At 62.8% G+C, this 57,671-nt stretch carries 48 protein-coding genes (1 of these 48 running past the window's edge); 40 read left to right on the top strand and 8 right to left on the bottom strand.

What is annotated here, in order from left to right; genetic code table 11:
• The 4 genes from DIS04_RS12385 to DIS04_RS12370 all read left to right on the top strand — a co-directional run.
• Nucleotides 1-926 carry the 3' portion of a sulfotransferase gene (locus DIS04_RS12385; RefSeq protein WP_111414094.1) on the top strand. Its footprint begins 4,063 nt before the window's first position, so the window shows 926 of its 4,989 coding nt (coding positions 4,064-4,989); the start codon falls outside the window, past its left edge; the stop codon is at nucleotides 924-926.
• 178 nt (nucleotides 927-1,104) lie between these two features.
• Nucleotides 1,105-1,233, top strand: coding sequence for a hypothetical protein (locus DIS04_RS20850; RefSeq protein WP_281270193.1), 129 nt, complete (start codon nucleotides 1,105-1,107; stop codon nucleotides 1,231-1,233).
• A gap of 278 nt (nucleotides 1,234-1,511) precedes the next feature.
• A complete protein-coding gene (locus tag DIS04_RS20950; protein ID WP_422667937.1) occupies nucleotides 1,512-3,842 on the top strand; it encodes a flagellin N-terminal helical domain-containing protein in 2,331 nt (776 codons plus the stop codon).
• A 99-nt stretch (nucleotides 3,843-3,941) separates the two neighbouring features.
• Complete coding sequence (locus tag DIS04_RS12370) at nucleotides 3,942-4,262, top strand: hypothetical protein (protein WP_111414093.1); 321 nt, start codon at nucleotides 3,942-3,944, stop codon at nucleotides 4,260-4,262.
• A 231-nt stretch (nucleotides 4,263-4,493) separates the two neighbouring features.
• Here DIS04_RS12370 and DIS04_RS12365 read toward each other — a convergent pair whose 3' ends face one another.
• From DIS04_RS12365 to DIS04_RS20465, 8 genes are all read right to left on the bottom strand, one after another.
• Nucleotides 4,494-5,843 carry a M48 family metalloprotease gene (locus DIS04_RS12365; RefSeq protein WP_111414092.1) on the bottom strand — a complete coding sequence of 450 codons (1,350 nt, stop codon included), beginning with the start codon at nucleotides 5,841-5,843 and terminating at the stop codon, nucleotides 4,494-4,496.
• Entirely contained in the window at nucleotides 5,834-6,205 is a 372-nt protein-coding gene (locus DIS04_RS12360) for a hypothetical protein (RefSeq protein WP_162623056.1), read from the bottom strand. The genes DIS04_RS12365 and DIS04_RS12360 overlap by 10 nt, the downstream gene beginning before the upstream one ends.
• Entirely contained in the window at nucleotides 6,202-6,606 is a 405-nt protein-coding gene (locus DIS04_RS20470) for a hypothetical protein (RefSeq protein WP_162623055.1), read from the bottom strand. The genes DIS04_RS12360 and DIS04_RS20470 overlap by 4 nt, the downstream gene beginning before the upstream one ends.
• A gap of 14 nt (nucleotides 6,607-6,620) precedes the next feature.
• A complete protein-coding gene (locus DIS04_RS12350; RefSeq protein ID WP_111414309.1) occupies nucleotides 6,621-7,580 on the bottom strand; it encodes a CHASE2 domain-containing protein in 960 nt (319 codons plus the stop codon).
• A gap of 284 nt (nucleotides 7,581-7,864) precedes the next feature.
• Nucleotides 7,865-9,997: a YjbH domain-containing protein gene (locus tag DIS04_RS12345; protein ID WP_111414089.1), complete on the bottom strand. Its 2,133-nt coding sequence runs from the start codon at nucleotides 9,995-9,997 to the stop codon at nucleotides 7,865-7,867.
• Complete coding sequence (locus tag DIS04_RS12340) at nucleotides 9,988-10,743, bottom strand: hypothetical protein (protein WP_162623054.1); 756 nt, start codon at nucleotides 10,741-10,743, stop codon at nucleotides 9,988-9,990. Before DIS04_RS12340 ends, DIS04_RS12345 begins: the two co-directional genes overlap by 10 nt.
• A gap of 16 nt (nucleotides 10,744-10,759) precedes the next feature.
• A complete protein-coding gene (locus tag DIS04_RS12335; RefSeq protein WP_111414087.1) occupies nucleotides 10,760-11,416 on the bottom strand; it encodes a YjbF family lipoprotein in 657 nt (218 codons plus the stop codon).
• 519 nt (nucleotides 11,417-11,935) lie between these two features.
• Entirely contained in the window at nucleotides 11,936-12,208 is a 273-nt protein-coding gene (locus tag DIS04_RS20465) for a hypothetical protein (protein ID WP_162623053.1), read from the bottom strand.
• Nucleotides 12,209-12,335: 127 nt separating this feature from the next.
• On the opposite strand from DIS04_RS20465, the gene DIS04_RS12325 reads away from it, so the two are divergent.
• The 36 genes from DIS04_RS12325 to DIS04_RS12145 all read left to right on the top strand — a co-directional run.
• On the top strand, nucleotides 12,336-12,665 hold the full coding sequence (locus DIS04_RS12325) for a DVU3141 family protein (protein WP_162623052.1): 330 nt from the start codon (nucleotides 12,336-12,338) through the stop codon (nucleotides 12,663-12,665).
• Nucleotides 12,666-12,723: 58 nt separating this feature from the next.
• On the top strand, nucleotides 12,724-14,469 hold the full coding sequence (locus tag DIS04_RS12320) for a polysaccharide biosynthesis/export family protein (RefSeq protein ID WP_111414085.1): 1,746 nt from the start codon (nucleotides 12,724-12,726) through the stop codon (nucleotides 14,467-14,469).
• Nucleotides 14,469-15,275 (top strand): ABC transporter permease, encoded by an 807-nt coding sequence (locus DIS04_RS12315; RefSeq protein ID WP_111414084.1) that lies wholly within the window; start codon nucleotides 14,469-14,471, stop codon nucleotides 15,273-15,275. The genes DIS04_RS12320 and DIS04_RS12315 overlap by 1 nt, the downstream gene beginning before the upstream one ends.
• Complete coding sequence (locus DIS04_RS12310) at nucleotides 15,272-16,003, top strand: ABC transporter ATP-binding protein (protein WP_111414083.1); 732 nt, start codon at nucleotides 15,272-15,274, stop codon at nucleotides 16,001-16,003. Before DIS04_RS12315 ends, DIS04_RS12310 begins: the two co-directional genes overlap by 4 nt.
• Entirely contained in the window at nucleotides 16,003-17,100 is a 1,098-nt protein-coding gene (locus tag DIS04_RS12305) for a KpsE/RkpR family capsule polysaccharide export protein (protein ID WP_218938163.1), read from the top strand. Before DIS04_RS12310 ends, DIS04_RS12305 begins: the two co-directional genes overlap by 1 nt.
• An 81-nt stretch (nucleotides 17,101-17,181) precedes the next feature.
• On the top strand, nucleotides 17,182-18,273 hold the full coding sequence (gene rfbB, locus DIS04_RS12300; protein ID WP_111414082.1) for a dTDP-glucose 4,6-dehydratase: 1,092 nt from the start codon (nucleotides 17,182-17,184) through the stop codon (nucleotides 18,271-18,273).
• Nucleotides 18,270-19,211 (top strand): dTDP-4-dehydrorhamnose reductase, encoded by a 942-nt coding sequence (gene rfbD, locus DIS04_RS12295; RefSeq protein WP_111414081.1) that lies wholly within the window; start codon nucleotides 18,270-18,272, stop codon nucleotides 19,209-19,211. The genes rfbB and rfbD overlap by 4 nt, the downstream gene beginning before the upstream one ends.
• Before the next feature lie 83 nt (nucleotides 19,212-19,294).
• Nucleotides 19,295-22,813 (top strand): capsular polysaccharide export protein, LipB/KpsS family, encoded by a 3,519-nt coding sequence (locus DIS04_RS12290; protein ID WP_162623051.1) that lies wholly within the window; start codon nucleotides 19,295-19,297, stop codon nucleotides 22,811-22,813.
• 26 nt (nucleotides 22,814-22,839) lie between these two features.
• Complete coding sequence (gene pseB / locus DIS04_RS12285) at nucleotides 22,840-23,838, top strand: UDP-N-acetylglucosamine 4,6-dehydratase (inverting) (RefSeq protein ID WP_111414080.1); 999 nt, start codon at nucleotides 22,840-22,842, stop codon at nucleotides 23,836-23,838.
• Nucleotides 23,839-23,840: 2 nt separating this feature from the next.
• The gene (pseC, locus tag DIS04_RS12280) at nucleotides 23,841-25,004 is read left to right on the top strand and encodes a UDP-4-amino-4,6-dideoxy-N-acetyl-beta-L-altrosamine transaminase (RefSeq protein WP_111414079.1); all 1,164 of its coding nucleotides are present in this window, start codon (nucleotides 23,841-23,843) and stop codon (nucleotides 25,002-25,004) included.
• Nucleotides 25,001-25,732, top strand: coding sequence for a pseudaminic acid cytidylyltransferase (gene pseF, locus DIS04_RS12275; protein WP_111414078.1), 732 nt, complete (start codon nucleotides 25,001-25,003; stop codon nucleotides 25,730-25,732). Before pseC ends, pseF begins: the two co-directional genes overlap by 4 nt.
• On the top strand, nucleotides 25,729-27,399 hold the full coding sequence (gene pseG, locus DIS04_RS12270) for a UDP-2,4-diacetamido-2,4,6-trideoxy-beta-L-altropyranose hydrolase (RefSeq protein ID WP_111414077.1): 1,671 nt from the start codon (nucleotides 25,729-25,731) through the stop codon (nucleotides 27,397-27,399). Before pseF ends, pseG begins: the two co-directional genes overlap by 4 nt.
• Entirely contained in the window at nucleotides 27,396-28,454 is a 1,059-nt protein-coding gene (gene pseI / locus DIS04_RS12265) for a pseudaminic acid synthase (RefSeq protein WP_111414076.1), read from the top strand. Before pseG ends, pseI begins: the two co-directional genes overlap by 4 nt.
• A 22-nt stretch (nucleotides 28,455-28,476) precedes the next feature.
• Nucleotides 28,477-30,375: a glutamine--fructose-6-phosphate transaminase (isomerizing) gene (gene glmS / locus DIS04_RS12260; RefSeq protein ID WP_111414075.1), complete on the top strand. Its 1,899-nt coding sequence runs from the start codon at nucleotides 28,477-28,479 to the stop codon at nucleotides 30,373-30,375.
• 659 nt (nucleotides 30,376-31,034) lie between these two features.
• Entirely contained in the window at nucleotides 31,035-32,000 is a 966-nt protein-coding gene (locus DIS04_RS12250) for a glycosyltransferase family protein (RefSeq protein ID WP_179951268.1), read from the top strand.
• The gene (gene galE / locus DIS04_RS12245) at nucleotides 31,997-32,986 is read left to right on the top strand and encodes a UDP-glucose 4-epimerase GalE (RefSeq protein WP_111414073.1); all 990 of its coding nucleotides are present in this window, start codon (nucleotides 31,997-31,999) and stop codon (nucleotides 32,984-32,986) included. The genes DIS04_RS12250 and galE overlap by 4 nt, the downstream gene beginning before the upstream one ends.
• A gap of 68 nt (nucleotides 32,987-33,054) precedes the next feature.
• Complete coding sequence (locus tag DIS04_RS12240) at nucleotides 33,055-35,070, top strand: capsular polysaccharide biosynthesis protein (protein ID WP_111414072.1); 2,016 nt, start codon at nucleotides 33,055-33,057, stop codon at nucleotides 35,068-35,070.
• Between the two features lie 118 nt (nucleotides 35,071-35,188).
• Nucleotides 35,189-36,400 carry a glycosyltransferase family 4 protein gene (locus tag DIS04_RS12235; protein ID WP_111414071.1) on the top strand — a complete coding sequence of 404 codons (1,212 nt, stop codon included), beginning with the start codon at nucleotides 35,189-35,191 and terminating at the stop codon, nucleotides 36,398-36,400.
• 120 nt (nucleotides 36,401-36,520) lie between these two features.
• On the top strand, nucleotides 36,521-37,204 hold the full coding sequence (locus tag DIS04_RS12230; protein WP_111414070.1) for a hypothetical protein: 684 nt from the start codon (nucleotides 36,521-36,523) through the stop codon (nucleotides 37,202-37,204).
• A gap of 146 nt (nucleotides 37,205-37,350) precedes the next feature.
• The gene (locus tag DIS04_RS12225; protein WP_111414069.1) at nucleotides 37,351-37,581 is read left to right on the top strand and encodes a DUF2835 family protein; all 231 of its coding nucleotides are present in this window, start codon (nucleotides 37,351-37,353) and stop codon (nucleotides 37,579-37,581) included.
• Between the two features lie 185 nt (nucleotides 37,582-37,766).
• Nucleotides 37,767-38,987 (top strand): GGDEF domain-containing protein, encoded by a 1,221-nt coding sequence (locus DIS04_RS12220; protein ID WP_111414068.1) that lies wholly within the window; start codon nucleotides 37,767-37,769, stop codon nucleotides 38,985-38,987.
• A 152-nt stretch (nucleotides 38,988-39,139) separates the two neighbouring features.
• Nucleotides 39,140-43,174: a sensor domain-containing phosphodiesterase gene (locus DIS04_RS12215; protein ID WP_245904557.1), complete on the top strand. Its 4,035-nt coding sequence runs from the start codon at nucleotides 39,140-39,142 to the stop codon at nucleotides 43,172-43,174.
• Between the two features lie 84 nt (nucleotides 43,175-43,258).
• Complete coding sequence (locus DIS04_RS12210; protein WP_245904556.1) at nucleotides 43,259-44,914, top strand: HD domain-containing phosphohydrolase; 1,656 nt, start codon at nucleotides 43,259-43,261, stop codon at nucleotides 44,912-44,914.
• 172 nt (nucleotides 44,915-45,086) lie between these two features.
• Nucleotides 45,087-46,451 carry a flagellar filament capping protein FliD gene (gene fliD, locus DIS04_RS12205; protein ID WP_111414066.1) on the top strand — a complete coding sequence of 455 codons (1,365 nt, stop codon included), beginning with the start codon at nucleotides 45,087-45,089 and terminating at the stop codon, nucleotides 46,449-46,451.
• A 78-nt stretch (nucleotides 46,452-46,529) separates the two neighbouring features.
• On the top strand, nucleotides 46,530-46,949 hold the full coding sequence (gene fliS, locus DIS04_RS12200; protein ID WP_111414065.1) for a flagellar export chaperone FliS: 420 nt from the start codon (nucleotides 46,530-46,532) through the stop codon (nucleotides 46,947-46,949).
• A gap of 8 nt (nucleotides 46,950-46,957) precedes the next feature.
• Nucleotides 46,958-47,335, top strand: a complete 378-nt coding sequence (locus DIS04_RS12195; RefSeq protein WP_245904555.1) for a flagellar protein FliT — start codon at nucleotides 46,958-46,960, stop codon at nucleotides 47,333-47,335.
• Nucleotides 47,332-48,660, top strand: a complete 1,329-nt coding sequence (fliK, locus tag DIS04_RS12190) for a flagellar hook-length control protein FliK (protein ID WP_111414064.1) — start codon at nucleotides 47,332-47,334, stop codon at nucleotides 48,658-48,660. The genes DIS04_RS12195 and fliK overlap by 4 nt, the downstream gene beginning before the upstream one ends.
• Nucleotides 48,641-48,931, top strand: coding sequence for an EscU/YscU/HrcU family type III secretion system export apparatus switch protein (locus DIS04_RS12185; RefSeq protein WP_111414063.1), 291 nt, complete (start codon nucleotides 48,641-48,643; stop codon nucleotides 48,929-48,931). Before fliK ends, DIS04_RS12185 begins: the two co-directional genes overlap by 20 nt.
• A 333-nt stretch (nucleotides 48,932-49,264) precedes the next feature.
• Entirely contained in the window at nucleotides 49,265-49,591 is a 327-nt protein-coding gene (flhD, locus tag DIS04_RS12180; protein WP_111414062.1) for a flagellar transcriptional regulator FlhD, read from the top strand.
• Between the two features lie 3 nt (nucleotides 49,592-49,594).
• Entirely contained in the window at nucleotides 49,595-50,170 is a 576-nt protein-coding gene (gene flhC, locus DIS04_RS12175; RefSeq protein ID WP_111414061.1) for a flagellar transcriptional regulator FlhC, read from the top strand.
• Between the two features lie 186 nt (nucleotides 50,171-50,356).
• Nucleotides 50,357-51,229, top strand: a complete 873-nt coding sequence (gene motA / locus DIS04_RS12170) for a flagellar motor stator protein MotA (protein WP_111414060.1) — start codon at nucleotides 50,357-50,359, stop codon at nucleotides 51,227-51,229.
• A complete protein-coding gene (motB, locus tag DIS04_RS12165) occupies nucleotides 51,226-52,173 on the top strand; it encodes a flagellar motor protein MotB (RefSeq protein ID WP_111414059.1) in 948 nt (315 codons plus the stop codon). Before motA ends, motB begins: the two co-directional genes overlap by 4 nt.
• A gap of 28 nt (nucleotides 52,174-52,201) precedes the next feature.
• The gene (cheA, locus tag DIS04_RS12160; RefSeq protein ID WP_111414058.1) at nucleotides 52,202-54,310 is read left to right on the top strand and encodes a chemotaxis protein CheA; all 2,109 of its coding nucleotides are present in this window, start codon (nucleotides 52,202-52,204) and stop codon (nucleotides 54,308-54,310) included.
• Nucleotides 54,311-54,312: 2 nt separating this feature from the next.
• Nucleotides 54,313-54,807, top strand: coding sequence for a chemotaxis protein CheW (locus tag DIS04_RS12155; protein WP_111414057.1), 495 nt, complete (start codon nucleotides 54,313-54,315; stop codon nucleotides 54,805-54,807).
• Between the two features lie 81 nt (nucleotides 54,808-54,888).
• Entirely contained in the window at nucleotides 54,889-56,232 is a 1,344-nt protein-coding gene (locus DIS04_RS12150) for a methyl-accepting chemotaxis protein (RefSeq protein WP_111414056.1), read from the top strand.
• Between the two features lie 87 nt (nucleotides 56,233-56,319).
• On the top strand, nucleotides 56,320-57,671 hold a 1,352-nt coding region (locus DIS04_RS12145), incomplete at its 3' end, for a methyl-accepting chemotaxis protein (protein ID WP_162623050.1).

The following is a 57,671-nucleotide window of genomic DNA, read 5'->3' as shown; positions in this document are numbered from 1 at the left end:
CGCTTCTACCTTTTCAACATGAAATGATGGAGGCCTTGCTGGAGCTCTACAACTCGACCCATAAGCTTGAGCTGTGGCGTAGGAGCTTGCCGTTTCTGGCATGGCAAGAGGCACCGGGAGTGCTGGATTATCTGCTCGGTGCCCGTCCTCGGAACAGCAACCTGACACGTTATCATGAGCAATTCAAAGCCGGTAGGCATGATCAGCTGTTGGTAGATAGCTTTATCGGGTCGCGTATGTTTGGCGTCACTGAGCAACACCTCAAGGCGCTAGGCATAAAAGGGGATACAGCCCTTCGACATGTGCTATTACCCCTGGTCGATTGCTTGAACCATCGCCTGGACGCGGAGAGCTTTTATACTCCGTTAGTGGGTGGTCAGCCTGCGATGCGGGTCTTCGGCGTTCCGGATAAAGATAGTGGCGAGCTGTTCGTACGCTACAACCTTTACGATGCGGTGGATACTACCCTGAGTTATGGCTTTATGGACACCGACAGCCCTTGGTTGGCTTCGGTGCCGGTAACGCTCAGCGTCAGCGGCCAAACGCTCCAGGTCCAGGGGTTGCCCATGCAGTGGCGCGGCCCGCTTCCCGCTGCCTTCGAGGATATTCGCGACTACATGCCAGGGCTACAGCGTCAGGGCGAACGCCAGGCATCGGTTACGAAGCTGATGCTCTGCAGCGAAAGCCCTTACAGCCTACGTCGGGTGCTTACTTATCTCGTCTACGAATTGGGGATTGCCCATACAGATTTGGTGGCGCGCCAACAGGTAGCTGAGCTGGAGCGGCAGCTGTTAGACAAAAACCGCGAATGGTGGGGTCGCTTTGAATTGCTTACGGAAGCATTGGAGCCCGAGCACCCAGCCCGGCAACTGTACCGGCATAGCCTTGACATCACCAATCGCGTAGCAGCTGCGTTGGGTTACTGAACGCCAATCTGGTCCCTGAGTGGATCCGTGAGGTTCGGCGGTCGGCGCCGGTAAGTGATAGCCTGGCGTTTGTCACGGTGCCGATGGCAAACAACGCCACACCAGCGGCGGGCTAGCATCGGGAAGCCGAGCGTATTCGCCTTGCAATGCCGAGTCCCAAAGGCACGGTGACCATCGAATGTCCGATGCGCAGGGCTATCGGGCAATGGCCTTTCCCGACGACCTGCAACGCCTCGAGAGCCGGCACGAACCAAAAAGCGGGCGCATCGGCCAACTCTACCAGGTGGGCGCGAGCCCCAGCCGCTAACCGCTGAAAATCGCCAACGGCCTACACGACACAAGGACGAAGGCTATTGCCAACTCGCTACACCGCTGGGTGCTAGCTCATCGCGAGAAGGTGCCCAATGGCTCTGCAACAGCGAAAGCGTTAGGTCAATGCCAGGCCTCCAAGATTCCATGATAAGGCAGTCGGGACGACGTCGATACAAAAGTGTGCCGAATCACTCATTGCTGATATAATCGCTAAAGCTCAGCATCCTTAGGCCGATAAAAAAAGAAACGCCCAAGGAACGGTGAGCTTCTCGCATGGCAACCATCAACACCAACCTTCTTTCCCTCTCTGGCCAGTCCAACCTGGGTCGCGCCCAGTCGTCTCTTGCAACCGCGATGGAACGTTTGTCATCTGGCCTGCGTGTCAACAGTGCCAAGGACGATGCGGCTGGTCAGGCCATTGGCAACCGGTTGACGAGCCAAGTGACCGGCCGCGCCATGGCACAGCGCAATGCCAACGATGGGGTATCGATGGCACAAACGGCGCATGGGGCACTGGACCAGATCAACGAGAAGCTGCAGCGCATTCGTGAGCTGACGGTGCAGGGGCTGAACGGATCCCTGACATTGCGCGACACAGATACCATCCAGGCAGAGATCAACTCGAATCTGCGGGAGATTGATCGGCTTGCAGGCACCGTGGATTACAACGGCATTCCTTTGCTGAGCGGCCAGGCCGGCACCGTCAATCTGCAGGTGGGGGCCAACGATAGGGAAACGCTGGGCATCGATCTCAACCCGCCCGGGTTCAGCGTCGAGTCGCTTGGGCTCAAGGATTTCACTATTGCAGGTATCGAAGGCGAAGTGACACCCAGGAACACACTCTTAGGGCCCGCTCATCATATCCATCTTTATGCGGAAACAAACGCACAAACGACCATCTCTTATAACGGAATAACGGGAACGTCGCGAGCGTTTATGGAGCAGCCGGCTGCAGAAGGGCCTTACGGCTGGTACGTTAGTGCTATGTTGGGTGATGATCCCGTTTTCTACGATACGGGTTACCCCGTAGCCACCCATGACACTGCCACGGATACCAGTGCCGTCAGCATTACCAGCACGGAAAGGATCTACGAAACCGTTGATACGATTCCCAGCCAGACCGTTACTCCGTCATTTACGGATCAGTATGGCGACCCCTTCACAGACGGTGCGAGCAGACAGCTACAGCAGCACGATGGTAGCTATGTCATACGCGAGACACGTAGTGGTGTAGTACGGTACTACGAAGCTGACCTGAGTTTTGTGGCGGGAGCTAGTAACATGCAGGTTCGGCAGCTCGGCGCCGAGCTGGCCGGCCCGGTTTATTCCCCCACCCGCGAAATTGTAGATCATCCCAACGGTGGCGATTATTACGACTTAGACGGTTTTGATGACGTTAGCTTTTTACGCAGTAATGGCACCCCACTGACGGAAGGTTCGTTGGTACAATCCAGCGACGGCGGCTATTACTTACAGACCGAAGTTGATGGTGGAACGGTTCATTATCGGTTGGGCGGCGTATCGACCGAAAGTTACTCAGAATCTGAAAGTTATTGGGACGAAGATCTTGAAGAATGGACGACACGGCTTGTCGATAAGGAGCGCTTGATTCTGCGTGCGGAATCCGCTGAGGCGTTTGCGGGTCTGGACTTGACGGGCCAGGCAACGCCGGTCGGTTACACACCGACGGTAGAGCCACAGCCGGAAGATCTCCGATTTCTAAATCCTGAAGGAGAGCTTTTTTCCGAACCAACACGTCTAATGCAGCGCTCGGACGGCCAGTATGTGATCGAGTCCAAGATAGAGGAAGGGGTTTATCATTATTTTGATGCAGAAGTCAGCGTCGGTCTTGAAAGCAATGGCGATACACATTCGATCTGGGCCGTAACGACGAATTCGAATCCCACCATTTTCGATATCGAGGCCCACCGTGTCCAGACAGTTCACGGGACTTCGGTGGTCACGATTGATCCACGAAACGTGACGGTCAACTATACTGACGGTAATGAAGAGACTTTTTCAGATGTACTTCGTCAGGGAGAGGATGGAAATTATTATTTCAATTTGCCTAATAGTCAGTCGACATACGGTAGCTTCAAGTTGGCTAGCCTTGTCGATACAGAGGACAACGAAATACTGATCAAGACGGTCAATGGTTCCAATGAAGTCATTATTTATCATCCTTCTAACCTGACGAACGGGTTGAACCTACGTGTGTCGGTCGAAACGGATGCTAATGGTTATGACAATGGCGAAATGGTATCGGATGGTGTGCCACATACAATTATCAACATCACTGAATCTACCCAGGAGATTCGTCTCAAGACGCCACCTGATCCTCTAGCGACCCTAGACCGGGCTATCGCCTTCGTCGACAGCAAGCGCAGCCACCTTGGCGCCATGGAGAACCGTCTGGAATCCGTGATCGAGTCGCACCAGACCACCAACATCAGCCTTTCCGCCGCCCGCTCGCGCATCCTGGATGCCGACTACGCGGTCGAAGTCGCCAACATGACCAAGGCGCAGATTCTGCAGCAGGCCGGCACGAGCATGCTGGCCCAGGCCAACCAGGTGCCGCAGAACGTGCTGACGCTGCTGGGCTGAGGATGAACGGGGTGTCGTGAGGCACCCTCAGGGTTTCCTGCTCTTGTACGGGGGGGGATGATGTCAGACTTGCCAGTAAAGGTTACGGCCGGGAAGGTGATGCATGTGCTCATCCCCCACTTCAATGCCGCCGAGCGAATTCTCAGCAACATGCTGGCTAGCCGGCTCACGCGTTGCAGCGACCCCAGTGAGAGGCTGCGCCTGCGGAATCTACAGGCCGAATTGGAGCTGGAGGTCGCCATGATCCACATGAACCTGGGCCACCTCTTCCGACGCTATGCCGAGGAGCTGGTCGATGCCTTGGATGACCCGGAAGGGAAGGGTGGGGCGATGCTGGCGCTGGATGAACATGAAGCGGTAGCCATCGAAAGCATTCGACGGCTCTACCAGCGCACCCAGGAATTAGACGGCATCCAGTGACACGTTACGCTGCCTGCCATGCCACCGGGTTCAGAACAGGTTGCGACCTGAGGTTGAGTCTTGATGGCATCGCTACGGCGTGTTTGGTGGATCGCTCAGTCTACGAGATACCGGTTACTCTTCTCCCCAGCAGTAGAAAGAGCGATGCGATGCCGCCATGCCCAGTTGGATATGGCCCGGCATGAAGCCGGGCTGCTGTTTGGCACACGTTTTGTCCTGCACGGGTGTCGTCTAGAAGCGAAGTATCAGGTTGTTCTCTGCCGCTTCACCGAACTCGGCGCAGCTCTGTGAACGTTCCAGGTCCTGCGCCAGGCTCAGGCTGCAGCGCGCCAGCGCTTGGGCTTCGAGCAGCACCAGGTCGAATCGCCTGGCCAGGTAGTATTCGTATGGCAGCAACTCACTGGAAAAACCGATGTCCTCATGCATCATGCCGATCACATGGCTGACCAGCCGAGGGTCGCTTTGCTGGTTCACATGGTTCAGTAGCCGCCTGTAGTTATACGTGGTGCGGTAGTCGCTCTCGAGGGTTTTCAAGAAGTAATTCTCGGCCTCTTCAGCGTTGCCAAGCATCTCATGCAGTTGCGAAAGGTGGTTGTACACGTAGGCGTTGTTTTCCAGGGTGGGCGGTATCGGCTCGTTCTCCACGGCAGCCAGTCCGGCCCGTAGCTGGGCCTCGTCGTCCGATACCACGCGGTTGAGCCCATAGAGATAGTCGACGGAGGCGAAACGAGGCACTTCGTTGCCGAGGCGTCGGCGACGTTCGTCAGGCTCGAGCTCCCAGATCTGCTCGTTGAGCATCTCCTGGCGGATCTCGGAGGGATCGTAAACGCTCTCGCGGGACCCGGTCATGCGTGCGGCGCAGCCGGCAAAGTCGACGTTATAGCGATTGTCGCCCGCATCGGTAACGCAGTTGGGCGTATCATCTCCGCGGCTGGCCAGGGCGCTCTCGGAATACTTGCCCAACCGGCGAACGGCCATCTTCAAGCCATCCTGTGAATACCCGGCGGCCGCCAGAAGCGACACGGCAAAGGCGTCCGCCTGTCTCTCCTGCTCGCTGTTCCAGCGGTGGTAGATCAAGCCGTTGGCCGCTTCCTTGGCGGCATCGCCGAGTAACACGCTGTAGCCATTGCCGGCGGCAACGCCGCCGATGCGTGCCGCCGTGACTGCCGCCTGCTGGAAGCGAGACTTGGTCGTGTCGTCGTGAATGACATGCGAGAGCTCATGTGCGATCAAGCCAGCAATTTCGTCTTCACTCTCCGCCTGCGCCATGACCCCGGCAGACAGCACGATGGTGTAGGGCGAGAGCGTGTAGGCTTCGTAGCCGGCAAAGGTATCGACCACGACGAGGCAGTTGCAGGGGGTTTCCGCTGCGCTCACCAGGCGTGCCAGTATGTCGTTGAGGTAGTCCAGCATCTCCTGATCGCTGACCAGCACACGGCCGCTGCGGTGTACCTGCTGCAGATCGGCAGAGCGGACTTCGTAGGTCACCCCCGCGAGCTGGGAGTCGCCCGCAGGCAGCGCGGCACACCCGGCCAATGCCAGGCAGAGAAGAAGGGTGGCAAGTCGTTGCATCAGCGGCATGATTCACCTGCCCCCTTCACGCTGGCGGAACGAGTATCCGCGGCCAGGGCCAGGGGAACCGTGTCGCAGGCGCTGGTCACGAGCGACTCGTCGGCGAGCACGACATCGGCGCGCGCGATGCGATACTGCTCCCCGGCGACGGTAAACAGCAGCTCACGCTGAGAGCTGGAAGCGTCGGCGCGGGCCGCAAGCGGCAGGGCAAGCCCGGCAATTTCCTCGACCAGCAGCCACTGGTCGCTGCTGAGCTGTTGAGCTTCGGTGAACCGGGGGCTGGGAATCTCCACGATCTGCACCGCTTCGGCCCAGGCACCCGAGGCCAGCGCCATCATGACGGCGGCACACAGCGTAGGCGTTGTTTTCATTCTTTTGTCTCCTTCATGGGCTGGGTGGCTGCCTCGTTGCGCAGCACGACTTCGCGAAGCAGGGGAACGATGGCGATCAGCGATAGCCATCCTTCCGGCACGATTCGCATCAGGTTGTGGAAGACCAGTTGAACCAGGAGCACGGCCACGGTAATGACCCCCCACCAGACGAACACCATCGGAATCCGCGTACGCAGCGGGGCGACACGGCGCCGCCGCGCCTGCAGCATGAACAGCAGTACGGCCAGGCACCATGTGGCCAAGCCCCAGAGCGTGACGTCGCGATAGCGGAAATAGCCGTTCTCCAGCCGCCACAGGTTCTCGAACGCGACCGCATGCAGCATGACGCCGGGCAGCCGCTCGTAGATGGGCGTGTCGACGTAGTCGAGCGAGCTGGGCATGACGACACCGACCATCACGGCATACGGTGTGCCTTCCTCGATGCCCGGCGGAACCAGCGAGACCGGGTCATCGCCATACAGCTGCGACGCACGAACGACGTTGACCGGCAGGCACTCGGCGGAGAGGTGGCCCGGCTCGGCCCTGCTGTAGAGTCCCTGCAGCACGCCCTCGAGGAAGCGTTGCAGCAGGCCCCGGTACGGCTGAAGGGTTCGGCCGGCACGCACTCCTGCGCTTGCCGGGCCGACCATTGCACGGAAAGGTCGGGAGCCCGGGATGGCTCAAGCCAGTCGCAGGAACGGTTCGAGGCTTCACAAAGCGCCTGGTACACGGCCACCGCCGGCGTCGGCAGGGTCTCGAGACCGGCGTGGTTCTGAAAGGGGACGGTCGCCGTGAAGGGGTAGTCATCGCCATGCCCGCTCCACGCAGTCGGCGCCAGCTTGGGCTGCTGCAGCAGCTCGAAGGCGGGCCGAAGCATGGGCATGGGGCTGCCGCCACCGGCCAGGATCAGTTCGGTGCCGCCCTCTCGCGAAAGCATGGAGAGTCGGCTGCCCAGCCGCCCGAGATCGCCGCTGGCGCTTCGTGGCGCCTCGAAGAAAATGTCATAGAAAAGCGCGCTTGGCGGGTGCGGCTGGTTGGCGGTGAGGTCGGTGATCAGCCTGGCATGGTCGGCATAATCCAGGGGCCAGTCGATGCTCGACATCCAGCCACTGCCGCCGCCATGCAGCTCCTGGATGCTCTGCGCATCGATCTTCACCACCGTCAGCGGGGCGCGATCGACACCCGAGAGCCGCACATGAAGGTTCTGATACTCACGCGAGAGGGCGTTATCCGAGCTGGAGGAGAGCGTGAAGGGGTCTGCCGCCAGCGCCCACACCCCCAGTGCCACGTAGGCCAGATAGCGAACCCCGGCGAATTGCCAGCAGCGCTGAATCAGCGCGTGCCCCAGGCCGACCATTCGCTCAAGTTGGGCCATGTGCACCTCGCCTCGAAGCGCCCCGTGCCTGTTGGCGGGGCTGGCAGGATTCACTCATGCCAATGAGCGAGAGCGCTCGGCGAATCGAGGCATGGGGCTGCCATGGAAGGCAGCACGGCTTCCCTGTCTGGTACATCCCGGTTCCTTGCGTACGGCAAAGCTCTGGTGGCTTCGCTCTATGTTCTTTTCATTTTTTATGTTGTCTGTTCAGACCAGGAAAAATCGTTTTTTCAGCTTATTGTGCCAATAAATTGTTTAAAATTAGGAAATGGTAGTAGTCGCCCTCACTCCCACACCCCGTTGAACCCCGTTTCGTAGCTGCCGTGGCTGCGCTCCTCGGTGAGCCGGTACAGCGAGTACCGGCGGTTCAGGCGGGCGCCGCCGTCACGCGTGAGCGGCTGCCAGGCAATGTCGGCCCGGTCGCGGCTCGAGCGAACGAAGAAGGCATCGAGCGGTATCGAGAGGTAGAGCGCCTTGTCGAAGCTGCCCTCGCCGAAATCGCTACCCGCATCGGTCAGCGTTGCCCAGCCGCCGATTCGCACCCCTGAGGCGAACTCGCGCGAGAGATCCAGCGTGACCCCCAGGTCGCCTGCCAGATAACGCCCGACGCTGGCCTTGGCCAGGATGTCCTCGAAGCCGGTCTCCCAATAGCCGCTCAGGTGCCCGGTCCAGACGTTGTAGTCGCGCAGCCCGAATTGCTGGTCGAAGTCACGTTGCTTCACCAGGTTGGCATCCGCGCCAATGGCCCAGCGGCTGGCAAGGGGGCGGTAGAGTATTTCGGTGCCGGCGCCGGCATACATCATTTCCAGGTACCCGGCATAGCCCATGGCGAACCAGTCGCTGCCCAGCTGCGCGGTATGCGTGTACTGCAGGTTGCCGAGCCCCAGGTCCGCCTCAGCCAGGTAATCGCCGATGTAGGTACGCACCCGGGGCAATTTCGACTCCGCAATGTACTCGTACTTGTCGAGGTTGTCGGCCAGCGTCCAGGAGAGGTTGCCCGAAAACCAGCCGTGACGGCTGGTCCGGTACTCGGCATCGGCATTGATCGAAAGCCGGTAGAGGTAGCCATCGGGGCCGCCGAAGTTCTGCATCAGCCCCGGGCCGATGCGGTACTGGAACCGCCTTGTCGGGGCTTCGTACAGGGTTTCGGCGTAATAGAGTGACGCATCGGGATCTGGCTGGGGCGAACCGATATCCAGCGCATCGTAAAAGCTCGACTCGGCGTCGCGCGACTGGCTGGCCGCGACGAAGGCCTGGCGCGGGTAGCGATCCTCTCGTACCGTCAGGCCCTGCTGCTCCCAGCGGTACTCGAAGGTCTCGATGTTGCTGGCGCTGCGGTTGTGCAGGATGCGGCTGGCGCGGCCGCCGCTGGTACCCAACGAGCGATAGCGTACCGGCTCGCCTTCGACCTGCAGCGTGGTGTCGGTGGCCCGTATGCGATGCACTCGCACCCCGGCGTTCGACTCCAGTTCCTCGCTGACAGCGCCCCAGTCCATGGTATGCCAGGGTTGTGCAGGCTCCAGCGCCACCGGCGGGGGGTCACGCTTGACCTGGGAAAGCCCTGCCAGGTTGGTGGAAAGGCTCAAGCCCAGCATGGCGGTATTGCCACGCTGCCAGCCGGCCTTGAGCGCCAGGTTTTCGCTCAGCCGTAGCCGCGCGCCGTAGTTGAGCCGGGAGTCCTGCGGGATATCCGATTCCGCGCGATCCGCAGAGTAGTCGTTACCCTCCAGCTCCACCTGCAGCAGCAAGGGTTGCCAGGGGGTCTGATACTCCACGCCGCCGAACCAGGCCACCGGGCCGCGGAACATCTGCGAAAGCGAAAGCTCGCCGCCATCTGCGGTTCCGGCAAAGCGCGGCCGTTCCTTGGCCCTGTCATCGACCAGCCCCAGCGGGTTGGACATGTCGCCGGCGCGGCCAAGGTAGCCCCAGCCCAGGCCGAGGTGAAAATCCCAGTCATACCAGCGCTTGCTGGCGACCAGATATTCCGCCCCGAACAGCGTCGTGCCCCCCGCATCGAGCAGGCCCACGGCAATCTCAGGGTGAAAGTAGCCCTCGCGCAGCAGGCGAACCTTGGCATCGAAGCCCTTGTCGAGATACTTCCTGTCGCCGGCAATCGCCTCGCCGTAGAGCCTGTCCTCGATCTCCACGTAGCGAAAGCCCGCTTCCAGCCAGTCAATGGGTTGGAAGAAGATCCCGTAGCGGCGATAGGGCGCGGTGCGATTGAAGGTGGCGGAAAAGTGGCCCAGTGGCGCCATGCGTGCCGTTGGCGTCTGCATCAGCCCAATACCGCCAAAATCGTTATGACCCTGGCCAATGCCTGCACTGGCTGCCGGCTCTGCGCCTTGTGCCGGCAGTGAGGCGAGGGCAACGCTTGCCAGGGCGATCGCGCGGCAAAGCGAGTGCTGTTTCAGTCCCATGTGATGATCTCGCACACGTCTCCGGGAAGCTGGGTGGCCAGCCACCCGGCGACCCGTTCGGCCACCTGCCGGGCGTGGCGCTGATGCTGCCGCGAATGGCGCGGCACTATCACCAGGCGGCTGCCTGGCGAAACCGGCAGGATGTCCTGATTCCAGGGCGCCACCCCCAGGCGATGCACCACTCCCAGGGGGTCGACCAGGTAGGCATGGTCGACACGATGGCGAGCATCCTTCGGCAGCGTCTTGAACAATGCGGCAGTGGTGCTGCCTGGCTCCCAGTGCCGGCGCTCCACGCCCCGGCTCGTCCACAATTCGACCCATGGCGGGGCCTGGCAAACGCCGTAGTGTTGCAGGGCATCGAGCTGCACGTTACGGCGCAGGTCTGCGAGCAAGTAGGGCAGATCGAAACGCTCTGGGCTCCTCTGGGGCTGCGCCTGGGTTCGTGCCAGTTCGGCGTGCCACGCTTCTTGCCAGGGCGCTGGTGCCCGGTGTGCCAGGGCAGCCAGGGCATCGAGGGCAGCACTGTCACCCATCGCGCCGGCCTCGATAGCGCTCTTGCGCAGGGCGAAGCTGTAGGCCCAGTCGATGGCATGTGTACGCTGCGCCTGATTGCTGACCCAGGCTTCGGCCAGGGTGTCGCCCCTTGCAGGCATCGGCCCGATCAGCAAAGTCAGCAGGATCATCGGCAGCGAGACCAGGCACGCCGACAAGGCGGGCCGGGGGGTAGGAAAGGCAGGTTTTATCATTGCTTGGGCGACTCGCTTACCACCATTGTCGGGCCACTTGCCAGTGCACCCTGGGGGCACCGGGCCACAGCTGCCCATTCCATTCCCACAAGGCGAAGGTTTGCGGGTCTCGCCATAGGGTGGCTTCTGTCTGACTGCCATCGGTCCAGGTCAGGCGCTGCTCGCAGGGTTGCAGCAAGCGGTTTCCCATCGGCAACGAGCGTTGGGAGGGTTCCCCGCAGTGCAGCTGGCCGCCGGCGACATCGCTGTGCAGTTGCCCCTGGGTGCCGCGCCAGCGCAGCGTGATGCGAAACGGGGCAGGCGAGGCCTGCTGCCAGGGTAGCGTTGCTGAATCGTACCGGGTGGAAAGCAGCTCCTGCTCCAGGCCCGTGAAGGTCATCAGCGCATCGTCCTGGAAAGTCAGCAGCAAGCCCTCCCGGGAAGGCCAATAGCTGAAGCCTCCCTGCTGCGCTCCCATCACCATCAAGCCACGTACATCACCGGCTTTGATGGCCAGGCTGGCGTAGGGAATGTCCCGGGCCTGGTCACCGAGAGACTCCGAATTCGGGAGTAAAGCCTGCAGCGAGGCGCCAAGAGGCGTCAGCCCATCGCTGGCGCACCCGGCTTGGCTTGCCAGCAGAAGGAACAACAAGACCGCCCGCAGGCGGCCCTGAAAAAGTGCTTGCTGATCCATGCTTAGCGTGTGCCGGTGGTGCCCGTTGTGCCAGTTGTACCAGGCGCGCCGCTTCCGCCATCGCTACCACTTGCCGCTACTCCGACACCGACTGCAACCGCTGTGGCAACACCAATCCCAGCCACTGCTGCCGTTGACAGTCCAGTAGCCGTAGCAATACCCGCCAAAGGCCCGGTGGATGCCGCGGCTCCAGCGGCACCTGCACCAGCGCTGCCAGCAGCTGCACCAGCGCTACCTGCACCGGCGGCCTGTGAGCCAGCGGCTGCTTCGGCAGCGCCCTGGGCGAGTGCGAGGGGGGCGGCCAGCATGCTGGAAATGGCCAGTACTGCCACGCTTTTCTTGATCATCGAGTAGCTCCCTGTGTGTATGAACAATGCTCTCAGCTTGCTTTTTTTCGTGCGGTATGTTTCGCAGTGTTACTGAAGTTGAGAGCAAAAATCTTACCTCGTTCCGTGCCTCTTTGGTACTGCAATGATGAGCCTAATCACAACAAAGACTGGCAGGAAAGTAAGACATTTCTCAAGTGTTTGTAAGATATTTCCTACAACCAAATAATTGGTCGAAATCAATCGTTATCATGCTCCAAGTCAGACTTTCTTCGTTGTGTCGCGTCAGGCTCTGCGCTAGCATACGCGGCTTTGCAGCACCAAAAGCAAAGTCAACTTCGGCACAATTCAATAATAAACCATCTATAAACAGATACTTAGCCTGTGGGCTGAGTGTTCTTCGCGTTTGCTCAAGCCTGGCCTCGGGGATGTGCCACTTCACCCTGGGGCGGTAGCGTGCCTGCACGAGCGCAACGTCCTGTCGCGGCATGCCGAATTTCAATTAAACGGAAAATTGACCCTGAATGAGAGTTCAATCGCTCGCCACCGCACGTGGTGATAAAATCGGCACAAAACGTCATTTGTGCACAGTCATGTCGCTCTTCCTGGTCCTGCTGTCGGGCTGTACCACCTTCGATACTGACAAAAGTTCACAAGATGGCGGGGCTTGGCAGAGCCAGGAGCAGCGCATGCTGGACGAGCGCATTTCGAGCTACCTGGAGGGGGCCGGCACCGGCGCCGTTTACCAGCCTGACGCCAGCCCCTGGGGAAGCGGAGTGATGCTTACCGTGGAAGAGACGTATGTGGCGGCCAGCGGGCGCCCGTGCCGGCAGCTTCAGGTCACCACGGGCCAGGGCGAGCGCCAGGTGCTGGCCTGCCGCGCCAATGACACGCGCTGGGCGGAAGTCCGCTCGCTACGGTAGCCGCAGCTTCGCTGGCTGCATCTTCTTTCGCCGTAACCCTTCAATGGTAAGACCGCAAATGTCACCATCCTTACGAATCCTGACCCTTGGCGCGCTGCCTGCCCTGCTGCTTGGCGTGTCGTTCGCCTTGAGCCAACCTGCCCAGGCCCAGAACCTGGGAAGTGCCAGCTTCGGTGACATCAGCGAAGCGCGCGATCAAGCCCGGGCGGCACAGCAGCAGAGCGGCCAGGCCGAGGCCGATCAGGCGGCACGCAACCGCTCCACGGTGCGGCAGCCCGGCATGCATGGGCCGGTAAGCCCCGAAGAGGAAGCACAGGGCGACATCCTGCCCTTTGGTGCCGACCTCTTCACCGGCGGCTTTCGCGGCATGCGAGGCGACGGGCTGAATCCGCAGTACCGGGTGATGCCCGGCGATCAGGTCATCCTGCGCCTGTGGGGCGCCGTCGAACTCGACCGCGTCATTCCCGTCGATGCCCAGGGCCAGCTGTTCATTCCCACCATTGGCCCGGTGCCAGTGGAAGGGGTCAGCCACGGAGAGCTGGATGGTCGGGTCAAGCAGGCCGTGCGGCAGGTCTACCCGGAGAATGTCGAGGTCTACACCAACCTGCAGGGGGTGCAGCCCATCGGCGTGTTCGTGACCGGCTTCGTCGACAACCCCGGCCGTTATGCCGGGGTGCCAAGCGATGCGCTGCTCTATTTCCTCGACCAGGCCGGCGGCATCGACGAGCAGCTCGGCAGCTATCGCAGCGTGCGGGTGATGCGCGGCGAGCGCGAGCTGCTGCGCGCCGACCTCTACGACTTCCTGCTTACCGGTGAGCTGCCCCGGCTGCAGTTCCAGGATGGCGACACCATCGTGGTCGAGCGTCGTGGCGATACCGTCACGGTGGAAGGCGACGTGCGTCGCCCCTACCACTTCGAGCTCAAGGGCGGCACCCTTTCCGGCCAGACCGTGCTCGACCTGGCGCCGCTTCAGGCCGGGGTTTCCCACGCCCTGGTGCGCGGCGGGCGCACGGGCGGCCCCACCGCGGATTACCTCGCGCTGGATGACTTCAGCCGTGTGCCGCTGCGCGACGGCGATCACGTTCAGTTCAGTGCCGACGAGCGCACCACCAATATCGTGGTCGAGCTGGAAGGCTCCTACCGGGGGCCCTCGCGCTTCGTGCTGCCCAAGGACGTCACCCTGCAGGAACTGCTCGACAATATTCCGGTGGACGCCAACCTGGCCGATACGCAGAGCGTTTCGCTGCGACGCGAAAGCGTGCGGGAGCGACAGCAGGAATCCCTGGAGGAGAGCCTGCGCCGGCTCGAGACCACCTACCTAAGCGCCTCCTCCTCCACCCCGGAGGAAGCCACCATTCGCGTGCGCGAAGCCGAGCTGATCAGCGAGTTCGTCGAGCGGGCCAGGGAAGTGGAGCCCAACGGTCGGCTCGTCGTCGCCCACGATGACGTCATTGCCAACGTTCGGCTGCAGGATGGCGACGTCATCACCATTCCCCAGCGCTCCGATGCGGTGCTGATCAGCGGCGAGGTCGTCGTGCCGCAGTCGGTGGTGTTCAGGCCGGGCGAGCGGGCGCGCGACTACATCGAGCGTGCCGGTGGCTTCACCAACAACGCCGATACTCGCAACATCCTGGTGGCCCGCGCCAATGGCGAGGTGCGTCAGGCCGGTGACGTGACGCTGCGCGCCGGCGACGAGATCCTGGTGCTGCCCAAGGCGCCCACCAAGAACCTGCAGCTGGCTTCCACGATCAGTCAGATCCTGTTCCAGATCGCCGTTACCACCCGCGTCGCGCTGGATCTGTAATGCAGCCAGGGCAGGGCACCTATCGCTCGCGTAGCGCCTTTCGCGTCACCTGGAGCGTGTGGCGGGCGATGTTCCTGCGCGAGGCGCTGGGGCGCATCACCGGCGACCGCTTCGGCTGGTTCTGGATGTTCCTCGAGCCCATCGCGCACGTGCTGCTCATGGTGGCGGTGCGCGAGCTGCTCGGCCGCATGCGCTTCATCGTCAACGCCGACTTCATCCCCTGGCTGATCGTTGGCCTGATGACGTTTTTCCTGTTTCGCGAAGGGGTGACCCGCGGCATGAACGCCATCGAGGCCAACCGCGCGCTGTTCGCCTACCGCCAGGTCAAGCCCGTCGATCCGGTGCTGGTGCGCGGCTTTCTCGAAGGCATGCTCAAGAGCCTGGTGTTCATCCTGCTGCTGCTCGGCGCCACCTTTCTCGGCCTGGAGGTGCTGCCGTTCGACCCGCTCACCGCGCTGTGGGTGTGGGCCTGGGTGTGGCTGCTGGGCCTGGGCCTGGGGCTGGTGCTCTCGGTGTGCGCGGCGCTGGTGCCGGAAGTGGCCAAGGTGGTGCGCATGATCATGTTCCCGCTCTACTTTCTCTCGGGCGTGATGATCCCCCCCTACTTCCTGCCCCATGCGCTCCAGCAGTACCTGCTCTACAACCCCATTCTGCATGGGGTGGAGCGCATGCGGCTGGCCTTCTTCGAGGGCTACCACACCATCAACGGCATCGACCTGCTCTACCTGCAGCTGTGCACGCTGTGCACCATCGCCCTGGGCCTGGCCATGCACCAGCGCTTCGCCCAGAAGGTACTGGCCAAATGATCGAGATTCGCCACCTCTACAAGCGCTACCACGGCCACCACGGCAGCCAGGGCTGGGTGCTGGAAGACATCGACTTCACCATCCCGCAGGGTGTCAGCGTGGGCATGCTGGGGCGCAACGGTGCCGGCAAGTCCACCCTGCTGCGGCTGATCGGCGGCATGGACACCCCCGACAGGGGCGAAATACGCCACCACTGCCGGGTCTCCTGGCCGATCGGCCTGGGCGGCGGCTTCCAGGGCTCCATGACCGGCCGCCAGAACGTCAAGTTCGTGGCGCGCATTCACGGCGGCGAGCACGACATACCGCGCGTGACCCGCTTCGTCGAGGAGTTCGCCGAAATCGGCCCCGCCTTCGACCGCCCCGTGCGCACCTACTCCAGCGGCATGCGCTCGCGGCTCGCCTTCGGCCTGTCGCTGGCGTTCGATTTCGACGTCTACCTCTCCGACGAAGCCACCTCGGTGGGCGATGCCGCCTTCAAGGCCAAGGCCACCCAGGCCTTCAAGGAGCGGGTGGGCAAGGCCAGCATCGTGATGGTGTCGCACAGCGTGGGCATCCTGCGCGACCTGTGCCAGGCCGGGGTATGGATCGAGAATGGCAAGGCCACCTGGTACGACGACATAAACGAAGCGATCGACGCCTACCACGCCAGCATCGGCAAGCGCCCCGAGCCCAGGAAAACCCGGCCCGAGAACACCCAGCCAACGCCGCAAGCCAAGAGCAACGACTAATGCGTTTCGTGAAATCCCTGCTTCGCCGCCACCCCTACTGGCTCGTGGCCCTGCTGTTCATCCTGGGTTCCACCCTGTACTGGGGAGCGATCGCCTCCGACCGCTACGTCTCGGAAAGCCATATCGTGCTCGACAGCTCCGAGGTGCGGCTGGACAGCTTCAACATCGCCTCGCTGATGTCCGGCGCCGCCGGCTCCAAGGACCTGCTGTTGCTGCGCGACCACCTGCGCTCGGTGGACATGCTGCGCAAGCTCGATGCGGCGCTCGACCTGCGCAGCCACTACGCGCAAGAGCACATCGACCCGCTCTCGCGGCTGAGCCGTGCCGATGTGCCGATGGAAAAATTCCACCGCCACTATCTCAAGCGGGTCGACATCATCTTCGACGAGTACGCCAACGTGCTGCGCATACGTGCCCAGGCCTACGATCCGGAAACCGCCCAGGCAATCGCCAGCCTGCTGCTGCAGGAGGGCGAGCGTCACATGAACGACATGGGCCAGCGCCTGGCCGAAGAGCAGGTGCGCTTCATCGAAGGGCAGGTGGCCACCCTGGAGGAGCGACTCGACGAACATCGCGATGCCTTGCTCGCCTTCCAGAACGAGCACGGCCTCGTCTCGCCTACCGGCACCGTACAGAGCCGCAGCGAAGTGATCGCCCGGCTGGAAGGGGAACTGGCCGTGTTGAGCGCACGCCAGTCGTCGATCAGCAATTACCAGAGCGAGCGCTCTGCCGAGATGCTGCGCGTGCGCCAGGAGATCCAGGCCCTGGAACAGCAGGTGGAACGCGAGCGCGGGCGCCTGGCCAACAACAACGGCGCCATGGCGCTGAATCGGCTATCGGCGGAGTTCGAGACCCTGCGCATGCGAGCGGAATTCGCCACCGAACTCTACTCCAACGCCATTGCCGCCCTGGAAAGCACCCGGGTGGAGGCCGCGCGCAAGATGAAGCAGGTCTCGGTGCTGCAGATGCCCACCTTGCCCGAATACTCGCAGCAGCCGCGCCGGCTCTACAACATCACGCTCTATACCCTCCTGGCACTGCTTGCCGCTGTCATCGCGCACCTGATGGCAGCCATCGTTCGCGACCATAAAGATTGAGCCTGCGTCAAGCGCAGGCCGGTGGCCACTTACGCATGGCCTGAATAGAAAAGCGATTCACGTAGGGAACGCGAAGAACAAATGTCTATCCAGCCGAAGACCTTCCTGGTCACCGGTGGGGCCGGTTTCATCGGCTCCGCCGTGGTCCGCGAGCTGATCGCTCGCACCCCCCACCGCGTCGTCAATCTCGACAAGCTCACCTATGCCGGCAATCTCGCTTCGCTGGCAAGCCTTGCCGACAGCCCGCGCTACACCTTCGTGCAGGCCGACATCTGCGATGCCGTGGCACTGCAGGCAGCCTTCGAGCAGCATCAGCCCGATGTGGTGATGCACCTGGCAGCCGAAAGCCACGTGGACCGCTCCATCGACGGCCCCGCCGAGTTCATCCAGACCAACGTAGTCGGCACGGCCGTATTGCTTGAGGTGGCGCGCGCCTACTGGAAGGCCCTGCAGGCCGCCAACCCGGGCAAGGCCAGCGGCTTTCGCTTTCACCATATCTCCACTGACGAAGTGTACGGCGACCTGGATGAGCAAGCAGGCCTGTTCACGGAAACCACCCCCTATGCACCCAACTCGCCCTATGCCGCGAGCAAGGCCGGTTCCGACCACCTGGTGCGCGCCTGGCAGCGCACCTTCGGCCTGCCCACCCTGGTCACCAACTGCTCCAACAACTACGGGCCCTATCACTTCCCCGAAAAGCTGATTCCCTTGATGATCCTCAATGGCCTGGCGGGCAAGCCGCTGCCGGTCTACGGCGACGGCCAGCAAGTGCGCGACTGGCTCTACGTGGAAGACCACGCCCGCGCGCTGATCCAGGTCGCCACCGAAGGCAAGGTAGGGGAGACCTACAACATCGGCGGCCATACCGAGAAGACCAATCTGGAAGTGTTGCAGACCCTCTGCGACCTGCTCGATGAGCTGGCGGGCACGGCGCACCTCTCCCCACGAGGCTCGCATCGCGAACTGGTCACTTTCGTTGCCGACCGCCCTGGGCACGACCGGCGCTACGCCATCGATGCCGGCAAGATCGAGCGCGAGCTTGGCTGGCGCCCGCGGGAAACCTTCGATACCGGCCTGCGCAAGACCGTGCAGTGGTACCTGGCCAACCGTAGCTGGTGGCAGCGGGTGCGCGAAGACCGCTACCAGGGCGAGCGACTGGGGGTGGCGATATGAAGATCCTGCTGACAGGCGGTACCGGCCAGGTGGGTTTCGAACTCCAGCGTAGCCTGGCCCCGCTGGGGCGAGTGATCGCCCCGGTGCGCGCAGAACTCAACCTGGCCAACCTCACCCAGGTGGCAAGCTTTCTGCGCCACGTGGAACCTGATGTGATCGTCAACGCCGCCGCCTGGACAGCCGTGGATGCCGCCGAAGAACATCCGGCGCAGGCTCAAGAGCTCAACGCCGAGCTGCCCGAGCAGCTGGCTTCCTATGCACGCAAGAATGGCGCCTTGCTGGTGCACTACTCCAGCGACTATGTCTATGCCGGCGACAGCGAGCAGCCCTACAGCGAAGAGGAAGCCTGCCTGCCGCTTTCGGTCTACGGCAGAAGCAAGCTGGATGGGGACCAGGCGATTCTCGACAGCTGCTGTCGCCACCTGATCTTTCGCACCAGCTGGGTCTACAGCGAGCGGGGGCGCAACTTTCTCAATACCATGCTGCGTATGGGGCAGACCCATGACGAGCTCGAGGTCGTCGACGATCAGGTGGGTGCACCCACCAGTGCCAGGCTGATCGCCGACACCACCGCCCTGGCACTCACTCCGCTGGTCTCCCCCCGCGGCTCGTCGCTGGAACAGGGCATCTACCACCTGGCGGCGCGGGGCAGTACCAGCTGGCACGGCTTTGCCCAGGCGATATTCCAGCATGCCGACTCACGCGGGCTTCGCCTGCGCATCCGCCCGGAACGGGTGAGGCCCATCTCCACCACCGACTATCCCACGCCAGCCGAGCGGCCGCTCAACTCCCGGCTCGATGTGAGCCGGCTGGAAAAGGCCCTGGGGCTGCAGATGCCTGCCTGGGAGAAAGGGCTCAGAGCCGTACTCGACAATCACCCCGTGTTCAACGGCTCACCCCATGGTGCCCCTCCTCCGGAGCAACGTCATGCGACGTAAAGGCATCGTACTGGCCGGCGGGGCGGGCTCGCTACCTGACTGCAACTCTCTGTAGAAATATGGGAATACTTCCGTTACGGCGTTTGGCACGATATAAACAGTTTGAGGATTGTGCTTTGTTTTCTAGAAAAAAAGGTCCGCTGGGGAAAGAGGTTAAGAGCTTCATAGAATCAAGGCTGAGAAGCTGGCTCGGCAAAAAAAAACCTCAAGGGGAGAAGTATCCCTATGACGTTCATGATCCCTTCTTGGCATTAGGTGATAAGTCTGGATATGAAAGTCTGTATTTGGTTGGAGATAGCTGGTTAGACAATCCAGAACATCCGATTATTGTTGTCATTGGTTGCAATGACTGGAAGTTCGGCTTCGTGGCTGACTACCTGCCAGATTACCGTGTGGCTTTCTTACCTAGGAAGAAGGTGGGTTTTAGCGCAATTAAGCTGTTCTTTCGGCTTAAAGTGAAGCCAGCAGTGGTTCTTGTTTGGGGCTATACTGAAAGCAAGCTGCTTAGCCGCTACCTAAAATTAGCCAGATATCCAGTCTGGCGTATAGAAGATGGATTTGTACGTTCTGCTGAGCTAGGAGCTTCCCACGCGACGCCATACTCATTGGTGATCGATAAAACTGGATTTTACTACAACTGCTATCAGCCATCCGATATCGAAAATGTTCTTAATTATCATGACTTCAATGCTGACAGAGAGTTGCTAGAAAAGGCAGCGTTTGCTCTCGAAGAGCTAAAGGCGTTGAGGCTGTCAAAATACAATCTTCCCGCGATTAACGAAAGAAGTGGCGTAAAGCTTAAAAAACGGGTGATTGTCATTGGTCAGGTGGATGCCGATGCCTCTATCAGGTATGGAAATCCCGATGGCTGGACCAGTGAAGACCTAGTGAAACTTGCTTATTACGAAAACCCTGATGCGGAAGTAGTATACCGCCCTCATCCTGAGGTATACAAAGGCTTCCAGAAAAGCGCATTCAAAAAAAAGCGTGTAGAGAAGTTTGCAAAGATAGCATCTCCTGAAGAGGGGGGGGTTGATTTTATAGAAAGTTCTGATCATGTTTACACGATTACTTCTCTGACAGGTCTTGAGGCGCTGATAAGAGGAAAGAAAGTTACCTTGGTAGGTGCTCCTTTTTATTCGGGCTGGGGTTTGACCGATGATCGGGTCAAGATAGAAAGGCGTGGTAGAAACCTTTCCTTAACCGAGCTGTTTTTGGCTTCCTATATTCTCTATCCAAAGTATTTGGCCAATTTGTCGGACTCTTTCGTTGGCTTGATGGCTTCTTGTTATCGAATTTCAGCTGAGAGAGAGTCATTAAGCTTGACTTCTTGGGATAAGAACGAAGGCTTTGGTAAGTATTTTATGATGCCAAGCTTTCAATGGCCAGCTGCTTTTTGGGTGGCAAAGAAAGCCGCAGAACCTGGTTTTGACATTAAAATATTGAAGTTGTGTGACCATCGTGTGGTTCTTGGGAGTTTTAATGGGGATGTCTACTCGAAAATTATCCCTTATTTTATCTTGGGGAGTCTTTCTGGAGATAAGGCGAGAGACGCCTATCTGGGTATTTTAAGAGGCTTTGTTGATGCGGACCTATTCAACGAGATACTGGTGTTTTTAGAAGCCCAATATCCCGGTGATTACCTCTTGAAGCATTGGGTGTGGCTGTTTTCTATCAAAGATGATTTTCATTCAAAGCACCTGGAAAAAAGATTGGCTTCAACCTGGCCAGGGATTGTTGGTAAGAAAGCACAGTATTCTGGAGGTAGGGGTATAAATAAAGAGCCTCTTCGTTTTGTTGATCTGAGAGAAGATAAGGAAGCATGCGCTACGGCTATTAATATTTATGAGCAAATGATTGATTCAAGGGACTTTGATGGGTTTCTTGATATGGCAAAAAAATTGCTTATTTCTGGAGAGGGTTTCTGTAAGGTCATTAAAGGGCTGGTTATTTATTCCAATATTTGTTTCGATTATAAGTCTTCGGCAAGTTTTTCTTTGCTCATCCAGAGCGCCGATATTTTCCTGGGCAATAGGTTTGGAGTTCTGTCTGAGTTCAGGTCCTACAATAGCTGCTCTTATGACAGAAATCGGCATCTTCAGGTGTTGAGTAAGCTTATAATATTTAGGCCTGATAAATTGATTTTTGCGCTTAATGATGTGGAAAAATTTGATGGCTTGTTTTATTCTTTTGATAGGGACGTTGTTTTATCGCAATTAAGGCTTTGCGCTATTCCTAGCGCTATGCTTGTTCAGGCGTATATTGATTCGGAAGAATTCACTAAGTCTGAGCATCTTGCAAGGAGATTGGTTGCTTCTCTTGATGACCCATCAGAAATGGATGTTATAAGGCTTTCTCAAGCGCTCTCCTACAATGGGAAGTTGGAAGAAGCGCTATCTGTCATGAAGTCTGTTCGTAGTAGGGGGCTGTCTGCTATGAATGTAGTTGAATCGATGAGGCTTTTTGTATTAAAGGGTTTGTACGCAGAAAGCCTCGATCTTATGAATAAGGCACTTTCTCAGAAAATTGATATTGGTGAAATGCATAGAAGGAAAGCTTATTTTGGCAATGGCATGATTTGTGAGGCATTTGAAACTTTCACCGAGATCGGTATACGTTGCTCCGTTGAGAAGTACTATAAGTCAAAATACTATAATTTCGACTCCCCCCTGGGGGTAGAGGAAAAGGTCTTTCTCCTGGCGATATTTGGTCCTGGAGATGAAATTCGATTTGCGTCTATTTACAATAGTATTGTAAGCCATCTTGGTGCTAGTAATGTTGTCATTGCCTGTAGCCCGCGCCTAAAAAGCTTGTTTTCTAGGTCATTTCCTGGATTGAGGTTTGTTCCTGTCGAAAGGCCAAGAAATAGCGATAGAATTGATCTTGAAAATTATACTCGTGTCCCTGGCTCTGATATTATTGGCGTTGTTGACAATGTTGCTGCTGATGAGGTTGCTGAGTCTGACAAGGTGCTTTTTGTCACGGATCTTTTGCATCGTGTCTTGCCAAGTAAGGATGAGTTCCCTGGGATTGCTTATCTCTCACCAGATCCTGTTTTGGTTAGAAGATTCCAAGAGAGGCTGAAAAAATACAAAGGTAAAACTCTTGTCGGAGTGTCTTGGAGAAGCAGCCTAGCTACCAGTGCTAGAAATGAGCACTATTTATCCATTGAGCAGCTCTCCAAAATTTTCGACATTGAAGGCGTTCAGTTCGTCAACTTTCAATACGATGAGTGCCAAGAGGAACTTGACTGGGTTGAGGCGAGATTTCCTGGAAAGCTGATTGATTTCGAGGATGTGGATCATTATAACGACTTCGAGAGTGTTGCTGCATTGATGAGGTGTATGGATGTCATTATTTCTCCAGCAACGACGGTTGCTGAGCTGGCTGGTGCGCTTGGCTGTGAAACGTTGATGTTTTCTAATTCTTCAGAGATTGACTGGCGAAAGAAGGATAGGGCGGGTTGTGATATTTGGCATAATTCTATGGAGATAGTGGATGTTAAAGAGAAAGGGGATAAAGTTCTTCTGGTTGAAGAGTTAAGGCGCAGGCTGATGTTGCGTATTAATTCTGTTGCTAGCGTCGAGTCTCTCGAAGCTTGATGTCGTCTTATTGCTATGGGGGTGGTATGTTCAGTGGATCTACAGTGTTGGTGACTGGTGGTACTGGTTCTTTTGGGCATAAGTTTGTCCCAATGCTTCTTGAGAAATACAATCCTAAAAAAGTCATCATTTACTCCCGTGACGAAATGAAGCAGTGGGAGATGGCTAAGAAATTCGAGGGTGACTCCCGCGTGCGCTTCTTCATCGGTGATGTGCGCGACCGCGAGCGGGTTTATCGGGCCCTGGATGGCGTCGACTTTGTGGTGCATGCGGCGGCAACGAAGATCGTTCCCACCGCAGAGTACAATCCTTTTGAGTGCGTCAAGACTAACGTGCATGGCGCCATTAACCTGATCGATGCTTGCATCGACAAGGGCGTGAAGAAAGTGGTGGCACTTTCCACCGATAAGGCCAGCAGCCCCATCAACCTGTACGGCGCCACCAAACTGACCTCCGACAAGTTGTTCGTGTCAGGCAACTCCTACGCTGGTGGACATGATACTCGCTTCGCGGTAGTGCGCTACGGCAACGTCATGGGTTCGCGGGGCTCGGTGATTCCGTTCTTCATGTCGATCCGCGACAAGGGCGTGTTGCCGATCACCGACGAGCGCATGACCCGCTTCATGATCAGCCTTGAACAGGGTGTTGAGCTGGTGTGGCACGCCTTCGAGGACATGGAAGGTGGCGAGATCTATGTCAAGAAGATCCCCTCCATGAAGGTGACAGACCTGGCCCGGGTCCTCGCCCCGGAGGCCAAACAGGAAGTGGTGGGAATTCGCCCGGGGGAGAAGCTGCACGAGCAGATGATCGGCGCCGAGGACGCCTACTACACCTACGAGTACCTTGAGCACTACAAAATCCTGCCGGCCATCAACAACTGGGACAAGGACGCCAACCGCATCAAGGATGGCAAGAAGGTTTCGGAAGGCTTCGTCTATGCCAGCAACAACAACGACGATTGGATGAGTGACGAAGCGCTACTTGCCTGGATTGACCGCCACTATTATGAGATCGGTAAGATCTGATTATGATTCCCTACGGTAAACATGATATTAGTCAGCTAGATATCGATGCGGTCCTTACTGTGCTGAAGTCGGATTTTCTGACCCAGGGCCCCATGGTGCCGCGCTTCGAGCAGGCGGTAGCAGAAAAGGTGGGCGCTCGTCATGCGCTGGCGGTCAACAGCGCCACCTCTGCGCTGCATATCGCCTGCCTGGCGCTGGGCCTGGGGGAAGGCGACTGGCTGTGGACCACGCCGATCACCTTCGTTGCTTCCGCCAACTGCGGCCGCTACTGCGGTGCCCGGGTCGATTTCGTGGATATCGACACGCGCACCTATAACCTCTGTCCGCAAGCGCTCGCTGCCAAGCTTGAACGGGCCGAGACGGAAGGGCGCCTGCCCAAGGTGGTGGTGGCGGTGCATCTCTGCGGCCAGCCCTGTGACATGCAGGCGATCCATGCCCTGGGCCAGCGGTTCGGCTTCCGAATCATCGAGGATGCCTCCCACGCTATCGGCGGCAAGTACCAGGGCGACTACATCGGCAGTGGCCGCTACAGCGATATCACCGTGTTCAGCTTCCATCCGGTGAAGATCATCACCACCGCTGAAGGCGGCATGGCCCTGACCAACGACGATGCTCTTGCCCAGCGCATGGACCTGCTGCGCAGCCACGGCGTGACCCGGGATCCGGCGCTGATGACCCATGAGGCCGATGGCCTCTGGTACTATCAGCAGATCGATCTCGGCTACAACTACCGCATGACCGAGTTGCAGGCGGCCCTGGGGCTCACCCAGCTGGAGCGCCTGGACGACTATGTGGCACGGCGCAACGCCCTGGCCGAGCGTTACGATGCCGCCCTGGCCGAGCTGCCCGTGACCACGCCCTGGCAGCGCCCGGACAGCGTCTCTGGCCGTCACCTCTACGTCATCCGCCTGAAGCGAGACCGGGTCACCCCGACCCACCGCCAGGTGTTCGAACGTCTGCGCGAGCAGGGCATCGGCGTGAACCTGCACTACATCCCGGTGCATACCCAGCCCTACTACCGGGAGTTCGACTTCAAGTCAGGCGACTTCCCCGCCGCGGAAGCCTATTACGCTGAGGCAATTAGCCTGCCGATGTATCCCACCATGACGCACGCCCAGCAGGATGAGGTGGTGAGGGCGCTGACTAACGCCCTGGAGGTTACATGACACCGGCGGCAGGAGGGCAGGCCATCGCGGTCATCCCCGCCCGTGGCAGCAGCAAGCGCATTCCGCGCAAGAACATCCGCGAGTTTGCCGGCAAGCCCATGATCGCCTGGTCGATCGAGGCGGCACTGGCCAGTGGCTGCTTCGCCCGGTTGATCGTCTCCACCGACGATGACGAGATCGCCGCAGTAGCTGAGGCTTATGGCGCCGAGGTGCCGTTTCGCCGCCCGGCCGCGCTCTCCGATGACCATACCGGCACCCTACCGGTCATCGCCCACGCCATCGACTGGCTGGGCGAGCAGGGCGAGGCGCCTGATGCGGTCTGCTGCCTCTACGCCACGGCGCCGTTCGTGCAGGCCGAGGATCTGCAGGCCGGGTTTCGCGCCCTGCAGGCAAGCTGTGACGTCGACTACGCCTTCTCGGTGACCAGCTACGCCTTTCCCATTCAGCGTGCGCTGCGCCTGACCTCGGAAGGGCGCGTGGCCATGTTCCAACCCGAGCACTTCCACACCCGATCCCAGGATCTGGAGGAGGCCTGGCACGATGCCGGCCAGTTCTACTGGGGTCGCGCCGCCGCCTGGCGCCAGGGCACGCCGATCTTCAGCGAGCGTGCCGTGCCGGTGACGCTGCCGCGCCATCGCGTCCAGGATATCGACACGCCGGAAGACTGGCAGCGCGCCGAATGGCTGTTCAAGGCGTGGCAGGCCCAGCAGCAGGGCGGTTGGGCATGAGCGAGGCGCCGATACCCTGCCAGCTCCAGGGGCAGATGGTCGCCTTTCGCGCCGACGCCTCGCTGGAGATCGGCAGCGGCCACGTCATGCGTTGCCTGACCCTCGCCGATGCCCTGCGGGCCCAGGGCGCCCAATGCCACTTCTTCTGCCGGGAGCACCCGGGGCACCTAGGCGAGCTGATCGAAGCCCGTGGCTACCCGGTCCATCGGCTAGCGCAGGAAGCGCGCGACACCGACACAGCCGTGACGCCTGGCACCGAGCCTGAGCCTGCCCATGCTCACTGGCTGGGCGCGAGCTGGGACGAAGACGCCGCATCCTGTCTGCCGCTCCTGGCCGAGCTGGCCCCCGTCTGGCTGGTGGTAGACCATTACGCCCTGGATCATCGCTGGGAAACGGCGGTGCTCGATGGGCTTCTCGGCTCAAGGCCGCGCCTGCTGGTGATCGACGACCTGGCGGATCGACGCCATGTCGCCGATCTGCTGCTTGATCAGAACCTTGGTCGCCAGGAAGAGGACTATCGTGGCCTGATACCTGAACGGTGCCAGGTGCTTGCCGGCCCCCGCTATGCACTATTGCGCCCCGAGTTCCGCGAGTGGCGCGAGGCCAGTCTCAGTCGACGCGCTCGCGCCCCTCAGTTGCAGCGCCTGCTGATCAACCTCGGCGGCGTGGACAAGGATAACGTCACCGGCCAGGTGCTGGACGCCCTGAGTGGCTGCGACCTGCCGGCTGACCTGCAGATCAGCGTGGTGATGGGTGCGGCTGCCCCCTGGCGCGAGTCCGTCACGGCTCAGGCCAAGAAAATGCCCTGGCCCACCGAAGTGGTGGTCAACGTCAGCGACATGGCCCGACGCATGGCCGAGGCGGACCTCGCCATCGGAGCCGCCGGCAGCACTTCCTGGGAGCGCTGCTGCCTGGGCCTGCCCACCTTGATGGTGGTGCTGGCCGATAACCAGCGCGAGATCGCTGACGCCCTTGCCGCAAACGGCGCGGCGCTGCCGCTGGAGCCGGCGGATCTCGAGGCATCGCTGGCCGGCCAGTTGGCCGTCCTTGACGCCCCCGGCGCACTCACAGCGATGAGCCAGCAGGCGGCGGACCTGGTAGACGGGCAGGGCATAGCCCACGTGCTGGCCGCGCTGCAGCCAACGGGCAGCTGCCGGCTGCGGCCCATGCAGGTCCAGGACCTCGAGCGCGTGCTGGCCTGGCGCAACCATCCCGAGGTGCGCCGGCACATGTATACCCAACGGCTGATTACCCTGGAGGAGCACCGCGGCTGGTTCGTGCGCGTGAGCCAGGCGCCCCAGCGCCACCTGCTGATCTACGAGCAGGAGGGCGAGCCGCTGGGCTTCGTCAACCTCAACGTGGTGGACGCCGCAGCAGGGCGCGCCGACTGGGGGTTCTACCTCGCCCCGGAGGCCCCCCGTGGCAGTGGCCATGGATTGGGGCAGTGCACCCTGACCTATGCCTTCACGACCCTGAAGCTGCACAAGCTGTGTGGCGAGGTCCTCGCCGACAACTCACGCTCTCAGCGCTTCCACGAGCGCCTCGGCTTTCGCCGCGAAGCGACTCACCGCGACCACTTCCATGACGGCAACACCTATCACGACGTCATTGGCTTCGGCCTGCTGGCCGAGGAATGGCGCGACTCACAAGGAGCCGATACCCCATGACATCGCCCTGGATCGAGATTGACGGCCGCCGCATCGGCGACGGCCATCCCCCCTACATCATTGCCGAGCTGTCGGCCAACCATAACGGCAAGCTGGAAACGGCCCTGCGCATCATCGAAGAGGCCGCCAGGGCCGGCGCCGATGCCGTCAAGCTGCAGACCTACCGCCCCGATACCATCACCCTGGATTGCGACAGCGACGACTTCAAGATCAAGGGTGGGCTGTGGGACGGACGCACCCTCTACGAGCTCTACGAAGAGGCCCACATGCCTTGGGAGTGGCACCAGCCGCTCTTCGAGCATGCCCGCAAGCTTGGTATCACCATCTTCAGCTCCCCCTTCGATACCACCGCGGTGGACCTGCTCGAAGAACTCGGTGCCCCGGCCTACAAGATCGCCTCCTTCGAAGCGGTCGATCTACCGCTGATCGAGTACGTGGCCAGGACCGGTAAGCCGATGATCATCTCCACCGGCATGGCCGACGCCGAGGAGATCCAGGAAGCCATCGACGCCGCGCGCGGCGCCGGCTGTGAGCAGCTGGCCATCCTGCACTGCGTCAGCGGCTACCCGGCCCCGCCAGAGGACTACAATCTTCGCACCATTCCCGACATGGTCGAGCGCTTCGGTCTGGTCACCGGACTTTCCGACCACACCATCGATAACACCACCGCCATTACCAGCGTTGCGCTGGGCGCCAGCCTGATCGAGAAACATTTCACCCTCGACCGTAACGGCGGCGGCCCCGACGATAGCTTCTCCCTGGAGCCGGCCGAACTCGCCGCCCTGTGCCGCGATGCCAAGACCGCCTGGCAGGCCCTCGGCCAGGTCGACTACGGCCGCAAATCTAGCGAGCAGGGCAATGCACAGTTCCGCCGCTCGCTGTACTTCGTGAAAGACATGAGGGCAGGGGAGGTGATTACCGCAGATGCAGTGAGGAGCGTGAGGCCAGGGTATGGCTTACCACCCAAAGAGCTTGACAACATTCTGGGAAAGAAGGTTGCACATGTAGTGGAATCCTGCAGTCCTGTGACGATATCTAGTCTAAATAGCGCCTGAATGTACCTTTTGAGTATCAATAATGTGTGGAATTGTCGGCGCCGTGGGCGCAACGGAATGTACCCCCTTTCTTCTTTCAGGCCTGAGAACTTTGGAATACCGCGGCTACGACTCGGCGGGGCTGGCACTGCTGGATGCCTCCGGTGCCCTGGTGCGGGCCCGGGCCAAGGGGCGGGTGTCGGAACTGGAACGCCGCGTGGCCGAGCAGGGCGTGGCGGGCCGTGTGGGCATCGCCCATACCCGCTGGGCCACTCATGGTGTGCCGGCGGAGCGTAACGCCCACCCCCACGTTTCCAGGGGCCTGGCGGTGGTGCATAACGGCATCATCGAGAACTACGCCGAGCTGAAACAGCAGCTGCAGGCCCTGGGCTATGCCTTCACCTCGGATACCGATACCGAAACCATCGCCCACCTGGTTCAGGCCTGCCTGGCCGGGGGGAATGCCTTTGCCGATGCCCCCGCCGCGGATCTGTTTGCCGCAGTGCGCTGTGCCGTGGCGCACCTGGAGGGCGCTTATGCCTTGGCGGTTGTGCGGGAGGAGGAGCCGGGTTGTTCTGAAGAACCGTGCCTGATCGTCGCCCGGGAAGGCTCGCCGCTGATGCTGGGCGTGGGCGAGCAGGGCCACTATGCCGCCTCGGATGCCTCGGCGCTGCTCTCGGTCACCCGCCGGATGATCTACCTGGAGAACGGCGACGTGGGCCGCCTGACCCGGGAGGCCATCGAGCTGATCGACGGCCAGGGCCAGCCGGTGGCGCGCGAGGTCGTCACCTCCAGCCTCTCGGCGGATGCGGTGGAGCTGGGCGACTATCGCCACTACATGCAGAAGGAGATCTTCGAGCAGCCCCAGGCGCTGGGCAACACCCTGGAGATGCTGGGCGGGGCAGGGCGCCTGCAGCCGGGCATCTTCGGCGCGGACGCGGAGGCGATCTTCGCCGAGGTGGATGCCGTGCTGATCCTCGCCTGCGGTACCTCCAGCTACGCGGGGATGACCGCCCGCTACTGGATCGAGCAGCTGGCTAACCTGCCCTGCAGCGTGGAGATCGCCAGCGAGTACCGCTACCGCCACTCGGTGGCCAACCCCCGCCAGCTGGTGGTGGTGATCTCCCAGTCCGGGGAAACCGCCGATACTCTGGCCGCGCTGCACCATGCCAAGGCTATGGGCCATACTCGAACGCTTGCCATCTGCAACGTGCCGGAGTCCGCCATCGTGCGCGAGACGGCGCTGCGCTTTATCACCCGGGCGGGGCCGGAGATCGGGGTGGCCTCCACCAAGGCCTTTACCACCCAGCTGGCCGCGCTGTTCCTGCTGACCCTGCTGCTGGCCAAGGCCAATGGCCGTCTGTCGAACGAGAGCGCCAATGATGGAGTGGACGACTCACCAGAGCAGGCCTTTCTCACCGAGCTGCGCCATCTGCCGGTGGCGGTGGAGAAGCTGCTGGCCCTGGAACCCGAGATCGAGGCCTGGGCCCAGCGCTTCGCGCACAAGCAGCACGCGCTCTTCCTGGGCCGCGGGCACCACTACCCCATCGCGTTGGAAGGGACGCTCAAGCTCAAGGAGATCTCCTATATCCACGCCGAGGCCTACCCGGCCGGCGAGCTCAAGCACGGCCCCCTGGCCCTGGTGGACGCCGAGATGCCGGTGGTGGTGATCGCCCCCAACGACGAGCTGCTGGAGAAGCTCAAGGCCAACATGCAGGAGGTGAGCGCCCGGGGCGGGCAGCTTTATGTGTTCGCCGATGGCTGTTGCGGGTTTGAACAGGGCGAGGGGGTGAATCTGATTCGTTTACCCGAGCACTACGGCTTGCTCAGCCCGGTGCTGCATGTGGTGGCGCTGCAGCTGCTGGCCTACCACGTGGCGCTGGTGAAGGGCACCGATGTGGACAAGCCCCGCAACCTGGCCAAGAGCGTGACGGTGGAGTAAGGAGGAGGGGTGACCTCGCTTCACGCTTGTGAGTAGTTGTGAGGAGTGAGCGCCCTTCGGGCTAGTGAGGGAAGAGGTGCTACCGCTATGGGTTAAGAGGCCGAGCCTAACAGCAGCCATTGAGCCGCGACTGCGCCAGGCCGATTCGCTGCCGCCGGGGCCTAGCGGCGAGCGGGTGCAGGTGGTCGTGCCGATCTATTCTGCGACTGAACCGGCGGCGCAGCCGGGCGGGGTGGCCGATCACCTGCATTCTCGCCTGCCGGGTGGTGCCCCCGGCTACTGCGATCGCGCCGTGCTGGCCCAGGAGCTTTCCGCGGTGACGGCGGCATGCCTGGTTACCCGGCGCGACCTCTATGCGCAGTTGGGTGGCCTGAACGAAAGCTACCTGGCGGTGGCCTTCAACGACGTCGACTACTGCCTGCGTGTGCGCGAGGCGGGCTGGCAGGTGCACTTCACCCCCATGCCGAGCTGTATCACCTGGAGTCGGTATCCCGGGGCAAGGACGACAGCCCCGAGAAGCGGGCCCGCGCCGAAGCCGAAGCGGCCTACATGCGCCGTCGCTGGGCGCAGGTGCTGGAGCACGACCCGTTCTACAACCCTAATCTCAATTACCGGCGTCCCGACTTTACCCTCGGCCATGCGCCGCGTATGGAGCCGCCATGGAAGTGATAACGCCGCGGCAGGCGGTTGCCGCCGCGCGCCGTATCGTCATCGTGCAGGAACGCCCCAACCCTTCGAAGGATTTCTTTGTCGATCCCCTGCTGCATGGCTGCACTGCCGAGGTGGTCGTTCGCGGTTTCGATGAGCCATTGCCGGGCGAGCTGTTGAAAGGCGCCCTGGTGATCCTGGTGCGCTATGTGCCGCCGGCCTGGAAGAAGCTGTTGGAAGCGCACCGCCACACTCTCGAGGGCCTGGTGCTGTTCATGGATGACGACCTGCTGGATCTGGCGGCATCGCAGGGGCTGCCGTGGCGCTATCGCTGGAAACTGGCCCGGCTGGCGGGGCTGCAGCGCAACTGGCTGCGCGGGCAGCGGGTCGCGCTTTGGGTCTCCACGCCGTTCCTGGCGCGCAAGTATGCCGAGTGGCGGCCTGGCCTGCTGCAGCCGGCCGCCTGGGCCCCGCCGACTCGCCCGGTGAGCTTGTTCTACCACGGCAGTGCCTCCCACGGCGACGAGATCCGCTGGCTGCGTGAGCCGGTGGCTGAGGCGCTGCGCATCGAGCCCAGGCTGAGCTTCGAGATCATCGGCGACCAGCGAGTCCAGCGGCTCTACGCCGGGGTGCCCCGGGTCACGGTGGTGCGGCCCATGGCCTGGCACGCCTACCAGCACTTTCTCCTGCAGCCGGGGCGGGATATCGGGCTGGCGCCGCTGGTCGACAACCGCTTCAATCAGGCGCGCTCCTACACCAAGTTCTTCGATATCAGCCGCGCCGGCGCGGTCGGGCTGTATCCCCGGGGCAGCATCTTCGAAGAGGTGGTGCAGGACGGAATCAACGGCCGGCTGTTGCCCATGGAACCTCAGGCCTGGTGCCGGGCGATTCTCGAACTGACAGGGAACTGCCGTGAGCGAACCCGCCTGTCGCATGCCGCCCAGGTGGGCTGCACGAAACGGCAGGTGGGCGCATGATCCTGGTGGTGGGAGGGTGCGGCTATGTCGGCACCCATGTGGTCAAGGCGCTGCTGACGGCGGGCCATCAGGTGACGGTGCTGGACGATCTCTCATCCGGCCAGGCCGAGCTGTTGCCGGGTGGCGAACTGGTGCTCGGCGACATGGGCGATCGGGCCTTGCTGGACGAACTGCTCGGTTCACGCCGGGTTCGCGGCGTAGTGCATCTGGCTTCGCTGCTGAATGTCGCCGAGTCGGTGGCGGACCCGGCACGCTACTACCGCAGCAACACCAGCAAGAGCCTGACGCTGCTCGAGGCGATGGTGGCGCATGGCGTGCAATCGCTGGTGTTCTCCTCCAGCGCGGCGGTGTATGGCGAGCCGGTGGGCCTGCCTATCGGGGAGCACCATCCCTGTCGCCCCATCAACCCCTACGGCGCCAGCAAGTGGATGGTCGAGCGCATGCTGCAGGACTTCTCCTCGGCCTACGGCCTGGCTTCGGTGTCGCTGCGTTACTTCAACGCCGCGGGGGCCGACCCTCAGGGGCACATGGGCGAGTGCCACGAGCCCGAGACGCACCTGATTCCGCTGGCGATACAGGCGGCCCTGGGCAGGCGTCCCGCCCTGGTGCGCTATGGGCGGGACTACGCCACCGAGGATGGCACCTGCATCCGCGACTTTGTCCATGTGGAAGACCTGGCCGCCGCGCACCTGAAGGCCCTGGACTATCTGTGGCGGGGCGGCGAAAGCGCCGCTTTCAACCTGGGGAGCGGGCGTGGCTACAGCGTGCAGGAGGTGCTCGACAGCGTTCGGCGGGTGACCGGCTGTGCGGTACCGGTTCGCGATGCGCCACGGCGGGAGGGCGACCCGGCTCGGCTGGAGGCCGATATCGGCCTCGCCCAGCGTGAGCTGGGATGGCTGCCGCGCCGTTCCGAGCTGGATACCATCGTCAGGGATGCGTGGCGCTGGGAGATCAGGCGCCGCGAGGTCCGCCAGGGCAGGCCGTGACTACCTAAACGCCGGCACCGCAACCGCCGGCGCGACATGACACCACATCGCCATCCAAGGAAAACCGTTTGTCCAGTAAGCCCCCTCTCTACCTGGCTGCCACGCCTGCCTTGCTCCGTACCCCGCATCTCGAAATCCTGCTTGAGGCTCGCCTGCAGCTGGTCCGCGGCAACCTGCGCGACCGGCTCCGGCCACTGAGCGAAATCCCCGAGGCGGTGCTGGCCTGGGGACGCAAACCCTCAGCAAGCAGGGCGGAGCGGCTGGCGAAGACCCGCCAACTGCCGCTGCTGCGCGTGGAAGATGGCTTTGTCCGCTCGCTGGGGCTGGGGCAGGATTCGCCGCCGCTCTCACTGGTCGTGGATGAAGAGGGCATCTATTACGATGCCTCGGCGCCTTCGGCACTGGAGGAACTGGCTCGCCAGCCGCTTACGGAAAGTGAGACCCGGCGGGTACAGGCGCTGGTCAGGTTGTGGCGTGAGTGCCGTGTGTCGAAATACAACCACGCCCGCGAGAGCGTCGAGGGCTTGCCGGCGCGCTATGCGCTGGTGGTGGACCAGACCCGGGGCGACGCGTCGATTGGCTTCGGCCTGGCATCGGCCGAGGCCTTCGAGCAGATGCTCGAGGCGACATTGGCCGACGATCCCGAGCGGCAGGTGGTGCTCAAGGTGCACCCGGAGGTGGCGGCGGGGCGCAAGGCCGGCCACTTCGACCTGGCGACACTGCAACGCCAGCCGCGCGTCCGGGTGGTGGCCGATGACGTGCATCCCGTGGCGCTGATCGAAGGGGCAGAGTGTGTCTACACCGTCACCTCGCAGGTGGGGTTCGAGGCGCTGCTGTGGGGCAAGCGTGTGCACACCTTCGGCATGCCGTTCTACGCCGGCTGGGGGCTGACGGCGGACAGGCAGCCCGCCCCCCAACGGCGGCGTTCGATAGCGCTGGCGCAGCTGGTATTCGCGGCCCTGGTGCGTTACCCGCGCTATGTCGACCCGGAAACCGGCCGGCGCTGCGAGCCGGAGCGGGTGATCGAATGGCTGGGCCTGCAGCGCCGGATGCGCGAGCGTTTGCCGCCGCGCATGGTGGCGCTGGGCTTTGCCCCCTGGCGTCATGCCACGGTGCGCCGGTTTACCGCCGGCAGCCGGCTGCGCTTCAGCCGCAGGCCGGAGAGCGTGGCCCCGGGGGAGGCGGCGCTGGTGTGGGGCTACAAGCCCATGGCCGAGCGGCTGCCGGCTGGCACGCCCGTGCACCGTATCGAGGATGGCTTCATTCGTTCGGTGGGCCTGGGGGCGCACTTCGCCACGCCGCTCTCCTGGGCATTCGATCGCCAGGGGCTCTACTACGATGCCACGCGGGCGTCGGACCTGGAGGGGCTGCTGCAATGCGGGATCGAAGACCCCGAGCTGTTGGCACGGGCGGCACGGCTGCGCGAGCGCCTGGTGAACTCGGGCATCACCAAGTACAACGTGGGCCAGGGAAGCTGGCGCCGCCCGGCGGGCGACAAGCGGGTAATCCTGGTGCCGGGGCAGGTCGAGAGCGATGCCTCGCTGGCCTATGGGGCATCGGGGTTGTGCCGCAACATGGAGCTCCTGCAGGCGGTGCGCAAGGCCAACCCCGAGGCCCACCTGCTCTACAAGCCTCACCCCGATGTGGTGGCTGGCGCCCGGGTGAAGGGCCAGGGCGAGGCGGGAGCCGAGGGCCTTTGCGATGAGGTGCTGGCCGATACTGCCATGCACCAGCTGCTGGACCAGGTAGACGAGGTGCACCTGCTCACCTCGCTGACCGGCTTCGAGGCGCTGCTGCGGGGCAAGCGGGTGGTGTGCTACGGGCAGCCCTTCTATGCAGGCTGGGGCCTGACCGAGGATATCCTGCCTCATCCTCGTCGCCGGCGCCGCTTGAGCCTGGATGAGCTGGTTGCCGGGGCGCTGATCGTCTACCCCACCTATGTCAGCCGTACCACGGGGCACTACACGACCCCCGAGCGCGTGCTCGACGAACTTGCCGAATGGCGTGCCAGCGACAGCGGCGAACCAGGCTTGAAGCAGCGAGGCGTGCAGTGGCTGTTTCGCCTGCTGTTCGGGCTGAAGTAACTCTCACCAATTAACACCTCAATTGCACGATAAACCGCTACCCGACAAGGCTATCTTAGGCTCTGGCGGTTCTGTCGCTGGGTTAGGCTGCGGGCCTGCCTAAGGATACTTCATCTTCATGCCGATCAAGACGCTTGCCATCATCACCAGCCAGGCCTTCTCGCTGGTGAATTTTCGTGGACCGCTGATTCGAGATCTGGTGGCCCACGGCATTCGTGTCTATGCCCTGGCGCCCGACTACTGCACAGAGGTGCGAGAAAAGGTCATGGCGCTGGGTGCCGAGCCCGTCGATATCTCGTTGTGCAATACCGGCATGAACCCCTTCAGGGATCTGCTGGATACGCTCAAGCTTGCGCGGCTGCTGAAGCGCATTCGGCCCGACGCCACCTTTGGCTACTTCATCAAGCCGGTGATCTACGGGGCCTTCGCCTCGCGCCTGGCAAAGGTGCCGCGCCACTATTCGATGGTGGAGGGCCGCGGCTACGTCTTCGAAGGTCACTCGGAAGAACTGGGGCTTGGGCGTCGTATCATGCGGCGCGGCGTCACGGCCCTGTATCGCCGCGCGCTGGCGCTTAGCGACTGCACCATCTTCCTGAATCGTGACGACATGAACTTCTTTCAGCTCAAGCGCATGGTGACCAACGACCGTGTGGCGCGCATTCATGGGATCGGGCTGGACCTCGCGCATTTCATGCCGTTAGCGCCTCACCGCGAGCCGATCCGCTTCGTGATGATTTCACGCATGCTGACGGCCAAGGGGGTGTACGAGTTCGTCGAGGCGGCCAGGCGGGTCAAGGAGGTACGACCGGAAGTGGAATTCTGCCTGGTGGGGGGAACCGACACCCACGACCGCTCGGTGCCCCGCCAACAGCTCGTTGCCTGGCGCAAGCAGGGCTTGGTGGAGTGGGTGGGACACTCTCGCGACGTGCGCTATTGGTTGGCCAGGGCGAGCGTCTACGTGCTGCCTTCCTGGTATGGCGAAGGGGTGCCGCGCGGCAACCAGGAGGCCATGGCCATGGCACGCCCGGTCATTACCACCGATTGGGTGGGCTGCCGCGATACGGTCGTGCACGGCCATAACGGGTTGCTGGTGCCCCCCAAAGACCCCCAGGCCCTGGCCAGTGCCATGCTGCATTACGTGGAGCACCCGCAGGCGATCGAAGAGCACGGACGACATGGTAGAAGCATGGCGGAGCGGCTCTACGACGTGCGCCAGACCAATAGCCGGATCTTTGCTGCCATGGGGCTGGTGCGACACCCTTCACGCTGTGGCGGCGCCAACACGAAAGAGGCGGCGGCGGAGCGGCACGACCTGCTGACCCTTTCATGACCCCACAAGGACCGCCCGACCTCCACGGGGCGTGGAAGCCGGTGGGCGCTCATGGCCACGGCGACTTCGACCAGGACGAACGACCAGAACGGAAACGCAAGACGCACGCAAGGGGAAGCCATGTATAAAGTCACCTACATCGAAGAGTATGTCGTGCCGCAGCTCTTCACCACGGCCTTCGAGGCCTACGAGTTCGAGCACCGTGGCCATGCCCGGGGCAAGGGCTACGACAAGCTGGAAACCTTCGGCCTGCTGTGGGGCTACTCGATACCGCAGAAGGGCAACCTGCCGGCACGGGTGGTGGCCACCATGGCCACGGTGGAGACCTCCGCCACGCGACATGAAGACTGGGTGCAGCCGAACTTCGACTCGGTGATTGCCAAGAAGGCATTCTTCGAGCGCTACTGGCAGAACATCGAGCTGGTCGGCACCTTTCACTCCCATCCCTACGCCAACCTCAGCGAGGTGCGCGACATCAAGGGCTGGCAGGCCTCGCCGGGCGATGAAGCCTTCTGGCCGACGTTTCATGAGCGCGTCGCCCCCGAGCAGCCGCTGCTCACGCACCTGGTGATCACCATCGCCAAGCTCGCCAAGCGGGGCTGGGCGCTGCCGGATCACCTCAGGGGCAGCGAGGAGTACAAGGGCTACGAGCTCAGTGCCGATGACCGCAAGTTCTGGCTGCGTGCCTACGCCAGCAACCGGACCAGCCACCCCGAGAGCGACGAGGAAGGCTACCGCTTTTCCGACGACATGGGCCTGCAGGTACCCGCGCTGCACGACTTCATGAAGTGGTCGTCGCGCTAGGCGCTGCCCAGGCAACCAGGCCGATATGATAGCCTGCAGCAAGCTCGAACAGCCCGGTTAACAGCCGGGCTGTTCGTCTCGGTGGGGGGATTCCTCACGGTAGGCCTGATACCCTGCCTCATGAATCACAGGGCCATTCGCCACTCATGCCGAGCATTGATGTCGTGCTGGAGCTTTCCGCCGAGACCTGCCTCGCCCATTACGAGGGCAGGGTGGGGCAGGTGATGGCCCGCAGCCTGGACGGCCGCCGCGTAGTGTTTCCTGCCGAGGCGCTGCGACGAGTGGTGGCGCGGGATGGCGTACATGGCACCTACCGCCTCTGGTTTACGCCGCAGGGGCGTTTCCAGGCAATTGCCCGTCTGGACCGTCAATCGTGAAGCGCGTTTCTTGAAATGACTGGTAAATGGCCCGGTGTTTGGCGTATGTCAAGCCCCCGAGGGTCGTTACGTTGAGCCTGCTCTGATATAACGACGAAGCTGCACAGTTGCCTCTCGCCATGGGGTTGCGTGCGGTGTTCCGTTACCGGCCAACTCGCACCACGGCCACTCTACAAGGCCATACCATGCTCTCAAGCAATTCGCGTGAACCCCGTGAATACCAGAGCCGTCGCCTGGACGCACTGGCCAGGCCGCCCGAAGTGGGGCATGAGCTGTTCGTCGGCTTGAGTGCGCTGCGCGACACCTGGAGCAGCCGTCACCATTCGCGCGATTTCGCCTACGCCCATGCACGCTACCTGCGCAGCCGCGTGTTGGCCCTGGGGCTCATCTTCGCGCTGCTGTCACCGTTGTGGATCGTGGTGGATTCCCTGGTGCTGCCGACCGAACTGCTGCGCTATACCCTGTTGGGAAGGGTGGGGTTGCTGCTGGGATTGGCGGGCGTGCTGGGGATGGCGTTCATCCATCATGAGCGGATACAGCGCATTCGCTTGTGCGCCGGGATGCTGCTGGCGTTGCCGGCGGGGTTCTACCTGTTCGTGCTGGTCATGCTGCCGGCTGAGCAGGTGCGCGGCCTGGTGGGGTATGGCTTCATCCCCTTTCTGCTGGTGGCGGCGCTGAGTGTCTTTCCCTTCACTCTGCTGGAATCGCTGGTCGCCGGCCTTGCCATGCTGGGGCTGCTGGCATACTCGCAGCTGATCGACGGCAGCTGGCTGACCGGCCAGGGCGTGGAGAGCCTGTGGTTGCTCTCGAGCCTGCTGATCGTCGCCCTGGCGGCCAACCATTTCCAGCTCAGCTTGCTGCTGCGCCTGTATCGCCAGGCCACGCATGACCCCCTGACCGGCCTCTACAACCGCGGTGCCCTGGAGGTCCATCTGGAGAAAGTGCAGGGCTGGCAGCGTGAGATCGCGGGGCAGGACAGTCTCGGCAGCGTTCCCTGTTCGCTGCTGATGGTGGACCTCGACCATTTCAAGCGCATCAACGACAGCTATGGCCACTCGGTCGGCGATAGTGTGCTGTGTCAGTTTGCCGAACTGCTGGTGACTCTGACGCGCCGGCACGACTGTGTCGCCCGCTATGGTGGCGAAGAGTTCGTCGTCATCCTGGTCGGCAGCGGACCGGCCAGGGCGCTGGAAATCGCCGAGCGCATCCGCTTTGCCGTGGAGCAGACCGATTTCATCAATCACGATGACGAGCCCATCCCCGTCACGGCCAGCATCGGCGTGACCCAACTGGAGCAGGACGAACCGGCTTCGGAGGCACTCAAGCGTGCCGACGAAGCGCTCTACCGGGCCAAGCGCGAAGGCCGCAACCAGGTGGCGATGGCACTGGAGCCCGACAGCGACTGAGCACCCAGGATTCCGCCTGGGCAGGTCGCTACGCGTGGGCATTGGGCTCGCCCTTGGCATGGCCGCCCTCGATCGTGGCCCCCCCCGAGATCCTCAAGTTCTGCGGCTCGCGGCCGATAAGTAACTCAGGAAATTTAGCGAATGGGGATCGCATGCCCAACAATTCACGACAAGTGGCGTTACATACCTGGTTGGTGCTGGTGCCGGTGCTGCTGCTGGTCATGGGGTTGGTCAATGGGCTGGCTACCTGGCAGCTCCCGGTCGAATGGGAGCCGATGGGCATCAGCCTGCCGATCATGTTGCTGGTCGGTGGCGGGCTGTTGGCAACGCTGGTAAGTCGCGTAACCATTGCCCAGCTCTGCGGCGCGTTATTGTTGCCGATCGGCCTGCATGCGCCGCTGTTGGCGTGGCTGCCTGCCGAGCTTGGCGATACCATCTCCTTTGTCCAGGAGCCGCTTACGCCGGCTACCAGTATCGCGGTGCTGATCGTCGCGGCCTGCCTGCTGTCGAGCAACCGCTCGCCGCGCGCGCGCCTGTTCTGGTGGGTCGGCGGTGGCGGGCTGTTCCTGGTAGGCGGGGTGAGTGTTGTGTCGGGCCTGTGGCCGAATCTTCTCACCGCCAGCCCTTGGGGCACCGCCTTCGCCACGCCCTTCACGGCGCTGCCGGCGCTGCTGTGTGGCACCGCCATGATGCTGATGGCGCGACACCCGATTTCCATCGCCGTACTGGATCGCACATTGCTCCTGGCCCTGGCCGGTGGCGTGTTGGCCAGCGGGGTTGTCTGGTACGCGCTGACCTGGCAGCAGTACGACGCCAGGCAGCGGCATGCCTCGGAGCTGTTTCTCACCTTCAAGGTCAGCGCCGAGCGCGTGATCGACAACAAGCAGCGCGAGCTTCAGCGGATGGCGGAACGCTGGGCCGGGTTTGGCGGGTTGCCACCTCGACGCTACCGCGATCAGGAAGTGGCGGGGTATTTTCGTGACATGCCAAGCCTGGTGGCGCTTCACTGGCAGACTGACCTCGACGAACAGTTTCTCTGGGGGCGCGGCAAGGACGATTTCGTCCTCACCGACTGGATAGCCAAACGCGACTGGTTGCTGGACTGGCTGGCGGTGGGGGGGCCTTACCCGCGCTGGGTCTTGCCGGACGAGCAGCGGCCCGACCTGGCGCTGGTGTCCGTGCCGCTGGCGTCGCCCTTGAATGGCAGGCTGGTCGCCGTACTCGATCTCACGCGGCTGTTTCGCCAGGAAGTGAGTTCCCTGATCACTCCGATACGGCTCTCCCTGCAGCGCGATGTGAGCCTGACGCCGATCAATCACCGGGACGAAGGCGAGGTGGGGGTGGAGCTCAGGCGCGGCCTGGTGATGCTGCCAGGCGGGGCTGCACTGGAGATGCGCATTCATGATGGCGGGCCGCTCAGGGCCGGCCTGCCGGGCCTGATGCCGTTGAGCGTCGCCGTGGGCGGGCTGGTAATGAGCTACCTGCTGGCTTTCAGCCTGGGCATGGCCGGTTTGAGCCGCCGCCGCTCGATTGCCCTGGCCCGCACACAGCGCCACTTGCGGGCACAGCAGCGCGTGCAGACGCTGATCGCCCGCGATCAGCCCATCGAGGAGATCCTCCAGGTGATCTGCCGGATCGTCGAGGTCCAGGTGCCGGACGGTATCGCCTCCATCATGCTGTGCGATGAGGCACAGCAGCGGCTGGATCGACTTCACAGCGTCAGCCTGCCGCAGGCCTACTGCGAGGCGATCCGGGGGGTGAAGATAGGACCCGAGAACGGTGCCTGCGGCAGTGCGGCGTACCTTCGCGATTTCGTAGTCTGTGCCGACCTGGCTACCGATCCGCGCTGGGCAGGATTTCATGACCTGGTCGCTCGCCATGGCCTGAGAGCCTGCTGGTCATACCCCGTGATCGGCAGCAATCGGCAGCTACTGGGTACCTTTGCGATCTACTATCGCCAGCCGGGCGAACCCACGCGCAGCGAACGTCGAAGGGTGATCGAGGCGGCCGAGCTGGTCTCGCTGGCCGTGGAGCGCGAGCACAACCGGGAGGCGCTGAAGGAGAACGAGCAGCGCTATCGCTCGATGTTCACCTATCATCCCGACGCCGTCTTCTCCCTCGACCTCGAGGGAAACTTCACCACGGCCAACGCGGCCTGCAGCCGGGTGACCGGTTACTCCATGGAAGCGCTGATTGGCCTGCATTTCTCTCAACTGGCTCAGCCGGAGGACCGGGAGCGCATCGAGTCGCTCTATCGCGATGCCGACAAGGGCGAGGCGTTCCGCTACTCGGTCACCATCCAGCACCGCGAGGCGCGTCGCGTCTATCTCGACGTGACCAACCTGCCGATCGTGGTCAACGACCGTATCATCGGCTTCTATGGCATTGCCAAGGACATGACGGAACGACATCGGCGCGAGACGGACCTTCGCATCCTGCAGCGCAGCGTCGAGGCAAGCATCAACGGCATCATCATCACCGATGCCCGACAGCCGAAGAATCCCATCATCTATGTCAACGAGGCGTTCGAGCGCATTACCGGCTACCGGCGCGATGAGGTCATGGGGCGCAGCTGCAGCATGCTCCAGGGCAGCGAAACCGACCCGGAATCGCTGGCTCAGCTGAGGGATGCCATCAGTCAACGGCGCGAGATCAACGTCACGCTGTGCAACTACCGCAAGGACGGCACGCCGTTCTGGAACAACCTCTACCTCGCCCCCGTGAAGGATGGCAACGGCAGCGTTACCCATTTCGTCGGTATCCAGCACGACATTTCCGAGCGCAAGTCCTACGAGGCCAAGCTCTCCTATCACGCCAGCCACGATGCGCTGACCGGGCTGGCCAACCGCTCGCTGTTCGAGGATCACCTGGTCCATGACGTGCTGCTGGCACAGCGCCACGGATGCCACCTGGCGGTGCTGTTCCTCGACCTGGATGATTTCAAGCCGATCAATGACAGCCTCGGGCACGAGGTGGGCGATCAGGTGCTGATACAGGCCGCCCAGCGCCTGACCGAGGAGCTGAACCCGGGCGATACGCTGGCTCGCTTCGGCGGTGACGAATTCGTCATCCTGCTACCGGAGCTGGAACGCGAAGAGGATGCCATTCGCCTGGTCGAGGGGCTGCTCGCCTGCCTTCGACGCCCGTATCGGGTCGGCGACCACGAACTCTACATCGGGGCCAGCGTGGGCATCGCCTTCTTGAACAAGGGGCTTGAAAGCCCCGTCGAGCTGATCCAGCAGGCCGACATGGCGATGTACCGCGCCAAGCAGAAGGGGCGCAATGCCTGGGAGTGCTTCACCAGCGACATCAACGAAGAAGTGCGCGAGCGCATGGCGCTGCGCAACGATCTGCAGGAAGCGATCGAGGCGGAGAACTTCGAGCTGCACTACCAGCCCCTGCTCGGCGCGCTGAATGGCCAGGTGGTCGGTTTCGAGGCGCTGGTGCGCTGGAAGCATCCGCTCAAGGGCTATCTCTCCCCGGCACTGTTCATCCCGCTGGCCGAGGATACCGGCCAGATCGGAGCGATCAGCGAATGGGTGCTGCGCCAGGCATGCCGTGACATGTGTCGCCTGGCCGCGGAAGGGTACGGCCGTTATCGCGTATCGGTGAACCTCTCGCCGCTGCAGTTCCGCCGCCCCAACTTCCTGAGCAATCTGCAGCAGGCGTTGCTGGAAACCGGTCTGGCGCCGGATCACCTCGAGCTGGAGCTGACCGAAGGCATTCTGATGACCGATACCGCGGCGGCCGTCGAAACCCTTCACCGTCTGCGCGACATGGGGGTGGAAGTCTCCATCGACGACTTCGGCACCGGTTTCTCGAGCCTCAGCTATTTGAAGCAGCTGCCCATCGGCAAGATCAAGATCGATCGCAGTTTCGTGCGCGACGTCACCGCCAACCGTCACGACGGCGCCATCGTGCAGGGCATCATTTCCATGGCACACCACTTGGGCTTGACGGTGGTGGCAGAGGGTATCGAGCAGGCGGAGCAGCGCGACTTCCTGGCGGCGCATGGCTGTGACATCTTCCAGGGCTATCTCTTCGCCCGTCCGATGCCTCTCGAGGCGCTACAGGAATATCTCCAGCAGAGGGCCGATGAGGCCGGGCCGGGCGACGGCAGGCCCGCAAAGGCCGTATTCGAGGCGTTGAGCGACGTTCAGCCGTGGCCCAACGATGACCGCGCATGAGCACTGACCACAATCAACGACAACTAACGAGAACAAGGGGGCAGGGTAGCGAGGATGGTGAAGGTTCAGGATGAATTTCTTCGCGTGGGGAGCCCGAGTGAGATCGAGGCGCTGCTGGAGCGTTTGATCCAGCCGGGGGGCGCCTCGCTGCTGCTCGACAAGGCCGACAGCACGCCCATGCCGGTGGTGGTGATGGAGCAGGAGCCGGCACAATCGCTGCTGCTCGATATCACCGCGGTGCGGGAAATCGCCGGCGAACTCAAGCGCGGCATCGGCTTTCGCCTGCTGGGGCAGGTGCAGGGCAAGATGATCCGCACGCCGGTGCTCAAGTCGCTGCAGGTCGACACGGTTGGCGGCAGGGTGCAGTGCCGCTGCGAATACCCCCACTACCTGGAAGAGCTGCAGCGGCGCGAGGCGTTCCGGGCGCGCTTGCGCCTGGGCATGGAGGTGGGCGCCATCGTCCGCAGCAGCGAGAGTGATTCGGTGGTGCAGGGGGACCTCAAGGATCTCTCGCAGCAGGGCTGCCAACTGGAGTTGCCTGCTTCAGCCGCCGGCCTGCTCGGCGAGGCCGTGCTGGTCGAAGTGGAGCTCTGCTTCCCCAACGGCACGCGCTTCACGGTACAGGCGATGCCGCGTCACACGGTGGCGGATAACGACCGCCAGGCCTTGAAGGTCGGCTTCCGGTTCGAGAATTGCACCGCCGAACAGGAGCGCAAGCTGTGGTTCTTCGTGCGTGAGATCGAGCGCGAATCGTTGCGCTATGACGACGACGCCGACGTCGGCCGGCTGCCCTCGATGCTGTTCCAGAGCCAGTCCAACGGCGCCGCATCACCGGTTGGCAGGCGCAACCTGCAGGCTTACCCCACTCCCATGGCGCGGCGGCTGGCGCGAGTCGCGGGTTATCTCGATGCCCAGCTGCTCGAGTTGCAGCAGGGGGGGGCAGTCGACTCGGTTCAGCTTTCCCGCCATGCCGACATGCTGCTCCAGCTGGCCGAGGAGGATATCGAGGCGCTGCTCTTCGCCACCCGCTGCCTGGGGCAGGAGCCGCTGCTGGTCCGCCATGGGCTGGGCGTTGCCGCCCACATGCTGGCACTGGCCAACAGCAGCTCGGTACCGCGGGACGTGCGCAAGGCTCTGGCCGCCAGCGCCATGGTGCACGACCTGGGCAAGGGGCTCCTGCCTTCCGGCCTGCTGGCTGCCGAGTCTCTCGATGCAGACGGCCAGGCACGCCTCCGGGAGCACGTGGAGATGTTGAAGCAGCGCCTGGGCAACTGCCAGTGGCTGGCGCCGGGGGTCATGAATTCGGTGGTAGGCGGGATCAACGAGCGGCTCGATGGTAGCGGCTATCCCGCCGGGGCAGCCAGCGATGGCCTGTCCGAACTGGCCCGCATGAGCGCCGTGGTGGACGTGGTCGATGCCATGCGGCGCGATCGCGCCGATCGCCCTGCCTGGCGCATCGATGCGGTATACCGGCATCTGCTCAAGTCGCCCAACCTGTTCGACCCGCGCTGGGTGAAACGATACGTGCAGCGCTTCGGGCTGCGCCCGGTAGGCTCGCTGGTGCGCTTTTCCGGCGGCGCGCTGGCCTGGGTACAGCGGCTCGACCAGCAGGGCAAGCCCTTCCAGGTGCAGCTTGCCGAGGAGGTCGCGCCGCCCGGCGAGGCGCTCGGCGAGGTGCTGCGCGGCGATGTCACCTCGCGCCTGGGGGAGATCGTCGAGGAGCTGCCCGTTTCGACATGAGCCAGACGCAACCGAGTCGCCAGGGCAGCGGCAGGCAACGAGAAGACGACGGGCGTGCCTAAAGTTGGCGCCCGGCGGGCCGATAATACGAAATAACCCCTTGGCCGCGGGCTTTTCACCGTAAGCGTTGGCGCGAAGCCTGCCACAATAGCTGCATGAAAAAGGAAGCATCATGGCGACGATAAGCTCGCTGGGCATTGGTTCCGGGCTGGATCTCAACGGTCTGCTCGATCAGCTCAACGCGGCCGAGCGCAAGAAGCTCGAACCCATCAAGCTGCAACAGAAGAGCCATCAGGCGAAGATTTCGGCCTATGGCAAGCTGCAGAGTGCGCTGACCAAGCTGCAGGAAGCGGCCGGGAAGCTCGACGACCCGACCTTCTTCCAGAGTGTCTCGAGCAATGTGACCGGTAGCGGCGTCAAGGCGGCTGCCAAGACCGATGCGCCGCCCGGACGCTACTCGGTGAACGTGGCCGAGTTGGCAACGGCCCAGAGCATTGCCGCCAGCGGGGTGGAGAGCAGAGACTCGCAGCTGGGCGGTGGCAATGTCGCGTTGTCCTTTGGCAGCGGTGAAACGCTCGATGTCGCCATCGAGCCTGGCAAGAGTTCGCTGGAGGAGATTCGCAACGCCATCAACGACAGCAAGTCGGGCGTCACGGCGACCATCGTCAACGATGGTTCCGCCGAGCCCTATCGCCTCGTCCTGACCTCCAACGAGACTGGCACCGAGGCGGCGGTCACGGCGGTCTTCTCGGGAGGGCTGGAAGCGCAGCTGGGGGCCACCCCGCAAACCGTGGTCGAAGCGAAGAATGCCTCGTTGACCGTCAACGGCATCGCGATCACCAGCCAGACCAATCGGGTGGAGGATGGCATCCAGGGCGTGACCCTCGACCTGGAAGAGGAAACCGCCGAGGGCAGCAGCGTCACCGTCGTGGTAGAGCGCAATACCCTGGCCATTCGCGAAGCGCTGAGCGGTTTCGTCAAGGCCTACAACGACCTGCGTGGCACTACCAGCCAGCTGACGCGTTTCAACGCCGACACCGGTGCGGTAGGCGAGCTGCTGGGCGACGGCGCCTTGCGTACCGTCGAGTCGCGCGTGCGCGGGGTGCTCAGTGGCGGGGTGGGGTCAGGCGACTTCCGCATGCTGTCCGATGTCGGCATCACGCTGCAGCGTGACGGTACCCTCAAGCTTGACGACGAGAAGATGAGCAGCATCGTGGCCGAGGATCCCCAGGCGTTGGCGGCTTTCTTCGCCGGTGACAACGAGGCCAGCGGCCTGGCCGGCAAGCTGAACGAGACGCTGGACCAGGTGCTCGGTGAGCGAGGCCTGCTGGACAATGCCAAGCGCGGTCTGGAATCGAGGATCACGGGGCTGAACGATCGATACGAGCGCATGGAGCGCAGTATCGAGCAGACCATTGAACGCTACCGGGGGCAGTTCGGTCAGCTCGATGCCATGGTGGCCAGCATGAATCAGGTCAGCGATTACCTGTTCCAGCAGTTCGATATGATGAACGCCCAGCTTGGGCGCAAGAAGTAGAGTGCGCATACGCACGGCCAGGCCGACAGCGTGATGCAGCAGTAACACAGAGTCATGCCACCATAGGAGTGTTTCGCCATGACTGTCATGCGAGGAGCAGCCGCTTACGGCCGTGGCGCCGGCGCCTATGCGCGGGTCGGCGTGGAAAGCGGTGTGATGGCGGCCAGCCCCCATCAACTGATCGTGATGCTGTTCGACGGCGCCCAGGGTGCCATCCGCGCGGCGCGGATCCACATGCAGGCGGGCAATATCGCGGAGAAGGGCAAGGCTATCTCCAAGGCGCTCGACATCGTCAACAACGGGCTGCTGGCGGCGCTGGACACCGAGAAGGGGGGCGAGATCGCCGAGCGGCTGGGGTCGTTGTACGATTACGTCAGCCGGCTGCTGCTGGCGGCCAACTTGCACAACGACCAGGAGAGCCTCGATCAGGCCGAGAAACTGCTGGATGACATCGCCTCGGCGTGGCGAGAGATCGGTAGCGCGGGAGCGCAAGGGTGAACATGGCCATGTCGACCTCATTTGCCGTACTGGACGGCTATGCCCGGCTGAGACAGCAGGTTGCCGTCATGCTCGAACTGGCGCGGGCCGGCGAGTGGGATGCGTTGATCGATCGCCAGACCGGCTACCTGCAGCTTGCCGACCGCATCCAGCAGCTCGACAAGGAGGCGGTGCTCGATCATGACAGCCTGCAGCGCAAGGCCGAACTGCTGGAGGCCATCCTGAGCGACGACCTGGCGATTCGTGAGCAGTTGATGGCGCGCCGCAGCGAACTCGGCCAGCTGATGGATTCCAGCCGGCGCCAGCGCGACCTGCATCGCAGCTACGGCAAGCAGGCGACATCCGTGGTCGATGCCGCCGACAAGTTTGGCCCGGGGACGTTGTGAGTGGCATCACGCCACTGCTCGATACGCTGCTCCACCAGGTGCTGGGCAAGCGTGTCGATACGGCTCCGCCGCGTGAGCTGACCGAGCCGGTACGACCGATCGACCCGGGCGAGGGGCCAAGGGCGCTGCACAGCGATTCGCGCCTGGAGGGTCGTCGCCCGGCCATGGCGCCCTTGCATGGCACGGCCACGCCAACCCCGCGTGGCGATGCCCAGGCGCCGCGCGCGGATGCTGCCCAGCCTCCCGCCTCCTTCCAGACGCATTTCAGCCCTTCGGCGCGCACCATCGCCGACCTGCTGGTGCGCTTTCCTGCCCCGCCTTCGGTACTGAGCGCCAGTTCACCGCTGATGGCGGCGGGCGAGACGCCCAGCGCCTCCACCCTGGCCGACCGGCTGCAGAGCGGGGTGCGCGACAGCGGCCTGTTCTACGAATCTCACCTCTCGCGCTGGTACCGCGGCGAAATGAGCCGTCAGCAGCTGGAACGTGAACCCCAGATGCTGCGCACGCTGCGCTTCACGCCGGTAGCCCCGGGAAACGCAGCCGCGGTGACTTCGAACGCCCCCGCTGCGATGCCCGGCGCTGGCGCTGGTGGTGTGTCGACGGGCGGTGCTCAACTCCTGCTCCAGGCCGGGCAGGCGCAGCCGGCTCCACCCACCCCCGCCCAGGGGCTGCCGGGCCAGGCGGGTGCGGCGGCCAATTCCTATGCCGCCACTGAATCGCTCTACCCCGCGGCGGCGCGTGGCGAGCGGGTGGAGGGCGGATCGCCTGCGCCGGGGGCGGCACAGGGTAGGGACACGCTGCCGGCGGGTGCGCCGCGTGGCGAAGGGCCGGAGATGGCCGGGCGCGAGCCGGGCGAGCAGATCGTGCGAGCGCGCTCCGCTGGCGGTGAGCCGGTGCACGAGAGCCTGCAGGGGGTGGTGCGGCATCAGCTCGAGATGCTGGTGACCCCCGTGTTGCGCTGGGAGGGGGACGTATGGTCCGGCATCTTCATGGCGTTGATGATCCAGTTGCCGGCCGGCGCCCGCCATGAGCACGACGGTGCGGCGCAGGGCGACGACGAGGCCCAGCAGGAGTCCTGGCACTCCGAACTGCAGCTCACGGTGCCGAGTCTTGGCGAGATACGCGTGGCGATGTGGCTGCAGGAGAAAACCGTTCGCCTGCAGCTATTGACCAGGGAAGATGCCAGCCTGATGCTCCTGCAGAAGGGGCTGCCGCAGCTGGAGCAGCGCCTGCACGATGCGGGGCTGACGACGGTGCTGGTCGATGCGCGTTCCTGGGAAGGGGACGGGGCTCATGGAGGCGCAGATGACGGAACCGAAGCCTGAACGGCGGCGTCAGGCGGTGGCGCTGGCCTACCGCGATGGCGATGATGCGCCGCGAGTACTGGCCAAGGGCTACGGCGACATGGCGGAGCGCATCCTGGCCGAAGCCAGGCGACAGGGGATCTACGTCCATGACGCCCCCGAACTGGTGGCGCTGCTGATGGGGCTGGACCTGGACGAGCGGATCCCGCCGATGCTGTACCAGGTGATCGCCGAGCTGCTGGTCTGGGTCTATGAAATTGCCGAGTCACAGGGAAATCGGCGAGATGGGTAACGGTGTTTTTGTAAAAAAATGTAACCCAAAGTGCATGTTCTTGCGTTTGTCAAGGCCATGAAGTGTGTTTTTTTGTGCGCCCGCACAAGGTCTTAACAATTTCATCTCGAAGGCTTAGCCAGCTCATCTTTTAGTCTGAATAGACCTTGCGTTGAATAAGCTTGGCAGGTATCAAATCTGTAGTCACAATGCCTGGTGTTGGGGATATGTCCTTATCAGGTGCTGCCTGGTGGCTTCGTTGTACTACACGACGTATCTCTTGGCCGCAGTCCTGAATAAGTACGTTACAAGAAAACAAAGGACACGCGAATCAATAGCGTGCAGGGAAACTGAATGATGAATACCAACCACCTGGATGAGATCCAGGAGCTGAATCTTGCCTATCTGTTGCTGGCCCAGCGTCTGCTCAACGACGACCGCGCCGCGGCGATGTTCCGTCTCAAGATCGATGACGAGACCGCCGATCTGCTCGTGTCTCTCGGCGCCTCCCAGCTGACTCGCCTGGCTCGTACCAACCAGTTGCTCTGCCATTTCGGCTTCGATGGAGCCGAGCAGCTGCGCCAGGTCGTCGACAACCCCCGTGACAATGGATTGTCGCAGTTCCATGCCTCGCTGCTGATGGCGGGCCATGGTGCCGCAACCCTGTCACGGGGGGTGTGAGCGATGTCGCAGAAAAGCCTCGTCGAGGAAATGCAGCAGGTTCAGCTCGCCATCGAGCTGATCGAGCTGGGGGCTCGCCTTCAGGTGCTGGAAACCGAGACCGACCTGAGCCGTGCCCGCCTGATCCGTCTGTTCAAGGAAGTGCGTGGCATGTCGCCGCCCAAGGGCATGCTGCCTTTCTCCACCGACTGGTTCATCACCTGGCTGCCGAACGTGCACGCCTCGCTGTTCTACAACATCTATCGCAGCCTGCTCGAGGAGCAGAAATGCGAGCGGATGCAGGCCTTCGTCACGGCCTATCGGCTCTATAACGAGCAGGTCAGCATCGACCAGGCCGAGCCGGTGCTGGGGCTGACCCGCGCCTGGACCCTGGTCAGGTTCTTCGAGAGCGAGCTGCTGCAGCTTTCCGCCTGCACCCATTGCAGTGGGCACTTCGTCGCCCATGCCCACACGCCGGACCACGACTACGTCTGCGGTATCTGCATGCCGCCCTCGCGTGCCGGCAAGACTCGCAAGCGCCGCGAGCGTGAGGCGGAAGAGGCCGCCAGTCGCGAGGTCTCGCTCAAGCAGGTCGGCTGACGCTCCCCGTGTCGAGCTCTTCCTACCGGCAAGACGCCGCCTTCGGGCGGCGTCTTGCCGTCAGGAGCATGAATGGGGCGCCGAGCGAACTCGCCTTCACTTTTTGGCCGCCAGGCCTCAAGTGCGGCAATGCTTGGCCGATAAGTAGTGATAACGACGGCTTACATGCATTGAAGGGTATCGTTTGTGCTGATTCTTCTGGGTTACCTCGTAGTCATGCTGTGCGTCTTTGGCGGCTTCGTGCTGGCCGGGGGCTTCCTCGGTCCGCTCTATCAGCCGACCGAGCTGCTGATGATTGGCGGCGCCGGGGTCGGGGCCTTCATCGCCGCCAACAACGGCAAGGCGATCAAGGCGACCTTCAAGATCCTGCCCAAGCTGCGGCGTACGCGGAAGTACAACAAGCAGATGTACATGGAGCTGCTGGCGGTGCAGTTCAAGCTGCTGACCAAGGTCCGCCGCGAGGGCATGCTCGGCATCGAACGCGACATCGACAGCCCCCAGGAGAGCGCCCTGTTCCAGGAGCACCCCAGGGTGCTGGCCGACCCGATGATCATGAATTTCCTGACCGACTACCTGCGCCTGATGGTGGCCGGCGGCATGGACCCCATGGAGATCGACGAATTGATGCTCCATGAGATCGAGACCTTCGAGCAGGAGGCGCACATCCCCGCGGATGCCATCGCCAAGGTGGGCGATGCCATGCCCGCGTTCGGCATCGTCGCGGCGGTGATGGGGGTGGTCAAGGCGCTGACCTACGCCGATGCCGGCCCCGAGCAGATGGGCGAGATGATCGCCCATGCCCTGGTGGGTACTTTCCTCGGCATCCTGATCGGCTACGGCTTCATCAACCCGGTGGCCAGCAGCATCGAGCGCCAGGTCAAGGAAGCGGAAAAAATGCTCCAGTGCATTCGCATCACGCTGCTCGCCAGCCTGCACGGCTACGCGCCGCAGCTGGCGGTGGAGTTCGGCCGCAAGGCGCTGCACAGCGCGGAGCGCCCGGGCTTCACCGAGCTGGAAACCTACGTGCGTAATGCCAAGTCGGGTGCAACAGCGGAATGAGTGCGGGGGGAGACAAGCGCCCGATCATCGTTCGGCGCAAGAAGGTCGTCCATCGTCACCACGGCGGCAGCTGGAAGATCGCCCTGGCCGACTTCATGACGGCCCTGATGGCGCTGTTCCTGGTGATGTGGATCCTGTCGGTGTCGAGCGACGAGCAGCGCGAGGGCGTGGCGGAGTACTTCAGTACACCGCTGGCCAGCGCCGTGTCGGGCGGGGATCGTTCCGGCAGCACCCTGGCCATTCCCGGTGGCGGGCCCGACCCGGCCCACAGCGACGGCGAGCGGGCGCGTATCGATACCCGCGAGTTTTCGCGCCCGAGCGAGCAGCAGCGTCGCTTCTTCATGGACCTTCAGCGGCGCATCGAAGCGGTGATCGAGGCCGACCCCGAGCTGCGCGTGCTGCGTCAGCAGATGCGCTTCGACCTCACCCCGGAGGGGTTGCGCATCCAGTTGCTCGATACCGAACAGCGCCCCATGTTCGCCGTCGGCAGCGACCGCGTCGAGCCCTACATGCGCAACCTGCTGCGCACCATCGCGCCGCTGCTCAACGACCTGCCCAACGACCTGAGCATCGGCGGGCATACCGACAGCCGCCCCTATGCCGGCGGGTATCGGGGCTACAGCAACTGGGAACTTTCCAGCGACCGTGCCAATGCCTCGCGCCGCGAACTGGTCGCCGGCGGGCTCGATTCGGAGAAGCTGCTGCGGGTCTCCGGCTACGCCGACCGCGTGCTGTTGCCCGACACCGATCCGTTCGATGCGGACAACCGCCGGATCGAGCTGCTGGTGCTGCTGCCCGAGGTCGCGGAGTACATTCGCCAGCCGGATATTCTGAACGGTCCCGGCGTGCCGAGCCCGCTGAGCACGCGCTCCGACAGCGAAGTGGACCTGGCGCCCGTCACCCAATTCACCGAAGGCTTGCGTCGTTCTCTCAACCCCCAATAACCCATTTTGACACCAGGTGGTAAAGCGCATGGATATCACGGATTTCTATGACACTTTCTTCGAGGAAGCCGAAGAGCTGCTGGCCGACATGGAGCGCTACCTCCTGGAGCTCGACGTGGACGAGCCGGATACCGAGCAGCTCAATGCCATCTTCAGGGCGGCGCATTCGATCAAGGGTGGCGCCGGCACGTTCGGTTTCGACGTGCTCCAGAGAACCACGCACCTGTTCGAGAACCTGCTCGACCATACCCGCAAGGGCGAGCTCAAGCTGCGTCGGGACATTGTCGATCTCTTTCTGGAAACCAAGGATATGCTCAGTGATCAGCTAGACGCGTATCGCAACAGCGCCGAGCCCGATCAGGAGGCTTTCGAGCGCATCTGCGAGACGCTGCAGCGGCTTGCGCTCGAGGAGATAGGACAGGACCTCGAGGGCGGGGCGCCCGCTGCGCCGGCGCCGAAGCCGGAACCCCAGCCGGAACCGGCGCCGGCCGCCACGGCCGAGCAAGGCAGCGAGGCCGGCGCCAATCATTGCATCGTCACGCTGCTCAACGTGGGCGAGAAGGATCGTCAGCTGCTCGTCGAAGAGCTGGGGCAGCTGGGCGAGGTCATCTCACACGGTGGCGACGAGGCGTGCTACGAGGTCACGCTGGCCTCCTCCGTCGGCAGCGAGGATATCGAGGCGGTGATGTGCTTCATCGTCGACGCCGATCAGGTCAAGATCCGTGCCGCGGCGCCCCAGGCCGAGGAGCAGGCGCCCGCGAGCGAGGGGCGGGCAGCGCCGAAGCCCGCCGAGGCCGAAGCCAGTCCGCCGCCGCCCGCGGCTGCGCCCAGGCCGGCCGCGGCCAAGCCGGCCGACGATGCCCGACCCGCCAAGGCGAAGAACAAGCCCAAGGGGGGCGGCGAGTCGACTTCGATCCGGGTGTCTGTCGACAAGGTCGATCAGATCATCAACCTGGTGGGTGAGCTGATCATCACCCAGTCGATGCTCGACCAGACCGTCAGCGAAATGGACGGCGTCGCCGACAGCGCGCTGCTCAACGGCATGAGCCTGCTGCAGCGCAACGCGCGGGACCTGCAGGAATCGGTGATGTCGATCCGCATGATCCCGATGGATTTCGTCTTCAGCCGCTTTCCCCGGGTCGTGCGCGAGACCGCCGGCAAGCTGGGCAAGGAGATCGAGCTGGTCACCGAGGGCGAGTCCACCGAGCTCGACAAGAGCCTCACCGAGCGCATCATCGACCCGCTGACGCACCTCGTGCGCAACAGCCTCGACCACGGCATCGAGCCACCCGACGTGCGCGAGGCGGCCGGCAAGCCGCGCACCGGCAAGCTGGTGCTTTCGGCCAAGCACCAGGGTGGCAACATCATCATCGAGGTGATCGACGACGGCGCCGGCCTCAATCGCGACAGGCTGCTGGCCAAGGCGCGCGAGAACGGCTTGCCGGTATCGGACACCATGAGCGACGACGAGGTGTGGCAGCTCATCTTCGCCCCGGGCTTCTCCACCGCCAAGGAGGTGACCGACGTCTCCGGCCGCGGCGTCGGCATGGACGTGGTCAAGCGCAACATCCAGGGCATGGGCGGCCACGTGCTGATCATGTCCAGGCCGGGCGAGGGCACCACCATTCGCATCGTGCTGCCGCTGACCCTGGCGATCCTCGACGGCATGTCGATCAAGGTCGGCAACGAGATGTTCATCCTGCCGTTGTCCGCCGTGCTCGAATCGCTGCAGCCGGCCAAGGAGGATCTCTACGCCATGGCCGGTGACGACGTGGTGCTCAAGGTGCGCGACGAATACCTGCCGGTCGTCGCGGTGCACGAGGCGCTGGACGTGCCGAACGCCAAGACCAGGCTCACCGAGACCATCGCCGTGATCGTGCAGGGCGAGGGTCGGCGCTACGCGCTGCTGGTGGACGACCTGGTCGGCCAGCAGCAGGTGGTGGTCAAGAACCTGGAAACGAACTACCGCAAGGTGCCGGGGGTATCCGCCGCGACCATCCTCGGCGATGGCAGCGTGGCGCTGATCCTCGATATCACCGGCCTGCATCGCCTCAGCCGGGCCAAGAAGGAGAAGCGCCGGCCCGAACGTGAATCGCAATCCCTCGAAGCCCTTACCGACAAAGCGCTGGAGATTTGACCATGAACCAGACGAACGAAGCAGCACTGGCCGCAGCCGAAGCCCACAACCGTGAATTCCTGGTGTTCTCGCTGGGCGACGAAGAGTATGCCGTCGACATCCTCAAGGTGCAGGAGATCCGCGGCTACGAGAACGTCACGCGCATCGCCAATGCGCCGGACTTCATCAAGGGGGTGACCAACCTGCGTGGGGTGATCGTGCCGATCGTCGACCTGCGCATCAAGTTCCATCTCGACAAGGTGGAGTACGGCGGCCAGACCGTGGTGATCGTGGTGAATGTCGAGGATCGGGTCGTCGGTATCGTCGTCGACGGCGTGTCCGACGTGATGACCCTCGCGCCCGACCAGATCAAGCCGGCTCCCGAATTCGGCGTGACCCTGTCGTCGGACTTCCTCAGCGGGCTCGGCAGCCTCGAGGACCGCATGCTGGTGATCGTCGATATCGACAAGCTCCTGACCAGCGACGAGATGGAGCTGGTCGAACGCGTGGCCGAGTGAGGCGCGGCGGCACTAAAGTTCGCCTCGCCCTTGCCGATGTCCGTTTGGAAGACGGTCTTTCTGCTGAATTGAGGGGATGACGTGAAGTATCTCGACAACCTGACGGTGCGTGCCAGCTGGTTCCTGGTGCTGCTGTTCTTCGGCGCGATGATCGTCGCGCTGAGTGCGCTTGGCCTCCATGCACTGCAGCAGGGCGGCAGCGCCGTCGCCGCCATGGCCCCGCACGCGGGGGAGTCGGGCGCGGCCTACCAGGCCTCGTTCGATGCCACGGCCAACCTGATGCGCATGGCCATCGTCGCCGTGCTGCTGGGATCGGCGGTGGTGATGGCCATCGTGGTGTGGGGCATCAGCGTCAACGTGCTGCGGCCGCTGGCCCGCCTGGTCGGATACTTCGAGGGCCTGGCCCAGGGCAATCTCTCGCAGCCGGTGGAGAACCGCGGCAATAACGAGATCGGCCGCCTCTTCACCTCCCTCAAGCACATGCAGGAGGGCCTTTCAGGCACCGTGGGTACGGTGCGCAGCAGCAGCGAGAGCATCTACCTGGGCGCGCAGGAGATCGCCGAGGGCAATGGCGAGCTGTCGTCACGCACCGAACAGCAGGCCGCCTCCCTGGCCGAGACCGCCTCCAGCATGGAAGAGCTGGCCTCCACCGTCGAGCAGAATGCCGACAACGCGCGCCAGGCGAGCCAGCTCGCGGCCGAGGCGTCGCGCACCGCTGCCCAGGGGGGCGAGGTGGTCGGCGAGGTCGTCGCGACGATGCACGACATCAGCGAGAGCTCGCACAAGGTGTCCGACATCATCGGGGTCATCGATTCCATCGCCTTCCAGACCAACATCCTTGCGCTGAACGCCTCGGTCGAAGCGGCGCGCGCCGGCGAGCACGGTCGCGGCTTCGCCGTGGTGGCGCAGGAGGTACGCAGCCTGGCCGGGCGCAGCGCGTCGGCCGCGGGCGAGATCCGCACCCTGATCCAGGCGTCGCTGGAGAAGGTCGACGTCGGTAGCGCCCGGGTCGACCAGGCCGGCCAGACCATGGGCGAGATCGTGGCGGCGGTTCAACGGGTCAGCGACATCATGGACGAGATCGCCTCGGCTTCGCTGGAGCAGAGCAACGGCATCGGCCAGGTCAACCAGGCCGTGACCCAGATGGACCAGGTGACCCAGCAGAACGCGGCGCTGGTTCAGCAGGCGGCCACGGCGGCGACGCAGCTCGAGGCCGAGGCCGCGCGCCTGCGCGAGGCCGTACTGCGCTTCCAGTTGGCGGAGCAGGGCGGAAATCCGATTCCGCAGCGCGACACGCGGCCTGATCTCGGCAACGTGGCTGCGGCTCGGCTGGATCACGATCCGTTACCGGCCAAGCGCCACGATGTCGACGCGAGACCCAGCCGGTCTCGCCATGAAGAAGAGGAGCAGTGGGCCTCGTTCTGAGGCCTGGAAGCTCCTGTGCAGGTGGAGACTCGCATACGCCGGTACTCCGAAACCCTGATGAAACGTGGTAGCCGAGGGAACAACAAGATGCGTAACAACCAGCCGGTCACGCAGCGGGAATACAAGTTTGACGATCGTCATCTGCTGATTTCGCGGACCGATCTCGAGGGCCGCATCACCTACGCCAACGCTGCCTTCGTCGAGGTCAGCGGTTTCGAGCACGAAGAACTGGTCGGGGCGAATCACAACCTCATTCGCCATCCCGACATGCCGCCCGAAGCCTTTGCCGACCTGTGGCGAGCGATCAAGCGCGGTGACTCCTGGCAGGGCGTGGTCAAGAACCGCCGCAAGAACGGCGATCACTACTGGGTCAGAGCGACCGTTACGCCCATCATCGAGGGTGGGCAGTGCCTCGGTTACACCTCGGTACGCACGGCCGTGGAACCTGGTGCGGCCGAGCTCGCAGAGCGTGCCTACGCGCGTCTGAGGGCGGGCCGCTCCGGTCTTGCCATCCGCCAGGGACAGGTCGTTCGCCGCGGGCCGCTGGGTTGGCTGGCGCGTATCAACCTGCACAGCATACGCGCGCGGCTTTCCATGCTGACCTTCGTGGCGCTGCTGCTGCTCGCGATCAGCGGGGGTGTCGGGCTGTTCGGCCTGCAGGCCTCGGGTGAACGCCTGGCGGAACTGAATCGTGACGGCCTGCAGGACGTGATTCGGCTGCAACAGCTGGGCCAGCTGGTCGGCGAAGGACCCCAGCGGCTCACCGCCCAGGAGCGTATGGACATCCTCAGCGCGCGGCACGAGCACGCCGAGGAGCTTTCCAGCATTGCCGGCCAGATGGCGGGGCTGTGGGACGACTACCTGGACCGGGACGTCAACCGTACGTCGGTGGCGCTGGAGTTCGATACCTCGCTGAAGAGCTTCCTTGACGAAGGCCTGGCACCCATGGCCGATGCACTGGCGGGAGAGGAGGCCTTCGATGCCATGATGGCGCTGAACAACGATACGTCGGCACTGCGCGAAAGCGCGAAGGCCCTCACCGAGCAAGTCGATCAATTGATCGAGCAGCAGCGCCTGGCGGCGCTGGGCATGGCCGAGGACGCCGAGCGGGGCCAGCAACAGATGCTGATGGGCCAGCTGGGCTTCATGGCGCTCGGTTTCGTGCTGCTGCTCGTCTTCAGCGTGTGGATCATGCGCGCGATCACCCGGCCGGTGCGTCGTGCCGCCGACTTCACCCTGCAGATCGCCTCGGGCAACCTGGCGGTGCGTCCGCCCGAGCAGACTCGCGACGAGATCGGCGCGCTGCTGGGCTCGCTGGATACCATGCGCAAGAGCCTCTACAGCACCACCGAGAGGGTGCAGCAGGGCATCGACGTCGTGACCCCTGCGTCGCGCTCCATCGCCCGCGGCAACGAGGACCTCTCGGCGCGCACCGAGCA

It is taken from the genome of Billgrantia lactosivorans, from assembly GCF_003254665.1.
Classification (GTDB): domain Bacteria; phylum Pseudomonadota; class Gammaproteobacteria; order Pseudomonadales; family Halomonadaceae; genus Halomonas; species Halomonas lactosivorans.
The sequence above is the reverse complement of the archived record's forward strand: the minus strand, read 5'-3'. Positions and strand labels throughout refer to the sequence as shown.

What these genes read in the sequence shown, in the direction of transcription:
- DIS04_RS12250 (WP_179951268.1), top strand. Translation starts at nt 31,035, where the DNA reads ATGGAAGTGATAACGCCGCGGCAGGCGGTTGCCGCCGCGCGCCGTATC.
- cheA (WP_111414058.1), top strand. Translation starts at nt 52,202, where the DNA reads ATGGATATCACGGATTTCTATGACACTTTCTTCGAGGAAGCCGAAGAG.
- DIS04_RS12185 (WP_111414063.1), top strand. Translation starts at nt 48,641, where the DNA reads ATGACGGAACCGAAGCCTGAACGGCGGCGTCAGGCGGTGGCGCTGGCC.
- DIS04_RS12370 (WP_111414093.1), top strand. Translation starts at nt 3,942, where the DNA reads ATGCATGTGCTCATCCCCCACTTCAATGCCGCCGAGCGAATTCTCAGC.
- DIS04_RS12155 (WP_111414057.1), top strand. Translation starts at nt 54,313, where the DNA reads ATGAACCAGACGAACGAAGCAGCACTGGCCGCAGCCGAAGCCCACAAC.
- DIS04_RS12310 (WP_111414083.1), top strand. Translation starts at nt 15,272, where the DNA reads ATGATCGAGATTCGCCACCTCTACAAGCGCTACCACGGCCACCACGGC.
- DIS04_RS12360 (WP_162623056.1), bottom strand. Translation starts at nt 6,205, where the DNA reads ATGAAAACAACGCCTACGCTGTGTGCCGCCGTCATGATGGCGCTGGCC.
- DIS04_RS12225 (WP_111414069.1), top strand. Translation starts at nt 37,351, where the DNA reads ATGCCGAGCATTGATGTCGTGCTGGAGCTTTCCGCCGAGACCTGCCTC.
- fliD (WP_111414066.1), top strand. Translation starts at nt 45,087, where the DNA reads ATGGCGACGATAAGCTCGCTGGGCATTGGTTCCGGGCTGGATCTCAAC.
- pseG (WP_111414077.1), top strand. Translation starts at nt 25,729, where the DNA reads ATGAGCGAGGCGCCGATACCCTGCCAGCTCCAGGGGCAGATGGTCGCC.
- flhC (WP_111414061.1), top strand. Translation starts at nt 49,595, where the DNA reads ATGTCGCAGAAAAGCCTCGTCGAGGAAATGCAGCAGGTTCAGCTCGCC.
- fliS (WP_111414065.1), top strand. Translation starts at nt 46,530, where the DNA reads ATGACTGTCATGCGAGGAGCAGCCGCTTACGGCCGTGGCGCCGGCGCC.
- DIS04_RS20950 (WP_422667937.1), top strand. Translation starts at nt 1,512, where the DNA reads ATGGCAACCATCAACACCAACCTTCTTTCCCTCTCTGGCCAGTCCAAC.
- DIS04_RS12320 (WP_111414085.1), top strand. Translation starts at nt 12,724, where the DNA reads ATGTCACCATCCTTACGAATCCTGACCCTTGGCGCGCTGCCTGCCCTG.
- DIS04_RS12315 (WP_111414084.1), top strand. Translation starts at nt 14,469, where the DNA reads ATGCAGCCAGGGCAGGGCACCTATCGCTCGCGTAGCGCCTTTCGCGTC.
- DIS04_RS12195 (WP_245904555.1), top strand. Translation starts at nt 46,958, where the DNA reads ATGTCGACCTCATTTGCCGTACTGGACGGCTATGCCCGGCTGAGACAG.
- DIS04_RS12220 (WP_111414068.1), top strand. Translation starts at nt 37,767, where the DNA reads ATGCTCTCAAGCAATTCGCGTGAACCCCGTGAATACCAGAGCCGTCGC.
- DIS04_RS12305 (WP_218938163.1), top strand. Translation starts at nt 16,003, where the DNA reads ATGCGTTTCGTGAAATCCCTGCTTCGCCGCCACCCCTACTGGCTCGTG.
- DIS04_RS12230 (WP_111414070.1), top strand. Translation starts at nt 36,521, where the DNA reads ATGTATAAAGTCACCTACATCGAAGAGTATGTCGTGCCGCAGCTCTTC.
- pseB (WP_111414080.1), top strand. Translation starts at nt 22,840, where the DNA reads ATGTTCAGTGGATCTACAGTGTTGGTGACTGGTGGTACTGGTTCTTTT.
- motB (WP_111414059.1), top strand. Translation starts at nt 51,226, where the DNA reads ATGAGTGCGGGGGGAGACAAGCGCCCGATCATCGTTCGGCGCAAGAAG.
- glmS (WP_111414075.1), top strand. Translation starts at nt 28,477, where the DNA reads ATGTGTGGAATTGTCGGCGCCGTGGGCGCAACGGAATGTACCCCCTTT.
- galE (WP_111414073.1), top strand. Translation starts at nt 31,997, where the DNA reads ATGATCCTGGTGGTGGGAGGGTGCGGCTATGTCGGCACCCATGTGGTC.
- DIS04_RS12345 (WP_111414089.1), bottom strand. Translation starts at nt 9,997, where the DNA reads ATGGGACTGAAACAGCACTCGCTTTGCCGCGCGATCGCCCTGGCAAGC.
- DIS04_RS20850 (WP_281270193.1), top strand. Translation starts at nt 1,105, where the DNA reads ATGTCCGATGCGCAGGGCTATCGGGCAATGGCCTTTCCCGACGACCTG.
- pseC (WP_111414079.1), top strand. Translation starts at nt 23,841, where the DNA reads ATGATTCCCTACGGTAAACATGATATTAGTCAGCTAGATATCGATGCG.
- DIS04_RS12365 (WP_111414092.1), bottom strand. Translation starts at nt 5,843, where the DNA reads ATGCCGCTGATGCAACGACTTGCCACCCTTCTTCTCTGCCTGGCATTG.
- DIS04_RS20470 (WP_162623055.1), bottom strand. Translation starts at nt 6,606, where the DNA reads ATGCCCAGCTCGCTCGACTACGTCGACACGCCCATCTACGAGCGGCTG.
- DIS04_RS12335 (WP_111414087.1), bottom strand. Translation starts at nt 11,416, where the DNA reads ATGGATCAGCAAGCACTTTTTCAGGGCCGCCTGCGGGCGGTCTTGTTG.
- DIS04_RS12235 (WP_111414071.1), top strand. Translation starts at nt 35,189, where the DNA reads ATGCCGATCAAGACGCTTGCCATCATCACCAGCCAGGCCTTCTCGCTG.
- DIS04_RS12215 (WP_245904557.1), top strand. Translation starts at nt 39,140, where the DNA reads ATGCCCAACAATTCACGACAAGTGGCGTTACATACCTGGTTGGTGCTG.
- DIS04_RS12350 (WP_111414309.1), bottom strand. Translation starts at nt 7,580, where the DNA reads ATGGCCCAACTTGAGCGAATGGTCGGCCTGGGGCACGCGCTGATTCAG.
- pseI (WP_111414076.1), top strand. Translation starts at nt 27,396, where the DNA reads ATGACATCGCCCTGGATCGAGATTGACGGCCGCCGCATCGGCGACGGC.
- flhD (WP_111414062.1), top strand. Translation starts at nt 49,265, where the DNA reads ATGATGAATACCAACCACCTGGATGAGATCCAGGAGCTGAATCTTGCC.
- rfbD (WP_111414081.1), top strand. Translation starts at nt 18,270, where the DNA reads ATGAAGATCCTGCTGACAGGCGGTACCGGCCAGGTGGGTTTCGAACTC.
- DIS04_RS12340 (WP_162623054.1), bottom strand. Translation starts at nt 10,743, where the DNA reads ATGATAAAACCTGCCTTTCCTACCCCCCGGCCCGCCTTGTCGGCGTGC.
- DIS04_RS12325 (WP_162623052.1), top strand. Translation starts at nt 12,336, where the DNA reads ATGTCGCTCTTCCTGGTCCTGCTGTCGGGCTGTACCACCTTCGATACT.
- rfbB (WP_111414082.1), top strand. Translation starts at nt 17,182, where the DNA reads ATGTCTATCCAGCCGAAGACCTTCCTGGTCACCGGTGGGGCCGGTTTC.
- pseF (WP_111414078.1), top strand. Translation starts at nt 25,001, where the DNA reads ATGACACCGGCGGCAGGAGGGCAGGCCATCGCGGTCATCCCCGCCCGT.